Raw genomic sequence first — 57,671 nt, forward strand, 5'->3', positions numbered from 1 at the left:
ACCCTCGGTGAAGGTCGGCGTGGCACCCGTGGCGGTCAGGGTCGGGGCCGGGTTGGAAAGCGTGATCAGATCCACTGCGCGGCTGCTGCTTCCACCCGAGCCGGTGGCGGTCAACACCAGGTCGTAATCCCCAACGCCCGAGGAACCGGTCCCGCTGATGGTGGCGGTGACGGTCACCGAACCGTTCTGCGCCACGTTGCTGTCCGAGGTTTTGTCCAGGGTGACGGTCCAACCGCTTGGCACGCTGATGGTGTAGGAAAGGTTCTGGGCGCTGCCGTAGTTGGTGACGGTGTAGGTCACCGACACGTTGCTGCCACTGTAGGAGGCGGTGTTGCCCCCCGTGGCCACCACCGCGCCGGCGGTGAAGCTCTCGAAGGCCGAAACCGTCCACGACGATCCCGCGGTCAGGGATGACGTGTCCCACTCCATGGCATAACCGTTGTCCGTGTTGGGATCGCTGTCGATGGCGTCGGTGAGTCTGGGATCAACGGCCAAAAGATTGTTGATAACAGAACTAAAATTGCGCGATTCGTAGTGGCTGGGGGTGGTGATGCCGATCAGGGCAATCCGTTGCGTCTCCCCGCTGGCGGTTTTGGTCACGCCGACGGTGTTGGTGCCGGAACTCCAGAACCCGGCGCCCGTATCCCCGCCTGAAAGATAGGTGTCGGCATACTGGAACAACCTCAGATCGTTGATCGTCGAACCGCCATTGTTGGTCACCGTCCAGTCATAACGGATGTAGGGATCCGTGGTGGTGGCCAGGGTGATCTTTTGGCTGACGGTGAGATTCCCCGCGCTCCAGGTGGTGGTGACATCCGTGGCGGTAGCGGACTGTCCGGTCAGGGTGGCGATGGTGCCCGGAGCGTACCAGGCCGCACCCAAAGTGGGATCGCTGGTGAGCGCCGGCCACAGACCATACACCCCACTGCCGGTGTAGAGCAGGCTGCCGGTGGATTGAAACGGTGCGTACTCGTATTTCTGCGTGACCCAACTGGAACCATCGTAACGATAGACCAGGGGAGAGCCCCCGACCACCACCACCTTGAGGTTGCCGGTGGCCGCCACCCCGCCCAGGGTGTCGCTGGGGGCGACATACAGGGAACCCGTGCCGGTATTGCTGGCACCGCCCCCATCGGTGGCGGTGACGGTGATGGTGCGTTGCGTCGTACTCGGCGTGGTGGAGCTGTTTTCGTAATACACCTCAGCCAACAACTGCGCGGCCAGATCATTGGTCATGCTGGCGTTGAAGGTGAAGGTCAACGTGGAGGAACCGGTCACCTGGGAGGCGCTGGCGGTGCCCACCTGGGTGGCGCCACTCATCAGCTTGTTGCCGTTGCTGTCCACCCAAAAAGAGGTGCCACCCGGATTGCTGGTGGGCAGATAGATCCGGTCGGTCGCTTCGCTGTTGGCCGACAGTCGCACCGTGACCGAACCGCCGTTCCAGGCCGCATCGCCGTCCGGATCGAAAATGCGATTGCTGGTCGGAAGCAACGGCACCGGCGTGCCATCGGCATAGAGGGTGGTGCCGAGCATGCGCATCAGCGGATTGGCGACGTTGCTGACCGTGATCGGCTTGTTGGTGAGGGAGGTGTCCCCGGAGGTTACCGCGGTCAACCAGTCGTCACTGGTGGCAATCGTGAAGGTGTCTCCGCTCGTGGCGGTCGTGCCGTTCTTGCAGAGCAGGCGATCCGCGGCCAGTTTATCGTTGTTGAGCAGGGTCACGCTGAAGCTGGTGGCGCTGGTGATCTCCACATCGCTGGTCCAGTCGAAACTCCAGGTCTCCCCGTTCTGCCCGGTGATGACGAGCTTGGAGACATCCACGTCCGCGCCGCTGGCGTTGGCGGAAAAGTTCGCGCCGGTGATCGTCAGGACACCGGTGGTGCCGTCGTAGGTGGCGGAGGTGATGTTGGGGGCGCTGCCGTCGATGACCAGGGACTTGGCGCTGCCCAGCGAGTTGGCCGCGCCCGGCGTGGCCAGGGTGAGGGTGGCGGCGGTTCCGCCCGAGGTGGCGTTGATGGCGCCGCCGTTGAGGTTGAGGGCCGAGGTACTGGCAAAATCCAGATCGCCGCTGGTATCGCCGGACTGTACGGTGTAGGTGAAGACCAGGGCCGTGGTGCCGCTGCCGCTGACGTAGTTGACGTTGCGGTCGGTGGTGCCGGTTTCGAGGGTGATGTAAGGGGTGCCGGTGACCGTGACCGCCTCGGAGAAGTTCACCGTGACGTTGACCGAATCTCCGGCCTTGTAGGTGCCGTTGCTGGTGGTGGAGGTGACCGAGGAGACGGTGGGCGTTGGCACGGTGATCAGGAAGTTGGCGCTCCAGACGCCACCGACAGACAGGGTATAGGTGTTGGTGTTGTCCCCCGTCCAGTTGGCCGCATTCACGAGCGCCGAACGCAGCGCGGATACCGTACCGGTGGTGATACCGGAATAATACATGTTGTCAAAGCCATAATTGCCGGTACCGAATGCCCCCGACGTATTGGCCGCGCTGGCGTTGCCCACGGTGTTTCCGAGCGAGAAGGCAGAGGTGCCGTCCACGACACCGGTTGGTTTGTAGCTGTTGGAAGAGACCGACACAGTGCCACTCGTTTTCCAGCCCCCCACGCCGGAGAGCGCGTTGGTTTGCTCATTGGTGAAAGCGAGCAGCCAGGTGGCGGTGGAAGCACTTCCCTGGGTCCCGGTATAAATGAAGATCTGGTCTCCCGTGGATTGCCAGTCCGTGCCCGCCGAACCGGAGACGGTGCCATAGTCATCGATGCCGGTTGCCGCCCCACTGACACCGGCCAGGGTCTGAGACAAAATGGTGCCAGCCGGAACGGTTGACGTCACGGTCCAGCTCATCTGCCCGTCGTTGGCGATGGAGTAGAAGCTTCCATTTTGATCAATGCCCTGATCCGTGATGTTCAGAACCGTTCCCGCGAGAATGTCCCGAAGCGCGACGATGGAAAAACTGTCGGGATTTGTGGTGTCGGCATTGAACCCGATGATGAAAAGTTCGCCCGCGACCAAATGGTTGACGGTAATGGCCTTGTTGGCCCCCAGGGAGTTGGCCGCGCCTGGCGTGGCCAGGGTGAGGGTGGCGGCGGTCCCTCCCGAGGTGGCATTGATGGCGCCGCCGTTGAGGTTGAGGGCCGAGGTGCTGGTATAATCCAGATCGGCGCTCAAATCCCCGGACTGCACGGTATAGGAGAAGAGCAGGGCCGTGGTGCCGCTGCCGCTGACGTAGGTCGCGTTGCGATCGGTGGGGCCGGTCTCGAGGGTGATGTAAGGGGTGCCGGTGACCGTGACCGCCTCGGAAAAGTTGACCGTGACGTTGACCGTGGTCCCGGTTTCGTAGGCGCCGTTGCTGGTGGTGGAGGTGACCGAGGTGACGGTGGGGCCTTCGGCGACATCGGTGAGGTTGACGGTGATGGTGGCGGTGTCGTCGGCAGTGGTGTCGGCATCCTCGTCATCCACGGCCACGGTGAGGGTGAAGGTGGCGGTTCCCTCGTAGTTGAGGTCGCCGGCGTCGTTGACCGTGATCGCGCCGGTGGCGCTGTTGATGGTGAAGGGGAGATTGCTGTCGCCATCCACATCGGTGTTGCCAGCGGTGATGCTGTAGCTCAAACCATCGGTATCGTTGGCCGCGGTGACGGTGGTGACCGCCGTGGTGGCGGCGCTGTTCTCGGCCAGGGAGACCGTGGCGTTCGAGATGTCCGGGTTGACATCCGTGACCGTGACCGAAACGGTGAGGGTGTCGGTGTCCGTGCCATCGCTCACCTGCACCGTGAAACTGTCGGAACCGGTGTAATTGGCGGTCGGGGTGTAGGTGGCCGAGGTAGCGGGCGCGGCGGTGGCGCTGCCGCTGGCCGTGGTGCCGCTCACCGAAAAGGTGCCGTGGCTCGGCGCGGAGCTTTGGCTCCAGGTGAGGGTCTGGCTGGCGTCGTTGTCGGTGACTTGCAGTTCGTTGTTGGTGAGCAGGTTGTAGCTCGAACCTTCGTTGACCGTGATGCTGGCGGTGGCGCCGGCGTTGAAGCTGGGGGCGGTATTGGAGGAGGTGATGGCGGGGCCAATCACAATTTCATCGATGCGTAAGGATTGGTTTCCGCCTGTATTGGTTAATATAAAACTGTCAATATTTTGAAAGTCAGTGTTGGAAGTCAGAGTGAATTGTGACCACGCTGTGTTTACTACATTTGACAGAGTTGCGGTAGATCCAACAAGACTTCCGTTCCGGGATCCTTGGATTGAATAGCTGTAGGTTCCGGATGATTGTCCACGAAGATATAATGTTTTTAACTGAAATTCAGAACCATCGTTTGAAGTGAATTGCCAAGTGCTCCAGGATGTCCCTGTAACACGCTGAATGTTCATTGAACCGCTTGAGGTGCTTGCGGTAGCGTCTAAATTTGCATTTGCGGAAACTTGAATCAAATTATACGTTGAACCACTGGCGACGGTTGCTGTTACATTCCATCCTTGATAATCCGTGTATGAAATCGGTCCTGATGTGGTTGCAACAAGAGTGGTAGATCCTGCCGAGTAGAGATTAAACCCGGTAGTGGTCGATGGTGTGGAGAGCACGTTATCGTAATATTGGAAATCACCTGCAATCCTGAATGTTTCAATTGTATCAGGCGTTGAGGAAAATTCCAGAATCCAGTTTCCACCCTTCTCCTCCGCGCCTGTTGAATCGACGGAGGCTTCTACATCGGCTCCCGTTGTTGCCGCCAGATTGGCGACAAACGCCTGTCCAGACTCTCCGTCGGCCACATTGCAACCGTAAATCAGCAAGTCGCCGGATTCGGTGAGCGCTTGACCGAGCATGGCCAACCCGGCCTGGACGCCGGCGTTTTGCAACGAGGAGGTGGTCAGCGTGTCGCGGCCCAGGCGCAGGGTCCCCTCGGCGCCGTGGCTCAAGATATGGATCGCATCGTACCCGCCATGGCTCTCCGCCCACTGCGCCAACTGCGCCAGTCCGGATTGGGCGCCATCGATCAGCACCACCGCCACGCCGGGCCGCACGCCATCCACCAGGACCTGGTAATCGGCCACCGAGGTATCGATGAAGACCACCTCCTTGCGCCCCTGGTTCTGGCTCGGGTCCACGCCACGCACCTCGACCGGGGCCGGGTGAATCTCGGTGGCGGGTGCAACGCTTTGGGCGGACTCGCTCGCGGTGTCGTGTCGGGCATCCGCCGGGGCGGCATCATGGGCGGGATCGTGCCCGGAATCGACCAGCGTGGTCACCGCCGCGCCGTCGAACATCAACCGCGGCTCCAAAGCCAGACAACCCACCAGAAAAGAACGATTCTTCATGATTTCTCCCGTCAAACACCCTTTTTGTTGGCCGTTTCATCAAGAAAACAAAGGGGACGCCTGGCCATACGGTCGTCTTATGGACACCCGGGCTGCGGGCACCACCCACCCGAGTCAACCTGCCGGCCTTCCCAGGAACTGTTGTCAATCATCTTTCTCCAAGCCTTCACGTCACACACGGCATTCGCGGGGGATCCGGGTCAAGGTTCCCAAGCCAGACCACCTGTCGGCAAACAAGAAGTTGGTTCACGGGATCACCGTCCCGCGCGATGTCATGGGCAGAGCATTTTGTGGAGTGATAAACAAAGTAAACACGATATCCACAATAAATACTACAAGTATAGACCAGGAAGAGATGCCATGCAAGCAAACACATCTATAACCAATGGTCAGTATATGAAATACGCTTTCTTGAAACGTTGATCAGGAGTGATCATCCATGGCCTTTCAGGCCGGTTTTTGCGGGGACAAGGAGGAGAGATCGAGGCCGTCAAAGAGTATTATCACATGAGATAACCGTTGAGTTGGTACCACAGGAGACACAATTTGTCAGATTCAGTCCAATTCAGTTGAAAACAATTTGATACCATTCAAAATGGTTGGAATCATCCTGGGGAACGATTCGCACAACATAGACACCAGACAACGACAATCCCTCCAGGTTCAAACAGCACAGGCCATCGGTCAAGGCAGGAGCGGAGAGGGGGGCGGTTAGCAGGAGCGAAAAAGGGATGCGTCGTTCCGGGGCATGGCGACGGGGCATGGCACGGGGGTTTTCGCTCACCTCGTCGAGCCTGACGGGAATCACCATGCCGGAGTCGGTGGTCATGGTCCCGGTTCGATGCAGCAAGGGGGTAAAATGGCTGGCGCGGAGGGTGCGGAGCATGGTGTGGCCCCTTGTTTTTTTAGGTGTTTTTGTCGTGACCGTCGGGTGGTTGCCCAACGGTCACGACAGGTTCGTTGTCTGGAGTCAGCCCGCGATGCGCCAGGCGACGCATCGCAGGATTGTGGTCATGTGGTTAGTTGTTCAGATCAGGGTATGTGCCAGCCAGGGCGATACAGAAATTCAGCGCCAGGCAGGGATTCTGAGGACTGAACGCCTGTCCGGCACCGCTGTTGCCAACTGCGACCGTGCCCCCGGTGATGCCTCCCCCGCCTCCAGAGGCCGAAACCCCGGCCAGGGCGACCGGATTGGTGAGTGTGCCAGACCACATGGATAAAGTATCACCACCACCTGACTCCAGCGGCCCCAGATAGGCGTGCGTCGCATCCGGATTGGCCTGGTTCCCGCTGGTGTTCTGGGTGACGCTCACCGTCACCGAGAGGGGGGTTGGGGTGGAGCCGCCGGTGCCGGTGAAGGTGGCTGTATGGTTGTGGATCGGCATTTGGGCTGGGGTGAGCGCGAGCGATTCGTTGCCGTAGTAGTTCGCAAGCTTGAAATTATTGGTCGAGCCAGCTCGTTGTCCCGCGCCAATCACCGTGCGTCCTCGCAACTCTGGAAGCCCGAAGGTGACGGTTCCGTCGCCGCCATAAACCTTGCCAATCAGGGAGAACAGGGCGGCATTTTGCGAGACCTGCAACAGTTGACCTTGGCAGAAGGCCCAGTTGTACGGGGTGCGGCTGTACGGAAAAGGCAGGATCATTCCAACAAACGGATCAGACATGGCAAATCTCCCTCATGGTAAGTTGTTGTATAGATGATTTAACGTGTCGCGGGATGACCGGGATGCAGTGGGCTTGGCAACCACACCAACTGCTCCATCATCGGGTCACCCGAGATCCGCTGGAAACCCAACGAGGCATAAAACTGTCTGGCCGCCGGATTGAGCCGCCAGACACACAGGGTCAACGGGGTCTTGACCTGTTCGGCGGCCCGTTGCAACGCTTGCAGCACCGCGCCCCCCAATCCGCGCCCCTGGACGGCTGGAATCAGGGAGATATCCAGAATCCGCACCTCCTGCTCCCCGAACAGCACCATCACCCGTCCGATGCGATCGCCGAGTTTTTCGATGATGAAGGTGAAGGCGTTCGGGTAGTTCTCCCCATAACCCGATGTCTGCGCCTGCTGCTGGAATTCGATCAATGTTTCGATAAAATCATCCTCGGCATTGATGAGACGCAGATCGGCGCGGGTTGAACGGTACAACGAGGCCAGAAAAGCGGCATCCGCGCCGGTCGCCGGTCGCAACCGCAATCCCTCGGGCAGTGACTGAACACCTGGAAGCATGTGGATGATTCTCCCTTGCCGTGATCGGATGGATGGGATCCCCGGTCGAACGCCTCCCCCAGCCCCATGGTCTGTTTGCTACAAGATGGTGAGGATGCTTCGTGCTGCGATGATCAGACATCACCAGGGCGAGGCATGCCACCTTCCGTGTCGCACCGGTTCACCCTGCGTCTTTCCTGGCACGCACAAACGTCACCTGTCAGTTGTTTTTTTGTGCCAACACAATAATATAATTAAATACATCGAAACATGATATAAAAATAACAACATGCCAGAATTGGCAAGCATATCTGAATCTGATCGTGATGATGACTGCTTGAATAACACATGATAGGACACAGATCAAGAGTATGATAAAAAAATATCATAATTTTTCATTGCCCTTATGATGCCTTAAGCAGCATCATTATCATGAATAAAGATATTGTTATCGTCGCAATTCCGCTTTCCCAGGCTGGAAAACCGTGTCACATGGCCATCGGACGCGCTTTCGGCGTGGTCGCGATGGCCGGGGGTAAGCGCCACGCATTATCCGATCCACTCCCTGGATGGGATTGCGGTGCGACACACGGATGGTATGGGAGGCCTCCGGGCGGGTCGTTGACGCATGGCGCGTCAAGGAGCTTGATCTTTGAGACACCTTTCCTGCCGTGGAACTCCGGCAGGGCCGTTCCACGACAGGGGGCATGAGAGGGCATCCCCTCCATCAGGCAGGTTTCCCGTGGAACATCCGCAGACCCGTTCCACGGACAAAAAAAACCAAGAGAGTTGTCCCTTGGTTTCCACCGGGGGCGATCATCGCCCCCGGCACCTTGCAACCGCACGATGGCAATCCATCCATCAGCAGGTCATGTCCAACCTCATCCCCATGCACCGCGCGCCGCTTCCGCGGGGAGCAGGCAACGGCGCAACCATGGGGGTGGATTGCCGAGCAGCACCTGACGCAGCTGCTCCAGCCACTGCTCCGGGGTGATGCCGCTGGCCACCCGGATCGGCAACACCCCGGCGCGACTCACCCGCGCCGCCGCGGGCCCACCGATGGCATTCACCACCAGGATCCGACAATCGCGGATCTGTTCCAACCGTCCGGCCACCTTGTCCCCGCCCTCCCCTGGCACGGGCACGACACGGGAGGTCAAACGCCGGGTCGAACCGGGCGCCACATCGTGAATCGTGAACCGGGAGCAGCTGGCGAAATGGCCCTCCGCGCCCCCATCCAGGGTGTCGGCGATGGCCACCCGCACCACCCCAGCCGGCGGCTGGGCGGCGATTTCAATCGGCTGGTCGTCCAGGTCGTCGCGCGCCTCGTCCGCCAGATCCGTCATCGCGGCCCCAGACACCGCCTCGCCGGTCAACCAGCGCAACGCCCCTTTCACCTTCTTGCCGTTGATCCCCGGCAACGCCTCCTGCAACAAGGGCCGCAACAGACAGGGGGTCACCTTGGACAACCGTTCCGGATCCTCGGGCCGATCCTGGCAGAGAGCCTTGAGATGGCCCAACAACGCCTCGACGCTCAAGGGGGCCAATTCGAGGGCGGCCTGACGCAAACGCCAGTCGAACTCCTCGGCTGGCAAACGGGATGGGGTCATGATCGTCTCCTTTAAGCTCCAACCTTTAAAGAGGATTGCAGGAGTCCCCCCGGCACGCCGTCAGGCATGCCGGGGGGGGGTGCCGTCACAGTTTGCTCACCCGCGCGGTCAACGGCAACTTGGGCCGGGCGGGCAAGGGGGTGAGAAAGAATCGTTCGCCATTGGCCAGACTCAAGGTGCCACCCCACTGCTCGTCCCCGTCGAACTCGATGCCGTTGACCACGGCCTCCAGATCCTTCTTCGGCACGTAACAGAGGAGCTGTCCCTGATCGTTGCGACGCAACATGATCTCCGGCATCGGCGTCTCCCCTATCGAATGAGGTCGTAGTTGTAGTCGGTCTCGCCCATGACGCGGGTGTCGTCGTCGAGTCGCTCCAGAACCGCGTTGACCAGCGTGGTGAGCAGGGTCATCGCCCCCTCGTAACCCAACGTGCTCTGGCGGTGCAGATGGTGACGATCGAAGATCGGAAAACCGATCCGGATCAACGGCACTTCGTGCTCGCGCCCCTTGCGCAGGGTGTCGCGTTGCAAGAACTTGCCGTAGGAGTTGCCGATCAGAAAATCCGGCTTGCGATCGAACAACAACGAACGCATGTGCCACAGATCCTTGCCGAAATGGACCTCCGCGCCCTTGCCATACGGAGAGCTGGCCAACAGGGTCTCCATGGCCTTGCCCCAACGCTTGGTGGCGTTGTGACAAAGCAGGTGCAACGGCTCCGCGCCCAGTTCCATCAGAAAACGGGCCATGCCCATCACGAAATCCGGATCGCCGTAAACCGAAAACTTGCGACCGTGCAACCAGGAGTGGGAGTCGGCCATCATGTCCACCAGACGCCCGCGTTCCAGCTCCAGGGAGGTGGGAATCGGTTTCCCGGTGAGGCTCGACAGGGCCATCAGAAACCGATCCGTGGCCGCCAGACCGATCGGGGCGTCGATGGCGGTCGCGGCGTGGTTCCAGGTCTCCTTCACATACTTGCGGCTCTTGTCCGCGCCCCAGGGCTGCAAGAAGAGGGTATCGATGGCGTTCGGCGCATCGCGCACCTCATCCTGGGTGGTGCCGTCCGCATACATGCGATACTTGCCATCCGCCGGCGTATCGAGCACGGCGGACGGGTCGGAGAGCAACGTTGACGAAATCCCCATCTCGGCCATCATCCGCTTGATCACCCGGTAGTTGCCCAGATAGGTCTCGAAACCAGCCACCAGATTGACCTTGCCGTTCTTGCCCGGAGACTTGCCTTCCATGCTGTTGAGGGTGAAGTGACGCATGATCCCCTCGAGCATGTTGTCCCAGCCGGTCAGATGGCTGCCGATGAAACTCGGGGTGTGGGCATACGGGGTCGGAAAGTCGTCGGGCAGACTCCCTTCCTTCTTGGCGTTGGTGATGAAGGCGTTGAGATCATCCCCGATCACCTCGGCCATGCAGGTCGAGGAGACGGCGATCATCTCCGGATCGTAGAGCGCCTTGGCGTTCTTCAACCCGGCGAACATGTTCTTCTGTCCGCCGAACACCGCCGCGTCCTCGGTCATGGAGTCGGAAACGCAGGCCACCGGCTCCTTGAAATGACGGTTGAAGTAGGTGCGAAAATAGGCGGTACACCCCTGACTGCCATGCACATACGGCAGGGTGTTCTTGAATCCCAAGGCACAAAGCACCGCCCCCAACGGCTGACACGCCTTGGCCGGGTTGACCGTCAACGCCTCGCGTCCGAAATTGAGCGCCTTGTACTCGGGCGAGGTGGTCCACAAAAAGGTCTCGTCGATGGTCTCGCGCGGCACCCGCGCCTCGAACTCCGCGCCCTTCTTGTTGAGACTGGCCCGGTAGTCATCGGTTTGAAACAGGGGATAACAGGGAATGATCTTCTCGACGGTTTGATTCATGTCGTCCTCCATCCGCGCCGCCCATCCGCGGCGCGGGATTTCGTTCGAGTGGTGTCGTATGGCACCTGGTCGATCGCGTCACGCATCACGCCTGACGCCAGGGGGGTGTCATCATTTTCCAGCAGGGGTTGTTCAGGGTCATGTCCATGTCACGGGCGAAGATGGCATAGCCGTCGTAACCGTGATACGGTCCCGAATAGTCCCAGGAGTGCATCTGTCGGAACGGAATGCCCATTTTCTGGAAGACATACTTCTCCTTGATCCCGGAACCGATCAGATCCGGACGGATCTTCTCGACGAACTTCTCGAGTTCATAGCCCGACACGTCGTCGTAGATCAGCGTGGTGTTCTTGGTCAATTCTTCGGTGGTGCGCTCGTAGTCGTCGTTGTGGCCGAACTCATAGCCGGTGCCCACCACCTCCATGCCCAGATCCTCATAGGCGCCGATCACATGGCGCGGACGCAACCCGCCCACATACAGCATCACCCGCTTGCCCTCCAGACGCGGACGGAACTTCGCGGTGATCGCATCCACCAACGGCTGGTATTTGGCGATCACCGCCTCGGCCCCGGCCTGGATCGTTTCGTCGAACTTGGCCGCAATACGACGCAGCGACTCGGCGATCTTGGTGGGACCGAAAAAGTTGTACTCCATCCACGGAATGCCGTACTTGGCCTCCATGTGCCGGCTGATGTAGTTCATGGACCGGTAGCAGTGCACCAGGTTCATGCGCGCCTTGGGGGTGCGATCGAGTTCGGCCAGGGTGCCGTCGCCGGACCACTGGGCCACCACGTTCAACCCCATCTCCTCCAACAGGATGCGCGAGGACCAGGCATCGCCGCCGATGTTGTAGTCCCCGATGATCGCCACGTCATACGGTCCGGACTCGAACCCTTCGCCCGCTCCCGGACGATCGAGGATGAAATCCCGGATCGTGTCGTTGGCGATGTGGTGGCCGAGGGATTGCGACACCCCGCGGAACCCCTCGCAACGCACCGGAACCACCGGCTTTCCCAGGGCTTCGGCGCTCTTTTTGGAGACCGCCTCGATGTCGTCGCCGATCAGACCCACCGGACACTCCGACTGCACGGTGATCCCCCGGTTGAGGGGAAAGAGGGTATCCACCTCGCCGAGCAATTTGGCCAACTTCTTGTCGCCGCCGAACACGATGTCCTTCTCCTGGAAATCCGAGGTGAAGTTCATGGTTCCGAAGGTGTTGACCCCGGTGTGACCGATGTAGTAGTTGCGCCGTCCGGCGCGGGAGTACTGACCGCACCCTACCGGACCGTGGGAGATGTGGATCATGTCCTTGATCGGACCCCACACCACCCCCTTGGATCCGGCATAGGCGCAACCGCGAATGGTCATCACGCCGGGCAGCGACTTGCGATTCGCCGTGACGCAACTCCCCTCCTGGCCAGCCTCGGGATCCAGCACCGCCAGATGCTGGGCCCGCTCCGCGCCCGACTCCACCGGATAGGCCGCCAGCACCTCCTTGATCAATGTTTCCGCTTCATGCGTGGTCAACATGGTCATTCTCCCGACCTTTCGAGTGTTTGTATCGGCGTATCAGGCGGCAACCAGCGGAATCGCGGCCTCCTGGGCCGCCGTGCGACCGATGATGCTCGCATCCTCCTCATCCAGGATGCCGAACTCCATCAGAAGCTCCTCGAGTTCGTCCATGGTCAGGGGCTTGGGCACCACCAGCTTCTTGTTGTGGATCATCTTCTGGGCCAGTTGACGATACTCGTCGGCCTGGGCGGCAGCCGGGTCATACTCGATCACCGTCATGCGGCGGATCTCGGCGCGCTGCACCACGTTGTCGCGCGGCACGAAGTGGATCATCTGCGTGCCCAGACGCGCGGCCAACGCCTCGATCAGATCCGCCTCGCGATCGGTGTTGCGCGAGTTGCAGATCAGACCCGCCAGACGCACGCCGCCGGAATTGGCATATTTGACGATACCCTTGGCGATGTTGTTGGCCGCGTACATGGCCATCATTTCGCCGGAGACCACGATGTAGATCTCCTGGGCCTTGTTCTCGCGGATCGGCATGGCGAATCCACCGCACACCACGTCGCCGAGCACGTCGTAGAACACGAAGTCCAGATCCTCCTCGTAGGCTCCCTCCTCTTCCAGGAAGTTGATCGCCGTGATCACGCCACGACCCGCGCAGCCCACGCCCGGTTCCGGTCCGCCCGACTCCACGCAGCGAATGCCGCCGTAGCCGCTCTTGAGCACGTCGGACAACTCCAGATCCTCGACGCTTCCCGCTTCCGCCGCCAGGTGCATGATGGTATTCTGCGCCTTGGCGTGCAGGATCAAGCGCGTGGAGTCGGCCTTGGGATCACAGCCGACGATCATCACCTTTTTCTGAGCCTCGGCCAGGGCCGCCACAAGATTCTGCGTGGTGGTGGATTTGCCGATGCCGCCTTTGCCATAAATCGCGCATTGCCGAATTGCCATGGGGGAACTCCTTTCCTTATGTTTCTGGGGGTTGCGATGCGACCAACGTTACGTTTCCATGGCGCATTTACCAAGCCAATTGTGGAATTTATTTCAACAGTCTGATTTATAATAATATTATGATGAACGAACCCCTCTCCGGACAGGTCCGCAATCCGACAACCCACATGGCTGTGTCCGATAGCGTACAGACCCCAACCCACGAATACTGGCGTCCGCCGCGCGACTGCTGGGTACGTTTGAACCGTTGCAACGTCCCTTCGTCGGTGATCGCCTGTCTGGATTTTCAGGAGCGTCCCCTGCCGTTGGAACTCGACGGGGTGATGATTCCGCACCGGGATTTGTTCCGCCGTCTGGAGCGGCTGGATACCCTCGAGGCGCGCGCCGCGCAGTTCAAGGATTACATGACCGTCCACTTCCAGCTCGACGCACCGGAGAAGGCCGGTTTCGACCTTCGTTCACGGGTGCGGCGTGACAAGGCGGATTACTTGAGCCTGTTGCGCGGCTGGCTGTTCAATCCCGATGGGCGGGAGGGGGCGGTGATGAAGGGGTGGGTAGCTTCTCGTTTCGGGCTGCTGCCGCGTTATTTCGGCGGACGGGTCGCCCCGGACAGCGAGGGGTATCAACGGTTTCTGGCCGAACAGGGGGCTGGGGTCTACAACGCCAACGCGTTGGAGTCGCAGTTGGATCTTTTGTACACCTTCTGCCAATACGCGCTGCTCAAGGAGGATCCCGAGGCGCGTTGGCTGACCCTCTATCGCGGGGTCAACCGGCTGGAGTCCCACGACATCGTGGCCCGTCTGGATCGCAACCATGTGGTGGTGTTGTTGAACAATCTCAACTCCTTCACTCCCAACCGCGAGCGCGCGGACGAGTTCGGCGACCGGATCCTGAAAATGCGCGCGCCACGGGTGAAGGTGTTGTTTTACAGTTCGCTGTTGCCTGGGGTGCTCAAGGGCGAGGAGGAGTATCTGCTGATCGGCGGACTGCACGAGGTGGAGTTGTCGGGTTGATGACCATGGAGGGAGACAACCCGACACGCCCCCTTGGAACGGCCAAAAGGGACGAGCGGTCCTCCGGCGTGATCCAGAATCAGGCTGCCGGGCGTTGTTCGGGTTGCGACCACCCTTCGGCGGGCATGACCGGCATTGGGGAGCGGGCAAGCAGGTTGAGTGCCTGTTGCATGCAGGAGGCGGCCACCTCCGGTTGCAGGGCATCGAGCCAACGGCTTGGAATCCCCTGGACGCCGTGTCGGGCACCGGCGAGCATGCCGGCGATGGCGCCGGTGGTATCGGCGTCTCCGCCGAGATTCACCACCTTGATCAGGCACTCCTCGAAGCTGTCCGAGTCGATGAACCCCTGGAACACCGCGCGCAGGGTCTCGACGATGTAGCCGGAGGGGTTGGAGATCTCCGGCAGCACCCGGAATTTGAAGCCGGGATGGGCCTCGAGCAGATTTTTGACTGGTCCGCGCAGCATCGTCTCCACGGATGCCCCTTCCAGGGCCAGGCGGGTCATGCGCGCCACGCACAAGGTACCCGCCTCGGCGAGGGGATTGTGATGGGTCACCCGTCCCTGATGCAGGCAGGCCAGGGTCAGGCTCTCCATCGCTCCCCCCTGGCAGGCCAGCACCACCGGCAACACCCGCATGCACGAGCCGTTGCCGGCATCGTGTTCCGAGGGAGGCGCGCAGGGGATCCCCTTGTGGCGAAAGTGCAGGATTCCCCGGCGCACGGTATTGCCGATATCCACCGGGCGAGTACGCATCCAGCCATCGAACGACCGTGCCGCGATCCAGGGATCGATCCGCCCCTCGGAGAGGATGGCGTCGCCCAGGGCAAGGCTCATGGTGGTGTCGTCGGTCACCTGACCCGGTTTCAGGCGCAGCCACCCCCCACCCGCGATCTCCCGGTGTACCCCACGTTCCGTTCGGATCTCCCGCGGGGTCATGAACTCCACGGTGGCCCCCAGGGCATCGCCGACCGCCAACCCCAGATAGGCCCCCACCGCCCGTTGGCGCGCCAGGCTCCAATGGCTGGGTGTTTTCACGTTTCGGGTCCGAAGCAGAGGTCCAGATCCGCGCAACTCTCGCACGATGGAGCGGTACACAACCGCACCCCCTCGGCCTCGCACAGGCGACGATAGAAGAACTTCTTCCATTTCATGTCGCGGGTGTTGGCCTGGGCCAGGGGTGTGAAGGCCAGGTTCAGGAGGCTGGAGAGATCCTGTCGCGACCAGAGTCCCAGATCGCGCCACAGGTGTTCCGAGCCCAGGCAAGCCTCGGCCAGGATATGGGCCAGCCAGGTCGCCTCGCGCGGGTCGATGGAGGCGTGGTTCAAAAACAGTTCGACCAGTGCCTGGCGCTCCCAATTGCGGCGTGCGTCGGCGGGTTGGCCGATGCGGTTTGGCATGATGGGTTCCACCTCCGGGAAGTGGTGGCGCATGAAGGCGCGCCATTGTTCGGCGCCCAATCCCATGTAGCGTGGCAGGGGGCTATCCCCGCCCAGCCAGGAGGCGACGATGCGGGCCAGCCATTCGCCATGCGGTTGCGGGCGGGCGGTCATGGAGAGTTGCAGATAGGGGGCCGAGCGGGCACGAACCAGGTTGGGGGGAATCGTGGTGGGTTGCAGAAGAGGTTGCATGGTCTGGCTCCCGTGGCCAATGGATCGTTCCAACTGTCGCAGGGGTCCGGGGACCGAAGGTCCCCGGCGGAGGTTCGGAGGCAGCGCCTCCGAGGTCTTGTCTTTGATTTTCTGGTTTTCTCTTTTTCTTTATTCTTTTGGCGCGCTCTTCAAAAAAGCGATTTTCACGCCTTTTGTGAAAATCGCTGCGCGCAGCCTTGGAAGCCGGGTCGTTTTGCGGTGTCGGCAAAACGACCCGGCTTCGCCTTGCCCCAAACAGGCCGCCGGAGGCGGCATTGGCCGCCAAACGCAATTCGCCCTTTGTCGTTGCCCAAAAACGGCAACGACAAAGGGCACATAAGACCGCGCGCCTGCGCGATTTTTCGCAAAAAACGCGAAAAATCGCTTATCGTGCAAAGCGCGCGAAGGGAAAAGTCATAAAAGACGAAAAAAACGGAAAATCAAAACCTCAGGGCTTCGCCCCGAACCCCACCAGGGGCCATTGGCCCCTGGCCCCCGCCAGTCACAACCTCATCCACAACCACATCACATGCCCCCCTCACGCCATGACCGGCACCGTCACCTCCGTCCCACCCGCAATCGCCGCGAGCAACCGCCCCCTTCCCCGCCTCGGTTCAGGCACCGTCAACTCCGCATGCCGATCCTCACCCAACAAACCCGCCGCATCCGCACGACACTGCCGACAATGGGTCATCACCCGCGCCGAACCCCGACACGCCTCCCTCGCCCGTTGCAACTCATCCAAAGTCGGACCACGCATACCTGCCAGTCCAAACTCGGTGCCATGCTCCGGCGCACTGATCATCGGCACCACATTGTGACTGAAAGCACCTGCCTCGCTCACCAACCGATTGATCGGTCCAATCTGATCGGCGTTGATGCCCGGAATCAATACCGTGTTCACCTTCACCAATACCCCACGGGCAATCAACGCATGCAAACCAATCAATTGCCGCTCCAAAAGCATCCCCGCCCCCTCCACTCCCTCGATCTTGAAATTCTTCCAACGCACCCAGGCGTATATCTTCGCACCCACACGCGGATCCAAGGCGTTCAAGGTGAGCGTCACATGCCGTATGCCACACGAAACAATCTCGTCCACCGTGTCCGGAACCAGATTCAATCCGTTGGTCGATAAACATAAATGCAAATCCGGAAACCGATCCCGCACCAACCGACAGGTGGAAAACACCCGCTCCCGGTTGGCCAACGGATCCCCCGGACCGGCAATGCCGATCACCCGCAACATCGGCAATCGCTGCCGCGCCTCCCGCACCCGCTCCAACGCCTGCTCCGGGGTCAACAACGCCGAAACAACGCCAGGTCGAGACTCGTTCACACAGTCGAAACGACGGTTGCAATAACGACACTGAATGTTGCAAGCCGGTGCCACGGCCAGATGCAAACGCGCATACCGATGGGAAGCCCCCTCCGAATAGCAGGGATGCTCGTCGATCAGACCGTTGGTGGGCCCGATTCCACTCTCTGGGATGATTCTCATGACCGCTCTCCTTGACCTCGGGTAACTGGGTCGATTTCGCTTGCCATAAACGTCCGCAAAAGGCATGCCTGTAATTAACTATTTGATTTTTATAATTTTTATCAGAAACCTCCCCGGTTTTTCACGACATTTTGTGTGCTTTTTGTCTCAAACCGGACCACGTTGTTGGACAAGGTAGGGTTCGAGACACGCATCCGTCAGTCAATTACCATATAAAACAAATGGTTAATGATGGCACAGCCATTGCGCTCCTTGTTTGTCGAAAGCCACTCGAACCCGCACCGAGGAGCATCCACACCATGCGACAAGCCGACATCACCGCGCTGCTGGACGAACCGGCATGCGAGCACAACACCCCGGAGAAATCCACCTGCGCCCGCCTGAAACCCGGCGCTACCGCCGGTGGATGCAGTTTCGACGGCGCGCAAATCACCCTGTTCCCCATCAGCGACGCCGCCCATCTGGTGCATGGTCCGATCGGCTGCGCGGGCAGTTCCTGGAACGGACGAGGATCCCTCTCTTCCGGCCCGGAGCTGCACCGCCTCGGCCTGACCACCGATCTGAGCGAGCTGGAGATCATCATGGGGCGCGGCGAGAAAAAACTGCTCTTCGCGCTGCGCACCACCGCGGAACGATGGAAACCGGCGGCCATATTCGTCTATCAAACCTGCGTGCCCGCCTTGACCGGCGAGGATCTCGAGGGGGTGTGCCGGGCGGCGACCGCATCCTTCGGGATACCGGTGATCCCGGTGGACGCGGCGGGTTTCTACGGCACCAAGAATCTCGGCAACCGCATCGCCGGCGAAACCCTGCTCAAACAGGTGATCGGCACCCGCGAACCCGAACCCATGCCGGAACGACCCGGCATCACCTGGCATGCAATCAATCTGGTCGGCGAGTTCAACATCGCCGGCGAGTTCTGGCATGTGGCCCCATTGCTCGACGAGGTAGGACTGTGGGTGCGCTGCACCCTGGCCGGCGACGCCCGCTATGCCGAGGTGGCGGCCATGCACCGCGCCGAGGCGACCATGGTGGTCTGCTCCAAGGCGCTGCTGAACGTGGCGCGGGGGCTGAAATCCCGTTACGGCATTCCCTGGTTCGAAGGAAGCTTCTACGGACGACGCGACACCTCGGCGGCGCTACGCCACTTCGCCGCCCTGCTCGACGATCCCGGCCTGACCGAACGGGTCGAGGCGGTGATCGCCCGCGAAGAGGCGCTCCTCGAAACACGACTGTCCCCCTGGCTGCCGTTGTTGCACGGCAAGCGGGTGCTTTTGTACACCGGTGGGGTCAAATCCTGGTCCGTGGTGTCGGCGTTGCAGGACCTGGGCATGACCGTGGTGGCCACCGGGGTGAAAAAATCCACCCAGCAGGACCGGGCGCGGATCCAGGAGTTGATGGGCGACGAGGCGGTGCTCATCGAAGAGGGCAATCCGGCGCGCATGCTGGAGATCTTCCAGGCCGAACAGGCCGACCTCTTCATGGCCGGAGGTCGCAACATGTTCACCGCCCTCAAGGCCCGCCTGCCGTTCCTGGACATCAACCAGGAACGCGAACACGCCTACGCCGGCTATGCCGGTCTGGTGGAGCTGGCACGGCAAATGGTCGTCACGCTCCATAACCCGATCTGGGAGCGGGTCCGCCGTCCGCCCCCCTGGAGGCAGTCATGAACGGTCCGATCCGCAAACGAAAACCCTTGACCGTCCGACCCCTGAAATCCAGCCCCACGGTGGGCGCGGTGCTGGCGTTCCAGGGGATGGCCGGCGCCATGCCGATCCTGCACGGCTCGCAAGGGTGCAGCGCCTTCACCAAGGTGATGTTCGTGCGCCACTTCCGCGAGCCGATCGCCATCCAGACCACGGCCATGGATCAAACCAGCACCATCATGGGAGGGGACGACAACCTCATCGAGGCCCTCGATACCGTGGCCTCCAAACACCATCCGGCGTTGATCGGCGTGGTCTCCACCGGTCTGACCGCCCTGCCGGGCAGCGACCTGAACCGGGCGATCAAACAATTCCGCGCCGATTATCCCCAGTGGCGGCAGATCCCGGTGATTCCGGTGCAGGCACCCGACTTCGCGGGATCCATGAGCAACGGCCACGCGGCGGCGATCATGGCCATGATCGACCAGCTGGTCGAGGCCAGGCCGTGGCAGGCGGACCAGACCCTGCCGATGGTCAATGTGCTGGCCTCGTCCACCCTCACGCCGGGAGATCTGGAGGAGATCGCCGATCTGCTGGAGGCGCTGGGGTTGCAGGCGGTGTTTCTGCCCGATCTCGCGGCGTCGCTGGATGGTCATCTGGCCGACGGGAGCCACGGCGCGTTGACCTCCGGAGGCACGCCGCTCACCTTCTTCAACATGCTCCATCGGGCACGGGCCACGCTGGTGATCGGTCCTCCCCTGTTTCCCGCCGCCGAGCTGTTGCAGTCGCGCTGTCCCATGCCGGTGTTGCGCTTCGATCACCTGATGGGGCTGGATGCCTGCGATCGCCTGGTTGCCGAACTCATCCCCTTCTGCGACGGGTGGGGCATGGCGCGCATCGAACGGTGGCGACGGCAATTGCTCGACGCCATGCTCGACACCCATTTTTATCTGGGCCTCAAACGGGTGGCCCTGGCCGGCGAAGCGGAACTGCTGCTGGGATTCCGGCAACTGCTGGCCGAGATGGGGGCTGTGAGCGTGGCCTGCGTGGTGCCGGAGTGGCCCCGCGACGGGGAGATGACAGCGGACGAAAGCTGGATGGTGGGGGATCTGGACGATCTGGAGCGACTGGCCGGGGAGCGCGCCGCGCAACTCCTGATCGGCGGATCCCCCCTGGAGGGGAGTGCCCGGCGTCTCAAGGTTCCGCTGCATCGGGCCGGCTATCCGATCTTCGACCGGTTGGGCGAATTCCGCCGGGTGCGGGTCGGATATCGCGGGGCACGCGAGACCCTGTTCGAGTTGGCCAACCTGCTGCTCGCCCACCAGCCCCACGGCATTCCACCAAGCCTGACCGGACCGCGACTCCCGGAACTCGACCAAGGAGCCTCGAACGATGATGGCACCTTCCAACACCCTTGATTCCACACTGACCGTCGCCTTCGCCAGCGGCGACGGGTTGCGGGTCGATGCCCATTTCGGCACGGCCAGCCGCTTCGTGCTGCACGATATCCAGCCCGATGGCGGGCGTTTCATCGCCGAGCGGGACGTGGATGGCCAGGAGGAGCACGAAACGAGGATCGCCCGTCGCGTGGAGGCGTTGCAGGGGTGCCGGGCACTCTTTTGCGTGGCCGTGGGTGAGTCGGCGCGACGCCGCCTGGCCGAGGCGGGCATCACCGCCGTGGTGGTGGAGGAGGGCTGCGCCGTGCAGGATCTGCTCACCCGTCTGGCCAATCCCGTGTTGCGCGGACGGTTGCTGCCGCGCGGAGTCTCCCCGTCGGTGGAAAACCGCTACGAGGCCATGCTGGCCGCGGGTTGGGATGAGTAGGAATTCTTGTATCCATCAACAGATTATCCGGAGAAAAATCATGAAAAACATGGATGAAAACGGCCTGGACGAGGAAGAACGCCTGTTGGCCACGGACTTCTTCCAGGAGATGCGCCGACAGTTGTTGTCCCATGGCGGAGTGTCGGAGGGAACCTCGATGCGCAAAATGCTCGAGCCGTTTCTGTTGTCGCCGGAAAAACGGCGCGAAATCCCGGTGATCGGGGATCCCTCCCACGCCACCATGGCGCGGTTGCGCTGTTTCTACAACGCCATCGCCGTGCTGATCGAAAAGGAGTGCGGTCTGATGGCCCGTCCCCTGCTCGACATGAATCACGAGGGGTTCGGGGTAATGATGATCGTGGTGGGCAAGCTGGTGGCCCTGGATCGGGTGTTGCGCGATGTGCACCGCTTCGGATTCGCGGATCTGTCGCGCATGAAAGACGAGGCGGACAAACTGCTGGCCGTGGCCCTGCAACGCATCGGCGATCACGGCGTGGTGGCCGGGCTGTGAGATCGGGTTCGAAACACGACAAGGGAGACGAACCATGTTGCAAGCCGTGATGACGGGAACCACCCGGGGTGGACGGAGTTGGACGCCGACCTATGTCACCGCGTTGAACGGCAAACGGTGCATCGGCTGTGGCCGCTGTTTCAAGGTGTGTCCGCGTCAGGTGTTCGATCTGGTGGATCGGGAGATGGTGGCGGACGACGACGATGACGAGGGGGATGGCTTTTCGGACGATCCCCACAAGGTGATGGTGATTCACGACGGGGATGACTGCATCGGCTGCGCGGCCTGCGCGCGGGTCTGTCCCAAGAAGTGCCACACCCACGCGGCCCTGCCGATGGCCGCGTGATCGAAACGGCGGTCGCCATGACCGCCGGATGGAAGCCGTGATGCCAGGAGGAGAGGCCATGAACAGACCCACCGTGATCATCGACGACACCACCCTGCGGGATGGGGAGCAGAGCGCGGGCGTGGCCTTCACCCTGGATGAGCGGCTGGCCATCGCCCGTGCGCTGGATGGCATGGGGGTGCCGGAACTGGAGATCGGCATTCCCGCCATGGGTGCCGAAGAGCGCGAGGGGATCCGTCATCTGGCGCGGGCGGATCTTTCGGCGCGTCTGCTGGTCTGGTGTCGGATGCGCGAGGAGGAGATCCGCGCCTGTCGCGGCCTGGGCGTGGAGATGGTGGATCTGTCGTTGCCGGTCTCGGACCAGCAGATCCGCCACAAGCTCAACCGGGATCGGAGCTGGCTGTTGGATCGATTGCGGCGTTGCGTGGCATTCGCCCTCGACGAGGGGCTGTCGGTCTGCGTCGGGGGCGAGGATGCCTCGCGGGCGGACGGGGATTTTCTGCTCCAGGTGGCCGAGGCGGCGCAACAGGCCGGTGCCGAACGGTTCCGTTTCGCCGACACCCTGGGCATCCTGGAGCCGTTTGGTCTGTACGAACGGATCAAACGGTTGCGCGCCGGGCTGGACATCGATCTGGAGATGCATGCCCACGACGATCTGGGCCTGGCCACCGCCAACACCTTGGCCGCGATCCAGGCCGGGGCGACGATTGTCAACACCACGGTGAACGGTCTGGGGGAGCGGGCCGGCAACGCCCCGTTGGAAGAGGTGGTCACCGCCCTCACCCGTCTGCACGGCCTGGAGACCGGCATCGATCTCAAGCGGTTTCCCGCGGTCTCCAAGCTGGTGGAGCGGGCCTCGGGCATGCCGATCTCACCGCTCAAGAGCGTGGTCGGAGATCGGGTTTTTTCGCACGAATCCGGGATCCACGTCGATGGACTGCTCAAGGATCCGCGCAACTACCAGGGGTTGGATCCCCATCTGGTGGGACGTGAGCACCAACTGGTGCTCGGCAAGCACTCGGGGCGGCATGGGGTGCGTTGGGCCTACTCGCGGCTGGGCATCGCCATCACAGCCAGCGAGGCCGATGCGCTGCTGCCCCATCTGCGCCGCTTCGCCATGCGTTTGAAACGCACCCCCCTGCCCGAGGAACTGCGCACCCTGCATGCGTTGATCTCTTTGTCCAGGGAGTCCGCCGGCGAGCGGAACGCCGGCGAGCGGGGGCCCTCCTGAGGGGCGGGCGAGCGATCCATCATGGGCCGGCCCTCCCTCGTGAGGCCGGCCCTCCCTCGTGAGGCCGGCCACTCAAGGCCGCGACCCATCTTGGCGTGACACTCGATGCGAAAAGTTTGCATGCCGCGTGGAGAAGACGTAAAATCAACCTGGTTGAATCCTGGTGATTGGGCACTGGGCTCCGACTGTTCTGAGCACCCTTGACCGATGCTGACAGAGGCTGTAAATCAGCCTCACGAGCATTATAAAAATCATAATTTTCCGTCATCCCGGCTTGTCGGTGCTGTCATCGACAAGCGGTACGCCACAGTGCACAACAGAAATCGTGTATTGCTGCGCTGCCAAGCCTGGAGAGACGGGGCATGCGGAGAGGGGAGAGACGGAGGCATGACGAGAGGAGGCGCGGAGAGGGGAGAGACGGAGGCATGACGAGAGGAGGCGCGGAGAGGGGAGAGACGGGGGCATGACGAGAGGAGGCGCGGAGAGGGGAGAGACGGGGCATGACGAGAGGAGGCGCGGAGAGGGGAGAGCCGCCTTCGTCGGCCTGTTTGAGGCAAGGCGAAGAGCCGTCGTTTTGCCAAAGGCGCAAAACGACGGCTCTTCCAAGGCTGCGCGCGGCGCATTTTTCGCAAAGAACGCGAAAAATGCTTCTTTGAAAAGAGCGCGCCAAAGGCAGAGTCAAAAGCAAAAGCAACGTCAAAAGACAAACCCTGGGAGAGGAATCTCCCAGACTCTCTCTTTTTTTTCAACAGTCAAGGCAACCATACCATCCCTGGCCGTGCCGCCCATCCCAGGTCAGGCCCTCGGGGCCTTGTTGCGCTGCCCCTGGGGACGGGCGGCCTGTTCGGCATGCCTGGCCGCCACCGGCGGCGGACGGCGACCCTTGGCGGGAGCAGCGCTCCGGGTGGGGGTGGGCGCCTGGCGCCTGGCGGAAGAAGGGCCACGCTGCGGTTCCGGGAACATCCCCGCCGCGATCTCGCAGTGGTAGCGGTGATCGCGATCCACCGGCACCTTCTGACGGATGATCCGTTCGATATCGCGCAGATAGGGACTCTCGCTGGCATCGCAGAAGGAGATGGCCTGACCATCGTTGCCGGCACGCGCCGTACGCCCGATGCGATGCACGTAGCTCTCCGGCTCGTTGGGCAGATCGAAGTTGATCACATGGCTGATGTGGGCCACGTCGATGCCACGGGCGGCGATGTCGGTGGCCACCAACACGCGCACCTCACCGTTGCGAAACAGCTCCAAAGACTTCTCGCGGGCGCTTTGCGACTTGTTGCCGTGAATGGCCATGGCCGGAATGGCGTTCTTTTCCAGATGCTCGGTGACCCGATCCGCGCCGTGCTTGGTGCGGGTGAAAACCAGGGCGCGCTGGATATCCTGCTGTTCCAGAATCTTTTTCAACAGCGCCCGTTTGTTCTCCTTGTTCACGAACAGCACCTTCTGATCGACCTTCTCCACCGTGGTGGATTGGGGCGTCACCTCGACACGCACCGGATCGCTCAGAATTCCCTTGGTCAACTCCTCCACTTCGGGGGGCATGGTGGCCGAAAAAAGCAGGGTCTGACGCTCCGCAGGCAGCAGGGCGATGACGCGACGGATGTCGTGGATGAACCCCATGTCGAGCATGCGGTCCGCCTCGTCGAGCACGAAAACCTGCAAGCTGGCAAGACGCACGATCCCCTGATTGATCAGATCCAGCAGACGGCCCGGCGTGGCCACCAGGATGTGAACCCCCCGGGACATCGCCTTGGCCTGAAGATATTGCCCCACCCCACCGAAGATCACCGTGTGCCGGATCGGCAGCGTGGCGGAAAAGGCTTCGATGGTGGCGCCGATCTGGGAGGCCAGTTCGCGGGTCGGGGTAAGGATCAGAACCGAGGCCTCGCCCGCTCGGGGACGCCGGGGCTGACTGATCAGACGGTTGAGGATCGGCAGAACGAAAGCGGCGGTCTTGCCGGTTCCGGTCTGGGCGATCCCCAGAAGGTCATGCCCGTCCAGCAGATGGGGAATGGCCTGGGATTGAATGGGGGTGGGTGCTTGAAAACCGGCTTGCTGGATGGCGGTCCGCAGGGAGGAAACGAGGTTCAGCTGATTGAATTCGGACACAAAAGACCCTTAATGGCTGGGAAACACGAGGTGTTCGGATGGAATGGAGCGACAGGGACAGACGAAAGGAGATGCCGAGAAGCTGACGCAGACAAAAAATGATTTATACAGGACAGGAAGGATCCCTGTCAAGCATGTTTTCATCCAACCGTGCGGCAAACCCGTTGCCGGGCCGTTTCGATCCGACGGGCCAGCCAGACCTTCGCCCGCGACAGTCTAAATTTTAATCAAACATTCGGATTTGGCATGCAGAATCGATAAGATCGTGAATAATTTTTATGCATATTTTGGCCACTCATCCGAAGATTTTGTTCATGTATCTGTTAAATAACGGATAATGAACATAAAAAAATCGCGGCACAGCCATTGCTAGCTGGAATAACGTCACATCTGTCGTGTCGAACTTTTGCGCAGATCAAGCTTCTGATCTCATGATATCCGCAACACGCCAAGGAAGCTCAACATGAAAATGTTGGAACCCGTGACCGAGGATCGCATCCTGACGGACACTCCGGTGAACACCATCTTCATGCGCACCCTGTTCCATGTCAGTCAGGCGTTGCACCAGTCGCCGGACCCCGGACGCACCATGCGCGCCGTGGTGGCGGAACTGCATCGTCACGCCCATCTGCGCAGCGCGGTCATCACCCTGGTCGATCCGATCTCCGGCGCCCTGGCGATCCACGCCGCCCATCCCGAAGGCATGGACCCCCTGAGCGAAGATACCGTCCGCTATCGCCCTGGCGAGGGGGTGCTCGGCATGATCCTGACCGCCGGACGCACGGTGATGATCCCGCGCGCCGGCGACGAACCCCGTTTTCTCAACAAGTCCGGACGCCTGGACCGCCGTCTCCCCTTCATCGGCGTGCCGATTCGCGTCGGGGATCACGAACTGGTCGGGGTGCTGGCGGCCCAGCCGGGTTGGATGGATGGAGACCGGCTGTTGCAGTATGTCGCGTTTCTGGAGATGGTGGCCCATCTGCTGGTGCAGAGCATCCTTTTGGCGCGCAAGGTGGCCGAGGAGAAGCGCGAACTGGCCGATCAGCGCGATCAACTGCTGCGCGAGGTGCGCAACCGCTACGGTTTCGACAACATGATCGGGCGCTCGGATGCCATGCGGCAGATCTTCGAGCAGACCCGTCTGGTATCGCGCTGGGACACCACGGTGCTGATCCGCGGCGAATCCGGCACCGGCAAGGAGTTGATCGCCCACGCCATCCATTATCATTCACCGCGCGCGCGCCACCCGTTCGTCAAGCTCAACTGCGCGGCACTCTCCGACAACCTGATCGAATCGGAACTCTTCGGACACGAGAAAGGGGCCTTCACCGGCGCCCTTTCCACCCGCAAGGGGCGCTTCGAACTCGCCCATGGCGGCACGCTCTTTCTGGACGAACTCGGCGAGATCTCGCCGGTGTTCCAGGCCAAACTGCTGCGCGTGATGCAGGAAGGGGAGTTCGAACGGGTGGGCGGCGAGCATACCATCAAGGTGGATGTGCGCATCATCGCCGCGACCCATCGCCATCTGGAAGAGGCGGTGCTGCGCGGCACCTTCCGGCGCGATCTCTACTACCGACTGAACGTGATGACCATCGTTCTGCCGCCCCTGCGGGCACGCCGGGAGGACATCCCGGACATCGCCCGCTTTCTGATGGCGCGCATCTCCAAGCGCCAGGGACGACGGCTGATCCTCACCGATGCCGCCCTGCGGCTGCTGGTGCGTCACGACTGGCCGGGCAACGTGCGCGAACTGGAGAACTGTCTGGAGCGGGCGGCGGTGATCTGTCCAGGCACCACCGTCACCCCGGATTTCATTCAGATCGATCTCTCCCTGACCGCGCCCACGAGCCTGACTCGGGAGAACCCCCTGCCGCTCACCCCCCTGAAAGGGGTGGAGGTCGGGGACGCCTCCCCCGGCGAGGCGGATGAACGGGAACGGGTGCTGCACGCCCTGCGCAAAAGCGGCTGGGTCAAGGCCAAGGCCGCCCGCCTGCTCGGCATGACCCCGCGCCAGATCGCCTACCGCATCAAGATCCACGGCATCGAAACCCAGTCGTTCTGACGTTCCGATACCGCGCCGACCTCCCTGGCCCCACCAGCGCCCACCGCGAACCGCCGGCGAACCGGCTCACCCCAACGCCTCGTAGAAGGCCAAGGCGGCAAGGAGCAAGAAAAACACCCCGCTGATCTGATGCAGGCGATGCATAGGGATGCGGGTCAACAGGGTACGCCCCGCCACCACGCCCATCAGCGAAGAGGCGGACAGGGCCAGTGTCGAGCCGATCCAGACCGGAACCAGCGGCAAGGTGCTGGCCAGTCCCGCCACCGACAACTGGGTCTTGTCCCCCATCTCCGCCAGAAAGATCATCAAAAAGGTGGTGACAAAAATCCCATGCCCGGATTTCTCCTCCACCGACTCGTCCTCGCCCTCGTCGCTCTTGGCCCGCAGCGACAGAATGCCGAACACGCCGAACAGAACCCCGACCAGTCCCGCCAGAATCCTCTCCGGCACGAGCTTGGCCAGACCCGCCCCAAACACCACGGCCAGAACGTTCAACACGATGAAGGCGGCAATGGCCCCGAACAAGACCGGCCTGGGACGGTGCCTGGCCGCCAGGGTCATGCAGACCAGCTGGGTCTTGTCGCCCAACTCCGCCAGAAAGATCAACCCGAACGACGTGAAAATCGTGGTCAGCATGCCCATTTGGGATGCCGTTTCAACTTCAGACATCTTTATATTCTCCGGATAAGGTGGTTTCGGGACAGGATTTCAAGATTGGAGGCAAGACGGTCCCGGAGACTCCCCCCAAGGGAGAGCCGGGATTCAAAAAGGGCGCGCGCGCGACAAAACGCGCGGTCCAGGACCGGGCATGGCGAGTCACGAGATGGATGCATGGGATGGAAACCAGGGGGCGGGCGATGGTCGAACCTTGGAATGGGGCGAGACTCGCCCAGCCCCCAGCCAGACGTATCGCCACATCCAAGGTCTCGCCATGTTCACCCCGCGGCTGATTTGACAGCCGGAGGCGACCGCATGCGCCATGGTCGGTGCGGAACCCGACACAAGCATGTTGACGCATGCCCTTCCCTTTGCAGGAAGGCGACTACTCCCCTTGAGACCCTGAAAGATTAAATCCTTTCCCCACGGCTGTCAAGCGAGACGATCGCAATGGCGCCGCCAGGGCGACGCGCCCCCCGGACGCGCGCCCCCTCTCGGACACACCCGGGGCCCGCGTCCGGGAGCCCGCGCATCCGTCGGTGCGCACTCCCTGGCATTGACCTGAGCCGAGAATTCCCCTATAGATCATTCCATGCTCGTTCCTGCTTCTCAATACGGATCCCAAAAATCCGATCCGGAGTCCTTGGCTTCATGCACCCAGCCATGCGACATCCCTGACTTGCGCGCCAAACCAACCCATATGCGTCGCCTTTCGCCAGCGGTGCGTTCCACCCGACCAGCCCGACGACCATCGATCCGTCTGCCCTGGTGCGCACTCTCCCTGCTGTCCCTGCTCACCGTTTCCCAGACCGGTCACGGCGAAGAGTACTCCCTGGTTCTGCCCAAGACGCTCAAGCGACACGGCTCGCAGGATTTTCCCGACGTCATCCCCTTTTCCAAGGTGTTGACCGCGCCCGGCACCGTCACCTTTTCCCATCCCGCCGCCGACCCCTGGCTTCCAGCCCTGGAGGAGACCAGCGCGGCCAACCTGCCGCTGACCGTTTCCGCCCAAACCGGACTGGCGGGCACGCGCATCGCCGCGACCCGCCTTCAGGCGGCCTGGCAGGATCTCACCCTGGCCACCGCCGTGCGTCACGAGTGGCAGCACAGCTACACAACCCCCTCGGACCAACGGATCCAAACCGGCCTGAAACGGGACTCCGAGTACCTGTTCGCCCGATTCAATCAGGATAAACCGTCTCAAATCAGAATGATCGCCGTCCGGGATCAGTTCACGGACGGCAAGGTTCCCCACTACAACCTGGACGCCCCAGGTCTGGAGCGCATGTACCTGGCGATCTCCGGGGATGCCATCCCCCTGGAAGGGCTCTTCAACCGTCTGGATCTCAAGGCCACCTGGACCGAGGTCGAAATCGACGCGGACAACCACTCCCTGCGTCCGCGGATCAACACCTGGATCGCCCTGGACGCACAAATCCGCACCCTGCTCCTCTCCTCGCGCCTGACCGCGCCGGGTGGAAGCTGGCTCACGCTGGAGGGCTCGCGGGAACGCTACGATGCCGACCGACTGGCGCGGGAGTACGGTCCCAACCAGATCACCGCAATCCGGGTTCCCGACGCCCAGGCCGATCAGTTGGCGATCGAGGTGGGGCATACATGGCAAGCCTCCCCCGCGCGGGTCGAGGCCGCCATCCGTTCCGATCTGCGACGCACCGAAATCGCCCAGGCGGATACCCGCCCGAACGTGCCCGGACCCGCCGGCGTAGTCTACAACCTCACCCCGCGCGATCTCTATCGAAAGTATTACGGATTCACCGGCGACACCGACCAGTCGTTCCACGAGACCGGCGCGCGGCTGAAACTGGAATACGACGTGATGCCAGCGAACACGCTCTTTTTCGATCTGCGTCGTGCCGTCCGTCTGCCGGAACTCACCGAACTCTATTACGCCAACACCGGAACCGGCGTCCTGTTGCAGATCGGCAACCCGGAGCTGGAGGCGGAAAAACATCACAAGGTCGAGATCGGCGCCAGACTCCACCAAAACGGCTACAAGCGCCATGGCCGAGGAGGAACTCCCGGATCCACCCAGGTGACGCTCGCCGGTTTCGCGGACCACATCCAGGATTTCATCCTCCTCGACCATGCGCGCGGTCAATCGGGCACGATCGCCAACGACGGGGGGTTCATCTACCGCAACGTGGATGCGGTGTTGACCGGCGTGACGGCGGATCTGCGCCACAACGCGCTCGACTGGCTGGCGTTGCGGTTGCATCTCGTCGGCCAGCATGGTCGCGACCTCACCGATCGCCACCCTCTGTATCAGGTGCCACCGCTGGAGGCCAATCTGTTCGTGGATCTGTTCGGCAGCGAAACGCTCTGGAATGCCGGCACGCGGCTGCGCTGGGTGGGCGCCAAACGGGCCACGGACAGCTCGTCGGCCACCGGAACCGGTCAGGATTCGACCGGCCCCATGGGATCATACGCCACCATGGATCTGTACGGCGGCTATCAACCCGCCAAAAATCTCGGCCTCTCCCTGGAACTTGCCAATCTGTTCGACCGGAACTATCGGGAGTTCATTGCCGAGCCGCCGCAAACCCCCACCACCACCCATCCCTACGCACCGGGTCGAACCATTCTGCTGCGCCTGATGGCGGCGTTCTGACCGTCAGACCGGGATCCACGACGCGCGGCGGCGCTCCTGTTCTGGGAAGCGCTCCTCACCCCCCCTCGCGGGTGCGGCGCACCACCTTGGCGTGACCGCCACCGCGCAGCAACACGCTGGAAAGCAATGTCCGCCCCCGGCCCAAAGTCACCTCGCTCTCCACCAGAAAATAACGGGAATTGACGGTCAAACCCGCAGACAACACCCCCTTGCCCTTGATGGACGGCTCTTCCAGAAGCGCGCTCACACTTTTGTACCCATTCTCCCGACGCCGTTTGTCGTCGAACACCTGCGCCTCGGCGCGGGTCATGTTCTCGACCAGGGTCATGAGCAACTCGATCGGCGCGGTGTTGATGTTGATCTCGGTCCGCTCCGGCAGGGCGGTCACGAACGGCAACAGACGGATCGCCATCTCCTCGTTGAACCCCGCCACCAGCCGCAACTCGCTGGTGCTGACAAAAAAACGGTTGGCCGGACGATAGGGCGGTCGCCTGCCCAGATAGGTCTCCTCCTCGGCCCCACCCGGTCCGCTCACCAGACCATCTGGATCGATCCAATCCATCACCGCGAAGGCCACCCGCGGCTCGATGCCGACCACCTTGAGGAGCCGTTCGAAACGGGCCCAATCGTTCGGACTCTGTTTGCCATCCAGCAACAGATTGTTGAGATTGAACCGCCCGTGCAGATCGATGATCCGTCCGGTCGCCGAACCGCCGGTCACCGGCACCGGGGGCGGCGTCCCGGCCCATGTTTCATTGAGGTGGTCGTATTGGCTATCCGCCGCGTCGCGGTTCAAGATCCCCATGGCCCACGCCTCACCGCCCAGCGCGAACTGCATGCCCCGATCCCGATCCAACAGATTGGCGCTGGCGCGAATCTCCAGATGCTGCGCGGACAACAACGACGTGGCGAGCGCCACGGCCACGGAGACGATCAACAGCGCGGTCAACAGCGCCGCTCCGCGTCCCCGCGCGCGCGCATCCACCGTCTGCCGGATGCCGGCCCGACATCCCGGCGCCTCAATCCGCGTCGCCTCGACCCGGCGGAATGGATGCACCCCCGGACTCATCCCGCCCCTCCCGCGATCTCGAACACCCGGCGAATCCGGCCCCACCCCTTCTTGAGCACCACGATCTCCACCGCCGACGGAGGCGGCGTCTCCTGGAGCGCGGTCGCGGTCTGTTCCAGGGGCGCGCCGGGCTGGGCTGGCTGGCCGGGCGCGCCGGGCTGGGGAGGCATCAGCCCGGGCTGCGCTGGAGGCGAAGGCCAGGTGCCGCGCCATTTGCCATCCGCGCTTGAAAATCGAATTTCGACCTCCACCACCTCTTCCAGCACCACCTCGCCCTTGGGGATCTCCTCATGCACCCGGTCGAGCGCCGGCCAGGCGCGCCGGAGGATCTTCCCCTCCTCCAGGGCGTATTCGACCCGTTCCATGGAGCTGCGCGCCAGACCACGCGGATTGGGGCGTCCTCCGCGCGTCAACTCCAAAAACCGTTCCGCCCCGTCGTTGCCGATGAACGGCGCGCGCGCCGTGCGCGTGCCATCGATGATGCCACGCGGCAGGCTCTGTTCCACATCGCGGGCGAAAAGCAGAAAAAAACTCCGCAGCGCCGCCAACTCCTCGCTGCGCTTCATGGACTCCTGACGGGTCTGCACCAGCGATCCCAGCCCCCCATAGGCCAATGTCGCCATCACCGCGAACACCGCGAGAGCCGCCAGCAGTTCCAGAAGGGTGAAGCCGTGTTGTTTGCGCGGTCGATTCATGGGTGCGGACAAGGGATGGGGGTGTCGAAAACGGTAGCGCATCAGACCAACGGGGTGGGTTCGGCACCGTCAAGCCCCTATTTCCTGACCTCCTCGGGTCTGGCCAGATAGGACTCCAACCGTGCCAGGGGTTGAGTCGTCTCCCCCTCCTCGGTACGCACCAGCACCTCCAGACGACGCACCGTCTCCTCCTGGGTGGTGGAGATCAACACCCGCCAATGCCAATCCCGGTCCGCCATCCGCTCCAACCCCTGTTTCATTCCGGGCTCGGGCCATTCGTGGCGCAAACGCCACTCGGCGGTCTGGTTCATCGCCACCCAATGGGCCAACGTGCGCTCCTTCAAATAGGCCGCATTGCGGGCATGCTCTCCCACCACCCGCATCGACGCCGCCAGCGCCACGGCCAGCACCGCCAATGCCGCCACGGTCTCCAGCAACGAAAACCCCCGGGCGTTCATGGCCGCTCCACCTTTTCGACGCGCACCCGACCGGTCACCCCGGCGCTCAACCGATAGCGCTCCAGCACGCCGCGTCTCTTCTCGACCTCGACCTCCAGCTCGAACGGGGTCATCTCGCCATCCGAAGTGATCAGAATCTGGGGCGGATCCTCGGGTTTGACCCCCTGCTCCTGTTTCTCGCCCTCCACGTTCCATTCGATCCGCCACCCCTCGGGCAGAGTCCGCGCCTGCAAGACCCTCTCTCCCGCGGGTGGGGGCCGCCATTGGCTCTTCTCATCCTGAACCAGGAATTCGTAGCCATCCTTGCCAAGACGCATCCCCCACTCGCGCGCCTCCAGCACCGCCTCGCGCGAGGCCAGCTCCAGCATCCCCTTGAGCCGCCCCAACTCCTCGCGCGCCACCTTGCCGGCATCGCGCGGGGAGACCGACAGCACCACCATGCCCATCATCACGCCGATGATCAGCAGAACGACCAGGATCTCCAGCAACGTGAAACCGCGCTCAACGCCGCCCCGGCTCACGCTGTCCACCCTCCAGATTCCAGTTGCCGATATCCGCGTTCACCTCCTCGCCCCCCTCCACGCCGTCCGCGCCCAGGGTATAAAGATCGAACTCGCCATGCGCGCCGGGTCTCAGATACAGATAGGCCCGTCCCCACGGATCCTTGGGCGGACGCGCCAGATAGCCCCCCTCGCGCCAGTTCGGCGGGAGCGGCTCCTGGGTCGGTTTTTTCACCAGGGCATCGAGCCCTTGATCTGTGGTGGGGTAGATATGATTATCCAGTTTGTAGAGATTCAGGGCCGCCTCCAGGGCCAGGATATCCTGTTTGGCCTTCACCAGTCGCGCCTCGCCCGGACGGCTCATGATTTTGGGAGCCACCAGCGTGGCCAGCACCGCCAGAATCACCACCACCACCATGATCTCGATCAGGGTGAAACCGGCCTCTCCGGGACGCCTCGTGTGGCTCGTTCCTTGTCTCATCGCCTTAAACCTCACTGGATCAACTGGTTCAGATTGAATATCGGCAGCAGGATCGCCACCACGATGGTCAACACCATACCGCCCATCAGAAAAATCAACAACGGTTCGAGCATGCCGGTCAGCACCCCCACCAGGCTCTCCACCTCCTGTTCCTGGGCCTCGGCGGCGCGATCGAGCATGTTGGCCAGATTGCCGCTCGCCTCGCCGCTGGCGATCAGGTGGACCACCAGCGGGGAGAAGATGCGGCTTTCCGCCAGCGCCTGATGGACCGTCCCCCCCTCGCGCACCCGTTCGGCGGCGCGGTTCACCGCCTCGCGCATCGGCAGATTCCCCACCCCGCGTGCCGCGATGCGCAGCCCTTCCAGGATCGGCACCCCACTGCCGGTGAGAATCCCCAGCGTGCGGGCGAACCGGGCGGTATGGATGCCTCGCGTCAGGGCGGCGACGATCGGCAGGCGCAGATGAAGCCGATGCCAGGCCCGTTTCGGCCCCTCGCGGCGCAGCAGGGCGCGCATGGCCACCACCGCGGCGAACAGGCCGACGAACAGCCAGGCACCGTGATGGCGCAAGAACTCCGACAGGGCGATCAAACCCCGGGTCAGAGGGGGCAGATCCTGGCCGAAATCCTCGAACACCCGTGTCACTTCCGGCACCACGTAGGTGACCAGCGCTCCGGCCACCAGCAGGGAGAAAAACACCACCACCGCCGGATAGATCAAGGCCAGGCCCACGCCGGATCTGAGTTTGCGGCTTTTCTCCAGGTAATCGGCGAGTCGTTCCAGAACCTGGTCGAGTTGTCCGGAGCTTTCGCCCGCGGCGACGGTTTCGCGATAGAGATCGTTGAAAAGGTCAGGATAGTCATCGAGTGCCGTGGCCAGGGAGCGACCCTCGAGCACGCGGGCGCGCACGGCGAGCAGGATGACGCGCAATTTTTTGTGATCGGTCTGTTGGGAAACGGTATTCAGCGCCTCTTCGACCGGCAGCGCGGCTTTCAAAAGCGTGGCCAGTTGACGGGTGGCCAGGGTCAACTCCGCGCCGCCGATGCCGCGCGTGGGTGAGAACAGGCTGGATTGGGGGTGCGTGTTCCCCTTGTGGATCTCTTGCAGGGTGAGGGGGGTCAAGCCTTGTTCGCGCAGGCGATCGCGCACCTCGCGGGGGGAATCTCCCTCCCCGACCCCTTTTCTGGTGCGGCCCCGGCCATCGAGGGCGGTGTATTCGAAGGTACTCAAATCCGCTCTCCCGGTGGCGGCAAAACCGTTACGGGGAAAAAAAACGTTTCCGGGGGACCGGGGGCCGAAGATCCCCGGCGGGGGGGTGGGGCGACGCCCCACGACTTTGATTTCAAACCGCACCCATCACGGGATGCGTCGTTCCATGATCAACGTCAGCACCCAAACTGCCTTCGGCTGACTGTTCTGGCGATGCTTTCGTTGGATGTTTTGCAGAAATCGCACAACATCCAACGAAACCAAGGCTGCGCGCAGCATTTTTTCGCAAAGAGCGCGAAAAAATGCTTTTTTGTAGAGCGCGCCAAAAGCAAAGACAAATTCAAAAGCAGCAAGACAAAGACAAAGACAAATTCAAAAGCAAAGTCAGAAACGAAACCTCGGAGGCTCTGCCTCCGAACCTCCGCCGGGGACCTTCGGTCCCCGGACCCCTGCGACAGTCATCACCGCGCAATCACCGCCTGGGCCGCAGCCAACCGCGCCACCGGCACCCGGAACGGCGAACAGGAGACATAATCCAACCCCACGTTCTCGAAAAATCCGATCGAAGCCGGATCCCCACCATGCTCGCCACACACCCCCACCTTGATGGACTTGCGCACGGCACGCCCCTTCTTGACCCCCATCTCGACCAACTGACCCACCCCGCTCTGATCCAACGACACGAACGGATCCACGGCCACCAACCCCTTCTCGAGATAGGCGGTGATGAACGGCGTGGCATCGTCACGGGAGATGCCGAGGGTGGTCTGGGTCAGATCGTTGGTGCCGAACGAGAAGAACTCCGCATCCTCGGCCAACACATCCGCCACCAACGCCGCACGCGGCAACTCGATCATGGTGCCCACCAGATAGTCGATCTTCACGCCGGAAGCCTCCATCACCTCGGCGCACACCTGCAAGGTGCGCTCCTTGAGGAACTTCAACTCCTGGGGCAGACCCACCAACGGGATCATGATCTCCGGAATGATGGCAAACCCCTCGTTCTTGACCAGATTGCAGGCCGCCTCCATGATGGCCCGCACCTGCATCTCGTAGATCTCCGGGAAGGTGATGCCCAACCGGCAACCGCGATGGCCGAGCATGGGGTTGAACTCCTTGAGCGCCCCCACGCGCGCCTGAATCTCCTTGAGTTCGACACCCATCACCTGGGCGACATCGGTCTGCTCCTTGACCTCGTGAGGCAAAAACTCGTGCAGCGGGGGATCGAGCAGACGAATCGTCACCGGACGCCCCTTCATGACGCGAAAGATCTCCTCGAAGTCGGAACGCTGCATCGGCATGATCTTGTCGAGGGCAGCACGACGCCCGGCCTCGTCGTGGGCCAGGATCATCTCGCGCACCGCCAGGATGCGGTTGTCCTTGAAGAACATGTGCTCGGTGCGACACAGACCGATCCCCTCGGCGCCGAAACGAACCGCGTTCTCGGCATCGGTGGGGGTGTCGGCATTGGCGCGCACCTTGAGGTGACGCACCGTGTCGGCCATTTTCATGAACTTGTCGAAATCACCGGTCAGTTGCGGCTCGATCATCGGAATGCGACCCAGGATCACCTGACCCTGATCCCCGTCGATGGTGATCCAGTCCCCCTTCTTGATCACCTGTCCCTTGACCGTGCAGGTCTGGGTTTTCTGATCGATCTCCAGCTCATGACAGCCGGAAACGCAGGGACGCCCCATGCCGCGCGCCACCACGGCGGCATGCGAGGTGGCGCCACCACGGGCGGTGACGATTCCCTGGGCGGCGTGCATGCCGTGGATATCCTCCGGGCTGGTCTCCTCGCGCATCAGGATCACCTTGTGCCCCTCCGCGACCCACTGCACCGCATCCTCGGGGGTGAAAACCACCTCGCCCACCGCACCGCCCGGCGAGGCGGGCACACCGGTGGCGATGACGTTGCGCGCCACCTTGCCATCCAGCATCGGATGGAGCAGTTGATTGAGATCCTCGGGCTTGACGCGCAGAATCGCCTCGCGCTGGCTGATCAACCCCTCCTTCACCATGTCCAGGGCGATGCGCAACGCGGCCTGCACGGTACGCTTGCCGTTGCGGGTCTGAAGCAGCCAGAGCTTGCCCTTCTGGACGGTGAACTCCAGATCCTGCATGTCGCGAAAATGGCTCTCGAGCCTCTTGTAGACCGTGACCAACTCCTGGTACAGCTCGGGCATCACCTCTTCCATGGCCAGATGCGGGGACCTGGCGCGATTTTTTCCATCCAGGGTGATCTCCTGGGGCGTGCGGATGCCGGCAACCACATCCTCGCCCTGGGCATTGATGAGAAACTCGCCGAAGAAACGGTTGTCGCCGGTGGCCGGATCGCGGGTGAAGGCCACGCCGGTGGCACTGTCCATGCCCATGTTGCCGAACACCATGGCCTGGACGTTGACCGCCGTGCCCCAATCATGCGGGATGTTGTTGAGCCGACGGTAGGTGTTGGCCCGGTCGCAGTTCCAGGAGTGGAACACCGCGCCGATGGCCCCCCACAACTGCTCGAGGGGATCCTCGGGGAAGGGTTTGCCGGTCTCTTCCAGAACCACGGCCTTGTACTGCTCGGCCAGCCCTTTCCACTCCTCGGCGGTGACCTCCATATCTTGCTGCTTGCCGAGGCTCTTCTTCATGTGGGTCAACGCCTCCTCGAACCGCTCATGGGGCAGATCGAGCACGACATTGGAGTACATGTGGATGAAACGGCGGTAGCAGTCATACACGAACCGCTCGTCTCCGGACTGTTTCAACAGTCCTTGCAGGGTCTCCGAATTCAGACCCAGATTCAACACCGTATCCATCATGCCCGGCATGGAGACCCGCGCGCCGGAACGAACCGACAGCAGCAAGGGATTCTTGGCGTCGCCGAAGCGGTTGCCCATGGCCTTGCCCACCTTGGCGAGCATTTTGTCCACCTGCCCGCGCAATTTTTCCGGATAGGCGCCGTCATGATGGAAAAAATGGGTACACACCTCGGTACTGATGGTAAACCCCGCCGGGACCGGAATGCCGATTCTGGACATCTCGGCAAGATTGGCACCCTTGCCACCCAGAATGGGTTTCATGGTGACCTTGCCATCCGCTTCGCCGTTACCGAAGAAATAGATCATCCGTTTTTTCACTGTTGTCGATCCCTTGCGCTGCGAGGATTTTTTCGAAGGTTGGATAACTTGCACGATGGGGAGGGAACCTCTGACCCACCCCCTGGCATGCCATCGGGGGCGTGCCAAGCCAAAAACACGGCCCGAGGTTACCGCATCGCAATAATGCTACTCTCATACGCCCCAAAACGCAACCCGTTTCCCGGATCGATATCCCACTCGGCCCGGATCACTCCGAGCGTGCCAGGCGCAAGCCGATGCTCACATGCCGGTTGTCCGGGGTGCTCCAGCCGCGATCCGCGGCGCGCAGGTTCACCGCCTTGTCGTACCACGACCCGCCGCGCAACACACGCAGGCCGCTCGAGCTGTCGTTGCAGATGGGATTCTTTTGACGAGGCGATGACTTTGAATAAAAATCAAACAGATACCAATCCGCAACCCACTCCGTGACATTGCCGTGCATGTCGAACAAACCCCAACCATTGGGGGGGAACCGCTCCACCGGGGTGGTGGCGCGGCGAAAGATCCCCTCGGGATGAAGCAGGGTTTGATCGCGGAAATTGGCCTGTTTCTCGGCATCCAGGCTGGCCCCGAACGCAAACGGCGACTCCGTGCCGGCACGCGCGGCATACTCCCACTCCGCCTCGGTCGGCAACCGGAATCCCCCCTCGCCCGATTCGTTGAGCTTGCGGATATACTTCTGGACATCCACCCAGTTCACCCGTTCCACGGGATGGTGTTCGCTCACGCCGAAGTGGGCCGGATTGTTGCCCATCACCCGCAGCCACTCCCCCTGGGTCACCTCATGCCGTCCGATCCAAAAGCCGTCCAGACACACCTCGTGTCGCGGCCCCTCGTCGATATCCCGTCCCGCCTCCCCCACCGGACTCCCCATCCAGAAACAGCCACCCGACAGATGCACGAACGGCATGCCGGCAAAATCACGCGCCTCGATGCCCTCTCCGGCCCAAAGCGGCAGGATGATCAACATCGCGAGCAAGAGAACGATCCCACGCCACCACGCCTCACCCATCGGTTCATCCCCTCTGACGCAAGAATTCCAACAGCGACTCCTCGGACATCGGCCTGCCGTGAAAGTACCCCTGCACCTCGTTGCAGCCGTGGCTACGCAGAAAATCGTGTTGCGGTCGGGTCTCCACCCCCTCCGCGATCACGGTCAGCCCCAGACTGTGGGCCAGGGCGATCACCGTGCGAATGATCGCCGCATCTTCCAGATCTTCCACGCAGTTGCGCACAAAGGATTGATCGATCTTCAAGTTGTCGATCGGAAACCGTTTCAGATACTTCAACGACGAAAAACCGGTACCAAAATCGTCGATCGAAAGCCGAACCCCCACCTCGGAGAGGGATTTGAGTTTCACCAGCGTCTCCACCGCGTCGCCCATGGCAATGCTTTCGGTCAATTCCAACTCCAGCAGGGTGGCATCCAGACCGCTCGCATGCAACGTCTCGGTCACCCGCTCCACGAAATCCGGCTGTTCGAACTGGATCCCGGAGAGATTCACCGCCACCCGAAACGGTCGGACCCCGGAGGCGAACCAGCGGGTGGCGCGACGACACGCCTCGGCCAGGGCCCAGTTGCCCATCGGGATGATCAATTTGGTCTCCTCGGCGAGCGGAATGAACTCGGCGGGCGCCACCATCCCATGTCCCGGACGCTTCCAGCGGATCAGCGCCTCGACCCCGGCCACCCCTCCCGAAACCAGGTCGATCTGCGGCTGGAAGAACAGATCGAACTCCTCCCGATCCAAGGCCATGCGCAGACTGGCCTCCATGCGCATGCGCGCCAGGGCATGGAAATTCATTTCGTTGCGGTAGAACTGAAAGTTGTTCCGACCCCGCTCCTTGGCGTGATAAAGGGCGGCATCGACGTTCTTCATCAGGGTTTTGGCATCCTCGCCGTCGAGGGGATGGACGGCGATGCCGATGCTCGCGCCGACGAAGAACTCCACGTCATGGATCACCAGAGGCACGCGCATCGCCTCGAGCAGATTCCCGGCCAGCTGCGCCACGGATTGGGAGTCCTCGGTCTTGGAGAGGATCACCCCGAACTCATCCCCGCCCAGACGGCTCAGGCTGCCGCGTCCGCCCAGAATCGTCCCCAGCCGGCGACTCACCTCCACGATCAGCGCATCGCCCACATCGTGCCCCATGGTTTCGTTGACCACCTTGAAGCGGTCCAGATCCAGCTGCAACACCCACACCATGGAGCCGACCTCGCGCGCCTCGTCGAGCACGAAACTCAGCCGCTCGTGGAACAGATGGCGGTTCGGCAGACCGGTCAGGGCGTCGTGGCCGGTGACGTAGAGGAGATTCTCCTGGGATTCGCGCAGTTCGGTGAGGTCGGAGAAGACCGCGATGTAGTTTTCGACCTGCCCCCCCGGCGCGAACACCGCCGAGATGTTGGCCCACTGCGGATAGATGGTGCCATCCTTGCGGCGGTTGCGGAACTCCCCCTGCCACTGACCATTGGCGGTCAGATCCTTCCAGAGCCTGTCGTAGAACTCCGGGGGGTGCAGTCCCGATTTGAGCAGGCTCATGCGCTGCCCCAACACCTCGCCGGGGAAATAACCGGTGATGCGGGTAAAGGCCGGATTCACCGACCGGATCACCGCACCGCCGTCCGTGACCACGATCCCCTCGCTGGTGTTGTCGAACACCCGCGCGGCCAGCGAAAGTTGATGGCTGGAGCGGGAGTTGTCCAGCAGATAGTGGACCCGGTTGCGCAGGATCGCCCAGTGGATCGGCTTGGTGATGAAATCGGTGGCCCCGGCCTCGAAGGCCCGGTCCACCGATTCGTCGTCGTTGAGGCCGGTGATCATCAATACCGGCACATGCCGGGTATCCGGACGGGCCTTGAGCTGTCGGCAGGCGGCGAAGCCATCCATCACCGGCATCTTGGCATCCATCAGCACCACGTCCGGGATCTCCTGGTCCAGGGCATCGGAGACCAGCGAGCCGTTGGCCAGGGTACGCACCGCGTAGCCCTGTTTTTCCAGGAAACGGCTCAACATGATCCGGGTGACCGGATCGTCGTCCACGATGAGAAACAGCGGGGTGCGGGCCAATTCCATCGCGTGTCAGCCTCGCGCGCCGTCCGGGCTGGTGAACGGACAAAGGGGATCGGGGTGCAGCTCGATCAACTCGGCAGTCTGGGTGTCGTCATCGTAGACCAAGGCCGTGGCCCGTTTGCCGAAGCCGTGCAACGTGCCCGGATTGAGCACCAGGGTCGCCCCACGCAACTCGTTGACCACCCGGTGGGTATGACCGGTGATCACCAGCCGATAGGCCCCGCTGTCGATCAACGCATCGCGCAACCGGGCGGTGGTGCCGTGATAGAGGGCGATGCGGCCCAAACCGCCCGGTGCGTCCAGCTCCAGGAACTCCCCCTCGAGACGGCCATGGATCCGGGTCATGGCGCGCATCAGACCGGCCCGTTCGCCGTCGTTGTTGCCGAACACCGCCGCGACCTCGAAACCGGACATGGCCAGAATCATCGCCGGACAGACGATATCCCCGGCATGCAGGATGCGGGTCACTCCCAGCTCGCGAAACCGCGCCAAGGCACGCCCCATGTGCTCCAGATGGTCATGGGAGTCGGAAATCACGCCAATCTTCATGCCTTGCCACCATCCACCATCGTGCCCACCCGATCGCCACTCCGGGCATGGCTCACCATCCCGGCAGCCGCCCGTTCTCCGAAATCGCCACCCGCCCCTGACCATCCATGGGCCCGAGCACACGCAACAAATTTCCGGCGCGCGCATCCCCGGAATCCCTCGCGGACACGCTCCCGCGCGCCCGATAGCTCCCGTCCGGCTTGACGCCCAAGGTCAACCGCACCTGCCAGGGACCGGACCGGTCGTTCACCCGCAACAACACGCCGCGCCCCTCGTCCGGCTGGAGTTCACCCGCCAGATCGCCGATCTCGACATTCAGGGGCGAACCCACATGCAGGCCGCTCCCGACCCCGCTCCCGCGCGCCGCCCGCACCCCGGCGCGCTCGACGACCAGCGTCTCCAGCCGTCCGGCGAAGCGACCGCGACTGCCCGGCGGGATCATCCCGACCACCCCGCGCAGCGCCTCGGCCTCCGCCTCGACCGTCACCCCTTCGGCAAACAGGGCCGACACCCCCTCCAGACCGGCGCGACCCGCCACATGCAACACGGCACCCGGAGCGCCCAGGGTGAAATCGATGGCCAGCCGACCCGAGGGCAACGCCTCGGGGGCCAGCCGCCACACCCCGCCGCCCAGACGGGTCGCACCCAGGATCAGGCCGGAGAATCCGCCGGACCAGATGGTGCCACGAACCCCCTCCAACCGCGCGAAGGGAATCCACCCCGCCACCTGCCCGTAGGCCCAGGAGGCCGGCATCCGGGCCATCAGGAACACGCCGTAACAGAGCAGGCCGAACAGAACCTGCCCACGCCAGCTTTTCATCGTCCCGCGCCGCGTGTCGCGCCGGGCCGCTCCGGCCAGGCCAGACCCACCCGCGCCCGCACCAGTCCGGGGGTCTCTTCGCGATCCAGGGTGATGGTCTCGACGCGCGCGCCATGCCGGGTCGCCAGACCCTCCAGCCAGGCCATCAACCCCTCGAAGGGAACCTTGTCGAACCACAACCGCACCCGCCCCTCCCCTTCGGGCTCCACCCGCTTGAGCGCCGCGCCCAAACCCTGCTCCTTGGCGGTGCGGTCGGCCAGCGACAACAGCGACTCGTCGGGCAGCGACGCCTGCCCCACCACCGTTCCCTTGGCGCCGCCGGCGTCCCGCAACCGGGCCACCTCGGCGGCAGAACGCCGCATTTGAGCCAGGGTCTCGGCGCGCCCCTCGACGAAACGGCGCCGCCCCTCCAGCCACTCCAGACCCGGCTCGATGGCAAACGTCTCGATCAGCACCACCGCCACCACCAGCGTTCCACCCACCACCAGGCGCCGCTCCCGCCTGCCCAGGGTGGCGAGCCACCGTCCCGGCCATCCCAACCAGAGTCGCGCGCTCATGGCGACTCCAGCCGCAAGCGCGCCGCCACCCCATCCCCCTCGCGGTTGGCCGACAGGATCGCCACCGTCAGGGTCTGGGACTCCAGCCGTTTCTTCAAGGCATCGAGCCGTTGCAGATCCGGCAGGCGCATGCTGACCTCCAGCTTCCCTTCGGCATAACGGATCCCGTTGACCAGCGGTTGGGGGGACTCGCGCAGCGCCCCTCCGGCCCGACCCAGCAGGGCCAGGAACCCTTTCTCCCCCTCCGCGCCCGGACCGCCCCCCTGTCCGCGCAACGCCTCCAACTGCTGGTTCATCTGCACGCGCGGATTGACGATCCGCTTGACCTCCGGGAAACTCTCCCGGAACACCCGTTCGATGGCCTGATCCAACCCGGCGGCGCGCGCCTCCAGCCTCTGGATCTCCCAACCGGTCTCTCCGGCGCGCAGCGCCAACCACAAAAACGCCAAGACCAATGTCGGACGCAATGCCCGCACCACCCCGGCCAGCCGGCCCGTCGGCGCGAAACGGCCCCGAGCCAGATCCAACCCCTCTCCGGCGCGATCCCCGACGGCCAGCAGCGTCAGGGGATCCCCCTCCAGGGTGCGCCACTCGATGGGCAGATCCAGATCCGCGAACAATGCCTCCCCGCCCACGCCGGCCCCGCGCCAGACGATCAACCGCCGGGGCGGATCTCCCACCGACTCTTCCAGGGCCAGGCGCAGGGTGAACGCCAGATTCCCGGCATCGATCGCCCATCCCCGGTGCGGCCCGCTGCGCAGCCAGACCCGTTCCGGCATGAGCGCCAGACTCCAGGCCCCCGGTTCCAGCGGCAGCAGCAGCGGCGCGGGGATCACCGCCTCGGGGGTGATCCCCACCGCGCGCGCCTGCTCGAGCCACTCGCTCATCAGCCGCTCCGCCACCACCGCCACCGGCAGGCCGCCATCCGCCTGACGCGGACCGCTGGCGAAATGAAGGGTTTCGACCGGCACGGAGAGGGACTCCTCCAGCAGATACGGAAGGGCCTTTTCCAGCTCCCGTTGCGAGGCGCGCGGCGGCACGACGCGGGTCAACAGCACCTCCTCGCCCGGCACCACCAGCACCACGCGCCGCCCCACGGCGTCCGCCACCCGCGACAGAGGCTCGCGCCGCGCCTCGCGCACGCCCTCGCCGGGTCGGGTCCAGGGAACCAGCCCCTCCCGATCCGGAGGAAACCCGACGAGCCAACGCTCACCCATCGCCGCGCCTATACCCTTCCATCGTCAAGAAGAACCGGTCAGAAACGTTATTGCCACGACATCTCAACCCTTCTCAAACCAACATCCGAATGCCATGGACCATCGGAAGACAAATTATCCGGGATGGGACCGGAGATTGTCGAGTGCCTTGAAGAGATTTTTTCACATAATTCCTGCCGTTCTCGTTCAATTCGGGCCATAATGGTTGCATTAATGCACAAGATTATCGAACGCGACTCTTCTGACTCACGTTCACAACACAAGACTCCAGACGAAGGATCCCACCCATGAAGCCTGTCTCCCTGCTGGCCGCCGCCGCGCTGCTGCTTGTTGGTTTGACCTCCGCCCCGATCGGGGCGCAAGAGAAATCCGGCGCGGATGCGTCCGGTTTCAAAAACTCCAAGGAGCGTTACAGCTACGCCGTGGGGTTGCAGATCGGCGAACAGGTCAAGCAGATCACCAGTTCCATGGACATGTCCGCCTTCATGGCCGGCATGAAGGACACCCTGGACGGCAAACCGCCCAGGCTGACCCCGGAGCAGGTGGAGCAGGCCAAAAACGAATTCCGCGACATCGTGCGCAAGGAGATGGAGCAGAAGCAACAAAGCGCCGCCTCCCGCAACGCCAAGCAGGGAAGCGACTATCTGGCCACCAACGGCAAGAAGAAAGGGGTGACCACCACGGCCAGCGGTCTGCAATACGAGGTGCTCAAGGAGGCCAGCGGTCCCAAGCCCAAAGCCACGGATCAGGTCAAGGTGCACTACCACGGCACCCTGCTCGACGGCACGGTGTTCGACAGCTCGGTGGCGCGCAAGGAGCCGGTCACCTTCCCGCTCAACCGGGTGATTCCGGGCTGGACCGAAGGGGTGCAGCTGATGCCGGTGGGATCGAAGTACCGCTTCGCGATCCCGGCCAAACTCGCCTACGGCAGCAATGGCGCCCCACCGAAAATCGAGCCGGAATCGACCCTGATCTTCGAGGTGGAGCTGCTGGAGATCGTGGGAGAGAAGAAGTAACGTGCCGGATGGGGGGAGCCCCCGACCGTGGACCTCCCCTGACGGGAGTTCCGAGGCACCCCTCCGACGCACCGTGTGACGCCGGAGCGGGGGTGGTTTGCCACCACGCCCGCTCCTCGCGAAACATCGCGTTCCGAGGCTGCTCGCTCCCCCTGCCAGACACGCCACACCGGCCCGATCGCCCTGAAGCGCCCCGCATAGGTTCAACACAGTCATGTCCGACCACGCGACCATCGTTCAAACCGTTTTCAACAAATACGCCCAAGACTACGATCAGACGCGCCGCCAGCTGATCCCCCCCTTCGACCTCTTCTATGGAACGGTGGTGCGGCTGCTTGCAGACCACCTCTCCGGCCCGATCAAGGTCCTGGATCTGGGTGCCGGAACCGGTCTGCTCTCCGGCATGGTGCTGTCGGCCCGCCCGGAGGCCAACCTCAGCCTGATCGACCTCTCCGAGGCGATGTTGGCGCAGGCACGGAAACGGTTGATCGACCACGCCGGCGCGGTGACCTTCCTGGTCGGCGACTATGCCTGCGCGGAACTGGGCGGTCCGTACGACGCAATCATCTCCGCCCTCTCCATCCATCACATCGAGGGGGAGGGCAAACGGTTGCTGTTCCGTCACCTCCACCAGGCCCTGAAACCGGGTGGAATCTTCATCAACGCCGATCAGGTGGCCGGTGCCGACCCCGAAATCGAGCGCATCTATCGCGAGAACTGGCTCCAGAGGGTGGTGGCCGCCGGGGTGACCGACGCGACCCTGGCCGGTGCCCGTGAACGAATGCTGGCGGATCGCATGTCCCGACTCGCCGATCAACTCCGCTGGTTGACCGAGGTCGGCTTCATCCGGGCAAACGTCTGGTTCAAGGATTTCAGTTTTGCCGTCTACGCGGGCTGCAAACCAGGCTGACCCCCGCCACGCCCCATCCGGGAGCCCACGAGATCGACTCGGGCAGAATCCCCGCCTCAGAACCGTTTGGTGATCACCAAGAGACCTTGCCGAACAACCCCGGCATGAAACGGTTCGCCATCCCATACTTTTCTCTTGATCTTTCGCAAGCGCCCTCCGAAAAGAAAAATATCATGGAACGACTGTCCAGGTTGCGTCCGCGCACTCCTGGAAATCTTGCGGCGTATCGGAGAAACACAGACGCCCATGGATTGTTGTGCATCCGATCGGATTTCACATCCTGGCGTTCGGCCAGATGGCCAGGCTTCCGAAACATGAAGACAATCTGAGAGGCTGTTTGGTGATGCGATTCATGGAATCACCAAACCTGCACGAATCGAAACAATCGATTCGTGCCTCTCAAATTGCCGCTCAATTTGGCGGGCCAGGCATGACCCGTGTCGGCTGTTTGGCATGTGCCAAACAGCCTCTGAGTTCAAGCGACCACATTTCTGATTGACGGGGGGGAGGAAGCATGGCAAGCACTCAAAATCTGGTGACGATCCAATGGAGCCTGTTGTCGTTCGTTGCGCTCACGCTCGCGGGGTGCGCGGTTCCGGAACACATGGAGGTACGAACCGATATAGACCCGGCCAACGAGGACAAGCAGGTTCGCTTTCGCTCCACCCACTTTTACCGGGTTGTCGATCTGTGCAACGACAGCCCGATCCATGTGCATGCCTTGTATCGCTTCCGGATGTCCGGCAAGTCCGGCGCCTTGGGAAATACGGTCAATTTTGAATCCGGCACCCTGAAGTCACACCAGATCGACCCTTTTGGCGCAGACATCTCGTTTGATTCGACCAGCAGACAGTTCACCTACACCGCCTCCAAAGTGCCGACACCCGAAGTTGAGAGTTGTCAGACAAACATCACCAACAACAAGGCGATGATGGCCCATCTGCTCGCCGCGTGCCAGCCAAGGAGCGATGGTGCCACCAAGCAGGACAAGACGAGTTCGGACTTCGACCTGTTGACCGACTGCCTGAAAAAACCACTCGACGATCGCATCAAAACCAACATCCAAAAGGTTGTCGATGGCATGGCCACCTGTGCCACCAGCGACTCGAACCCGAATTCCGACAACGACGAAGAGCTATGCCCGGACGGCAAACAGTCCGCACGGGGATTCCAGGTCTTCGGTCCCGAAGGTTGGCGCACCTTCAATCAGAACGATCGGCTGATCCTGGCCATGTACTCGGATGGCCAACCCTTGATCAGCACCTTGAAAACCATCTCCCAGGCGGTATTGGATGGCAAGAATTCCAGCGACATCCCCAAGAACACCGTGTTGAAGGAGAAACTGCGACTCAGCGATGCCAAATTGCAGGTCAAGGAGATGCAGGAGAGCACCACCAACACGGTGTCGGATGAGTCCTGGACCAATCTGCTGCTCACGTTCAGTCCGCCCGATGAACAGACACCCTGACAGATACCGAACCGGTTCCTTGTCTACGGATCCACGATAATAGAAACGATCAACCGGAGCCCTTCATGAAACCTTCCCTGAATTCAGGTCGCATTCTGTTGACCACGTTGCTGATGCTCCCCCTGGCCGGTTGCGAATCCATGACCGCCGCATCCTCCTTGCGCGTGGAGGTGGAGAGTTACAAAGGCCCTCTGACCAAAAAGCCGGAATTGCAGTTGGCTGAGTTGAGCGGCATCATCCAGGAAACCTGCCGCGCTCTTGAAGATCCAACCTTCTTTGTGAAATCCTCCAAAGAGTACTCTCTCCTCGCGGACCGATACAGAAAGGATCTCTGTCTCGATATGCCGTTCTTGTTGAACGACCAGGCAATCGAGAATTTTGGCGCGGTTGTGTCCTTAAGAAAGGCCATCAACAAACTGAAAAGGAAGATCGATCGTCGCGACAAGATCATCACCGAACTCAGGAAACAGGACAAGCCGAATACCACCCTGATCGACAACCTGCAAGGCGACAAGAGCAGCGTTCTCACCTGGGTGTCTGACATTGAAGCCCATTTGGATCGCTGTACCAATGGAACGCAACCCGGTCAATGGCTTCCAGCACCCTTGCCGGACATCAAGGTCAAGATTCAGGATTTACCCACCCAACAACAGAGCATCATGAGCGATCTGCAACAAGGGATCATGGATCTCAATGTTGCCAAAAAAAACATGAACTGCTCGCAATTCGTCACCAAAACAAAGCTTCACAAATTGACCGAAATTGGTACGCGCATGCAGGCCGAGGCCACGGCCCTGGCGGGCGCCATGATGCACGAAATTCCACGATCGAAGTTCGAACGATCCAAGAAGGTCTCATCCGCCACCATACTGGCCGAATACGGCGCTCAGATCTCCGCGCGCGCCCACCAGATCTCTCTGACGATCACGGGGCGGAACGCACAGAAGATCAGCACCAACGAGTATCTCATCGGTGCCGGCTCAACCGACTTTCCCAATATGTACCCATGGTTCGATGCCACCTATCCCACGGGGGGCATGTATTCGACCTATCCCGAGAAAGCCTGGTACGATCACGACTGGCACGCGGACAACGCCTCGCGCATGCCGGCCATCGATCGGGTACGGGCGTATGAACGGCTGATGAAGAACAACTTCTGGACCACCGTCAACACGGTGCAGGCCAATGGCGCCGGAAAAGTCCGCATGGCCCTGATCAAGGATGATATCGGCAACTGGAATCTGAAATCGTTTGCTGCCGATCCCTCCGAACTGTTGAAGACCTACACGTCGGTTGCGTTGGGTGTCGGAAAGCTCGGGGCGGAGTTGGCGACCACCGGAAAATCCACGGCCCTCACCCAATTCGCCACGCCCGCCAAGGCATCCGATCTGACCAGGGAGATGGAGCGTGCGCGCAAGAAGACCTACACGCGCTTGAGTGATCTGAAAAAAAGTATGGAGGAGAAGAAGATCACCGACAAGGATAAGATCACAAACGAGATGACGGTCATTCTCAAGAAGCACGATGAGATGCTCTCAAGCATTCTGATGGAGTAGACGCCCCGACCTCTCCGCGAGAGGCTGTCCGGGGCTCCCCAGAGAGCCTCTCGCGAGCGTCCCTCACCCCGCCAACAGCCGCGACACCCGCGCTCCAGCAGGAACCGGGAATCCCTCACCCCGCCAACAGCCGCGACACCCGCGCTCCAGCAGGAACCAGGAATCCCTCACCCCGCCAACAGCCGCGACACCCGCGCTCCAGCAGGAACCGGGAACCCCTCACCCCGCGACCACCGGAAAATCCACGGCCCTCACCCAATTCGCCACGCCCGCCAAGGCATCCGATCTGACCAGGGAGATGGAGCGTGCGCGCAAGAAGACCTACACGCGCTTGAGTGATCTGAAAAAAAGTATGGAGGAGAAGAAGATCACCGACAAGGATAAGATCACAAACGAGATGACGGTCATTCTCAAGAAGCACGATGAGATGCTCTCAAGCATTCTGATGGAGTAGACGCCCCGACCTCTCCGCGAGAGGCTGTCCGGGGCTCCCCAGAGAGCCTCTCGCGAGCGTCCCTCACCCCGCCAACAGCCGCGACACCCGCGCTCCAGCAGGAACCGGGAATCCCTCACCCCGCCAACAGCCGCGACACCCGCGCTCCAGCAGGAACCAGGAATCCCTCACCCCGCCAACAGCCGCGACACCCGCGCTCCAGCAGGAACCGGGAACCCCTCACCCCGCCAACAGCCGCGACACCCGCACTCCAGCAGGAACCGGGAACCCCTCACCCCGCCAACAGCCGCAACACCCGTTCCGAGGGTTGCGCCGGGGCAGAATGGGCGCTCAGGGTCTGTTCCGGACGCCACAGGGAGCCATCCGGACGGGCGCGCCAGCGGGCATGCAGCCAGTTGTACTGCTCGGCGAACTCATGCACCCAGGGGACGAACGCGGCGTTGATCGCACCGGTCAGGGCGACCACCTTTTCCTCGCTCACCCCGCCCGCCTGGGGCTCGATCGGCTCCCCGACCCGGAACACCGCCTCGCCCCATCCGGCGCGGGTGGCGATGATGGGAATGATCGGGGTGTTGAACTTCAGGGCCAGCCGCGCCGGACCGGGCGGACACTGGGCCGGCACGCCCAGAAACGGCGCCGTGACCCCGCCCTCGCGGGTGTTGATGTCGGTCATGAACCCCATCACCTTGCGCGCCTGCATGGCGCGCACGATCTCGCGGGTGTTCTGGCGCGAGATGAACTCGACCCCATACCCGGCGCGCAGCGCCATGAAGGTTTTTTCGCTCAACGGGTTGTTGGCGTGGCGATAGAGGATCGCGGTGGGAGAGACCTGTCCGCCGAGCCGTTTCAATCCCGGTTCCCAGCACCCCACGTGCACCCCAACGACCACCACCCCGCGTCCCAGGCCATGAACCGCGTGCAACCGCTCCACCCCCTCGTCGCGAAAGGCGATCTCGTGGACGCGGATCGACTCCATGTAACTGAAAAAAATATTTTCGAACGCCAGGGAGGCCAGTTTTTCGCGCTGGCCCGGGGTCAAGTGATCGCCGTAGATCATGGCCAGGTTGGCGTTGGCCCAGGCCCACTCGGAGGTAAAGATGCGCCGCCCGAGCGCGGCCAGCCGCCGCACGCGCCGGTAGGCCGAGGGGAGATCCCCGGCGCGCACCAGACCAAGCAGCCCCTTCAACAGCAGCCATTCCAGGCGATGCTTCAAGCGCGGCGGGGGGTCGGAACTCATAACGACTCCAGCACCCGCTCCGGGGTGATCTCCTCCAGACAGCGCGCCGCCCCTTCGGGACACACCCGCTTGAAACAGGGGGCGCAGGCCAGACCCAGCGACACGATCCGCATGCTCGTGCCCAACGGCGGGGTGTGGTCCGGATCCGAGGAGCCGAAGATCGCCACCCCCGGACGATCGAGCGCCGCCGCGACATGCATCAACCCCGAATCGTTGCTGACCACCGCCCCGGCGCACGCCAGCACATCGATGGCGGCCACCAGATCGATGGCCCCGGCCAGGTTGATCGCATCCGTCCCGCCCATGTCGCGCCCGCCCGGCGCGGATGGATCAACGCCCGTCAGACCAGCAAGAATCTCCGCGCCCAGCGCCCGCTCCTTGGCCGAACCCAGCACCGCCACGCGCCAGCCTCCGGCGATGCATGCCCGTGCCAGGGCGGCGAAATGGTGCGCCGGCCAGCGTTTGGCCGGTCCGTACTCCGCGCCGGGGCAGAGGGCCAGCAGTTTTTTTTCAGCGCAAAGACCGTAGGCGCCAAGGATCCGCTCCCCCTCCTCCACCGAGGCGCGCAGACGCGGCACGGGCAGGGACTCCGGCAACGGCGTGTCGCGGGGCAGACCGAGGGCGACGAACCGTTGCACGGTGCGGGGCAGACGTTGCTTGTCCAGGGTACGGATGTCGTTGAGCAAGCCGAAACGCAACTCGCCCAGAAAGCCGGTCCGGCGCGGAATCCGGGCGAACCACGGCACCAGGGCGGATTTCAAGGAGTTGGGCAAAAGGATCGCCTGGGCATGGCGACCGCGCAGGGAGGTACCCACCCGATAACGCGCGACGAGGGCCAATTCGCCATGCCCGGCGGGCAGGGCGATGGCGCGGCGGATCTCGGGCATGCGCGCGGCCAGAGGCAAGGCCCAGGCCGGGGCCACCAGGTCGATGGGGCGTTCCGGTCGCTCCTGTTTAAGGATCATGAAGAGCGACTGGGCCATCACCATGTCCCCGACCCAGGAGGGACCGATCACCAGGATCGCCTCCGCCGCCGTTCGCGTACCCGCGGAAGGAACCTCGCCAGAGGTGAACCGGGTGTCGATCTCACGCGTCCCGCTGTTTTCTGGCGACGACAAAGGCCGCGATCCCCTCTTCCAGGGAGTGAAACGGCGCATCGTAGCCCACCGCGCGCAACCGGGAGATGTCGGCCTCGGTGAAGCTCTGATACTTCTCCTTGAGCACCTCCGGCATCGACACGTATTGGATCTCCCCTTGTCCGAGCCGCTCGATCAGGGTGCGCGCCACGTCGTTGAAGGCGCGGCTCTTGCCCGTGCCGACATTGAAGATCCCTTGCACCGATCCGCTGTCGGCCAGGAAAAGATTCACCTTCACCACATCCTCGACGTGGATGAAATCGCGCCGCTGCTCGCCATCGCCATACCCGCCGCTGCCGGTGAAAAGTTTGACCACGCCGGTGCCGAGGATCTGGTGGTACATCTGGTGGATCATCGAGGCCATGCGCCCCTTGTGATCCTCGCGCGGGCCATAGACATTGAAATAACGCAAGCCAGCCACCGCCGAAACGCACCGCGGAAGGTGGCGCTGCACATACTGGTCGAAAAGCAGCTTGGAATAGCCGTAGACGTTCAGCGGCTTCTCGTTGTCCGGATGTTCGGTGAACACCTTCGAGCCACCGTAGGTCGCGGCGCTCGAGGCGTAGATGAACGGCACGTTCTGCTCCTGGGCGAAGTGAAACAGCTCCTTGGAGTAGGTGTAGTTGTTGTCCATCATGTACTGGCCGTTGTACTCCATGGTGTCGGAGCAGGCCCCCTGATGGAAGATCGCCCGGATGCGGGTGTTGCGCAGCCGTCCGGAGCGCAACAGGTCGCGGAATTCGTGCAGATCCATGTAATCGGCGATCTCCAGATCGCGCAGATTCAAAAACTTGTCCCCCTGCTTGAGGTCATCGACCACCAGGATGTTGGAATCACCCCGACGGTTCAAGGTGGACACGAGGTTGGCGCCGATGAATCCGGCTCCGCCGGTCACGATGTACATGGGTCAGCTGGCTCCCTGAGTGGTTTGAAGGTGATTCAAGATGTTGCTGCTGCTGCGTCCCGGCTCCAGGGGAATCAGGGCCACCTGTCCACCCCAGGATTTCACCTCCCGACCGCCGACCACCTGCTCTTCGGTGTAGTCGGCCCCCTTGACGAGGATCTCCGGACGCACGGCACGGATCAACGTCAGGGGGGTCTCCTCGTCGAAAAGCAGGATCAGATCCACCGAGGCCAACGCGGCCAACACCCGGGCGCGATCCTCCTGATGGATCACCGGGCGGCTGGGTCCTTTCAAGGCCGACACGGACCGGTCGGTGTTCAGGCCGACGATCAACCGGTTGCCCAGGGCGCGCGCTTTTTCCAGATAGGTGACGTGTCCGGCGTGGAGCAGATCGAAACAGCCGTTGGTGAAGACCAGACGCTCCCCTTTCTGGCGCCACGACTCGATCCGGGTCAAGGCGACCTCCAGCCGGCAGATCTTGTCGGCCTGGGTCAGCACCTCCTGGGAGTGGAAGGCGGCGAGCAGTTCGTCGCGATGGATCGGCGAGGTTCCCACCTTGCCCACCACCACCCCCGCCGCCAGATTGGCCAGATGCAGGGCATCCAGACGCGACAGACCGGCGGTGAGCGCCGCCGCCAACACCGCGATCACCGCATCCCCGGCGCCCGACACATCGAACACCTCGCGGGCCATGGCCGGAATCCGAATCGGGGGTCGATCCCCTTCCACGAGGGCGATCCCCAGCTCGCTCAGGGTCACCGCCAGGAAATCGGCCTGAATGCGCGCCCGCAGCCGCTCTCCGGCGACCAGCAGCGGATCGAGCTTGCCGGGATGCATGGGAATGGCCTCGGCCAGCTCGCGTCGGTTCGGGGTGAGCGTGGTGGCGCCGCGATACTTGTCGTAGTTCATCCCCTTGGGATCCACCAGCACCGGCACCTCCAGGGTACGCGCCGCCCAGATGATCGCCTGGCACACCTGTTCGGTGAGGGTGCCCTTTCCGTAATCCGACAGGATCACCGCATCCGGACGCGGTTCCCGTTGCAGCTGATCCAGAACGTGACCCGCGAAGGTGGACCAGATCTCCTCGGAGACCGGATCGGTCTGCTCCCGGTCGAGGCGCAGCATCTGTTGGCGTCCACCGAGGATGCGGGTCTTGACGATGGTGGGTCGATCGGTCAGGGCATGGACCGCCTCGATGTCGATGCCGGTCTGATGGAGCATGGTCTTGAGCGTCTCTCCGTCGGCGTCCGCGCCCACCCAGCCGCACAGCCGGGTTTGCAGCCCCAGGTTGGCCAGGTTCACCGCCACATGGGCCGCACCGCCACACCGCGCGGTCTCCCGCCCCACCTTCACCACCGGCACCGGGGCCTCGGGCGAGATGCGGGTCACCTCGCCCCAGATGTAACGATCGAGGATCAGGTCGCCCGCCACCAGCACGGAACGACCGTGAAATCCGGCATTCAGGGCCTCTTGGACTCGGGCGCGGTCTTGGAACATGGGCTTGTCGTGCCTTTCATGCAGAAGTAACGAATGATTTGAAGCCGCACGGCCACCACCCGTCAACACGCCCTAGGGGGCGATCGAGGCCAAACGCTCCTTGCGCGCGCGCCAACCGTGCCGCATGAAGACGGCCATGACACCCAGGAGTCCGCCTCCCACACCTCCCAGAACGACAATCATGGCACGTTTCGGCCAGATGCGTCTTTCCGGAACCACCGCCGGATCGATGACCTTGAAGGCGAACTCCAGACGACCGTTGGCCAGCATGATTTTCTTGATCTGATCCTCGGTCAACGAGGCGATGACCTGTTTGAGTTCCAGGATCATGGCCTTGGCCAACTCACCGTTCAGATAATCGATGTTGCGCCGCGCCTCCTCGATGGCCAGACCTCGCAGGTGGCGATTGACCCGTTCCACCAGCAGGTTGGCCCACTGGGCGGTTTGGTTGGCCTCCTTCCACTCGAGGGTCAAGGTGACCAGTCCGGTTTTCTTGTCCTCCACGATTTTCAACAAACTTTTCTGGAACAGTTCAACCCCCTGGAACAACGAAGGCTGTTTCTTCGGATCCTGCTCCTTCCAACCCTTCGCCGCCGCGTCCCACTTCTCCTCGAACAGAACCGGCAGGAGATTCTCATCGCGGATGAACTCCTCGATGAAGATTCTGGATTTCAATTTGGCGATCGCCGCATCCTTGGAAGTGCCCCCACCCCCGATGTTGATGCCGGCCATGGCCGCCAGGCCACCGAGTTGGGCCATGGCCCCGCCTTTCTTGGCATCATCCCCTGCGGGTTCGAGCAACACATCGGCCTTGAAGATCGGCGTGACCATGAAGGCATAGGTCACGGCCAAGGCGATACAGGCCACCGTGACCAGCACGATCAAACCTTTAGCCTGCCACAGGATCGCGATCAGCTTGAAAAGATCGATTTCATCATCCTCGGGCGGTCGCGGCTCGGAAAAGTCGGCGGACATAGGGATTTTCTCAAGAGAGGTCATGGTATCGAGCCGTGGTTGGTGCCAATGGATCCATCGAATGGGACGCTGCCGGCATTCCGAACCATTATTTACCTTAATGGTTTGCAAAAGGCAATCGCGCGCGAAGGGATGATGACCTTGCGGAGCCTGACGATCCTCGACCTCATCGTGTCCGCTCAGACTCCCCGGATGCGCGCAGCCACCACTCCGCGACCAGGAAATCCCGTTCGCTGTCGATATCCAGGGAGCGCTCCGGAGGCATGACGTAGGCAAGGGTGCGGGCGTCGATGAAGCGATGCGACTGCCGGATCCAGGCGGTACGCACCAGATTGAGCGCGCCGTTGAGCTGACAGACCGGGGGCAACTCCTGCCGGTTGCGACGGGTGGCATCCCCGGACAGCACCGGTTCCATGGCGCCGTCCGCCTGGACGTGGAACATCCAGTAGGGACTTTTGTCCGCCGGCGTCACCCCGACCACGCTGTCGGCGCGACGTTCCACCGCCAGACGCAAGGCATTGCGGATATCCTCGGCGCGCCGCAGGGGCGAGGTCGGTTGCAGCCAGAGCAGCCAGTCGTAGGATTCCGGCAGGGTGTCCAGCAGGTGCAGGGCAACGTCGATGGCGCGCGCGTCGTCGCCGGCCAACTCCGGAGGGCGCGGAAACGGCACCTCGCAGCCATGGGCGCGGGCGGTGGCGATGATCTCGTCATCCTCGGAGGAGAGGATCAACCGGTCGATCTCCGGACAGAGCCGCGCCGCCTCGATACTCCAGGCCAGAAGCGGCTTGCCGACCAAGGGACGGATATTCTTGCGCATCACCCCCTTGGAGCCACCACGGGCGGGAATCACGGCCAACACGGTTTCGGCGCCTATCATGGCCAACAACTCCTGTATTACGGTTCGATGAGGGCATCGAGGGGATAGTCCCGGCTGGCGACGCGTCCCAGCCATTGCCAGTAGGCCATGGGTGAAATCCCGTTCCCCGGACGCTTGACCCCGAGATTGGCGCTGGTGAACGACTCGCCACGCCGGATCGGGGCGATGGCGACCAGACTCTTGCGGGCCACCTCCCGGTTGCCGATCTCGGAGGGCATGGGCCGCTTGCGACCGTCGCCCAGTGCCAACTCCACCTGGCGGATCGCCTCGACCATGCCTGTCAGCTCATCGGGCTCCAGGGAGGCGCGATGGTCGGGTCCGGGCAGGGTACGATCCAGGGTGAAGTGTTTTTCGATCACGCACGCCCCCCGCGCCACCGCCGCGATCGGGATGGCGATGCCGGGGGTGTGGTCCGAGTACCCCACCGGCAGACCGAAGGTGTCGCCGAGGCTCTCCATGGCGCGCAAGTTCACCTCGGCGAAGGGGGCGGGATATTCGGTGGTGCAGTGGAGCAGCGTGACGTTCTCTTGCAACCGTGCGGCCCCCTCGGGATGACGTCGCGCCCTGGAAAAGTCGTCGGGCTCGGGCGGAGCCCCCCCCATGAGCATGCCGAAGGCCAAGGCGCCCAGGGCGACCGCGATCTCGTCCAGGGTGGACATGCCGGTGGAGAGGATCACCCGCTTGCCGGTGGCGCCGACCCGCACCAGAAACGGACCATTGGTCACCTCCCCCGAGGAGAGCTTGATCGTCTCCAGCCCCATCCCGGCGACGAGGAACTCGAGACTGACCGGATCGAAGGGGGTGGAGAGAAAGGCGATGCCCCGTTCGCGGCAATGGTCGCACAGGATCCGATGCGCGGCGTGGTCGAGTTCGAGCTGGCGGATCATGGCCAGCTGCGACTCCTCGGGATGGGTGGAGAGCCGTTGATAATCGGCCTTGCGGGCGTGCCGGCTGACCAGATCCTCGGCGCGGAAGGTCTGGAACTTCACCGCATCCACGCCGGCCTGCGCTGCGGCATCCACCAGACGCCGGGCCAGGTCCAGATCACCGTTGTGGTTGACGCCCGCCTCGGCGATCACATACGCGCGGGTCGTTTGGGAAGGTTTCATCTCGGGAGGGCTCCTGAAAACGCATGAAAGCCTTTTTTCAACAGATCCGCACGCGCGCTGAGATCCAGACCGGCCAGGATCCGCGCGATGCGCGGGGCCGTGCATCCATCCCCATAAGGGTTGACCAGGGTGGCGAGCGAAGCGCGGAACGCGGCGGAA

The 57,671-nt window shown here is 62.6% G+C and carries 48 protein-coding genes and 2 pseudogenes (1 of these 50 running past the window's edge); 14 read left to right on the forward strand and 36 right to left on the reverse strand.

All coding sequences use genetic code 11. The features are described 5' to 3' along the window. From ACV4UY_RS07075 to nifH, 10 genes and pseudogenes are all read right to left on the reverse strand, one after another. Nucleotides 1-4,056 (reverse strand): beta strand repeat-containing protein (locus tag ACV4UY_RS07075; protein ID WP_491606964.1); only part of this gene is annotated, 4,056 nt, incomplete at its 3' end. A gap of 564 nt (nt 4,057-4,620) precedes the next feature. Beyond that, nucleotides 4,621-5,298: pseudogene (locus tag ACV4UY_RS07080) on the reverse strand (DUF4347 domain-containing protein); the annotation flags it as partial. A gap of 565 nt (nt 5,299-5,863) precedes the next feature. Then, the gene (locus ACV4UY_RS07085; protein ID WP_491606912.1) at nt 5,864-6,184 is read right to left on the reverse strand and encodes a DUF6916 family protein; all 321 of its coding nucleotides are present in this window, start codon (nt 6,182-6,184) and stop codon (nt 5,864-5,866) included. A 133-nt stretch (nt 6,185-6,317) separates the two neighbouring features. Beyond that, complete coding sequence (locus ACV4UY_RS07090) at nt 6,318-6,962, reverse strand: phage tail protein (protein WP_491606913.1); 645 nt, start codon at nt 6,960-6,962, stop codon at nt 6,318-6,320. A gap of 38 nt (nt 6,963-7,000) precedes the next feature. Further along, nucleotides 7,001-7,525, reverse strand: a complete 525-nt coding sequence (locus tag ACV4UY_RS07095) for a GNAT family N-acetyltransferase (protein WP_491606914.1) — start codon at nt 7,523-7,525, stop codon at nt 7,001-7,003. Nucleotides 7,526-8,385: 860 nt separating this feature from the next. Then, on the reverse strand, nt 8,386-9,114 hold the full coding sequence (locus ACV4UY_RS07100; RefSeq protein WP_491606915.1) for a NifB/NifX family molybdenum-iron cluster-binding protein: 729 nt from the start codon (nt 9,112-9,114) through the stop codon (nt 8,386-8,388). 85 nt (nt 9,115-9,199) lie between these two features. Beyond that, nucleotides 9,200-9,412, reverse strand: a complete 213-nt coding sequence (gene nifT / locus ACV4UY_RS07105; protein WP_420903978.1) for a putative nitrogen fixation protein NifT — start codon at nt 9,410-9,412, stop codon at nt 9,200-9,202. A gap of 11 nt (nt 9,413-9,423) precedes the next feature. Beyond that, a complete protein-coding gene (gene nifK, locus ACV4UY_RS07110) occupies nt 9,424-10,995 on the reverse strand; it encodes a nitrogenase molybdenum-iron protein subunit beta (protein ID WP_491606916.1) in 1,572 nt (523 codons plus the stop codon). Between the two features lie 85 nt (nt 10,996-11,080). Next, a complete protein-coding gene (gene nifD, locus ACV4UY_RS07115; protein WP_491606917.1) occupies nt 11,081-12,532 on the reverse strand; it encodes a nitrogenase molybdenum-iron protein alpha chain in 1,452 nt (483 codons plus the stop codon). Between the two features lie 33 nt (nt 12,533-12,565). Further along, on the reverse strand, nt 12,566-13,462 hold the full coding sequence (nifH, locus tag ACV4UY_RS07120) for a nitrogenase iron protein (protein WP_491606918.1): 897 nt from the start codon (nt 13,460-13,462) through the stop codon (nt 12,566-12,568). A 167-nt stretch (nt 13,463-13,629) separates the two neighbouring features. On the opposite strand from nifH, the gene ACV4UY_RS07125 reads away from it, so the two are divergent. Next, the gene (locus ACV4UY_RS07125; protein WP_491606919.1) at nt 13,630-14,475 is read left to right on the forward strand and encodes an NAD(+)--dinitrogen-reductase ADP-D-ribosyltransferase; all 846 of its coding nucleotides are present in this window, start codon (nt 13,630-13,632) and stop codon (nt 14,473-14,475) included. Nucleotides 14,476-14,554: 79 nt separating this feature from the next. Here the strand turns inward: ACV4UY_RS07125 and draG are convergent, their stop codons facing one another. From draG to nifB, 3 genes and pseudogenes are all read right to left on the reverse strand, one after another. Further along, entirely contained in the window at nt 14,555-15,511 is a 957-nt protein-coding gene (gene draG / locus ACV4UY_RS07130; protein ID WP_491606920.1) for an ADP-ribosyl-[dinitrogen reductase] hydrolase, read from the reverse strand. After that, the gene (locus ACV4UY_RS07135; RefSeq protein ID WP_491606921.1) at nt 15,508-16,104 is read right to left on the reverse strand and encodes a nitrogen fixation protein NifQ; all 597 of its coding nucleotides are present in this window, start codon (nt 16,102-16,104) and stop codon (nt 15,508-15,510) included. Before ACV4UY_RS07135 ends, draG begins: the two co-directional genes overlap by 4 nt. A 538-nt stretch (nt 16,105-16,642) precedes the next feature. Beyond that, nucleotides 16,643-17,560: pseudogene (gene nifB / locus ACV4UY_RS07140) on the reverse strand (nitrogenase cofactor biosynthesis protein NifB); the annotation flags it as partial. 344 nt (nt 17,561-17,904) lie between these two features. Between nifB and nifE the strand changes: the two are divergent. From nifE to nifV, 6 genes are read left to right on the forward strand one after another with little or no spacing between them, the layout of a single operon-like run. Further along, nucleotides 17,905-19,275: a nitrogenase iron-molybdenum cofactor biosynthesis protein NifE gene (gene nifE / locus ACV4UY_RS07145; RefSeq protein ID WP_491606922.1), complete on the forward strand. Its 1,371-nt coding sequence runs from the start codon at nt 17,905-17,907 to the stop codon at nt 19,273-19,275. Continuing rightward, on the forward strand, nt 19,272-20,669 hold the full coding sequence (gene nifN, locus ACV4UY_RS07150; RefSeq protein ID WP_491606923.1) for a nitrogenase iron-molybdenum cofactor biosynthesis protein NifN: 1,398 nt from the start codon (nt 19,272-19,274) through the stop codon (nt 20,667-20,669). The genes nifE and nifN overlap by 4 nt, the downstream gene beginning before the upstream one ends. Beyond that, nucleotides 20,644-21,075, forward strand: a complete 432-nt coding sequence (locus ACV4UY_RS07155; protein WP_491606924.1) for a NifB/NifX family molybdenum-iron cluster-binding protein — start codon at nt 20,644-20,646, stop codon at nt 21,073-21,075. Before nifN ends, ACV4UY_RS07155 begins: the two co-directional genes overlap by 26 nt. 40 nt (nt 21,076-21,115) lie before the next feature. Next, nucleotides 21,116-21,586, forward strand: a complete 471-nt coding sequence (locus ACV4UY_RS07160) for a NifX-associated nitrogen fixation protein (protein WP_420903967.1) — start codon at nt 21,116-21,118, stop codon at nt 21,584-21,586. 34 nt (nt 21,587-21,620) lie between these two features. Next, nucleotides 21,621-21,932: a ferredoxin III, nif-specific gene (fdxB, locus tag ACV4UY_RS07165; protein WP_420903966.1), complete on the forward strand. Its 312-nt coding sequence runs from the start codon at nt 21,621-21,623 to the stop codon at nt 21,930-21,932. A gap of 58 nt (nt 21,933-21,990) precedes the next feature. After that, a complete protein-coding gene (gene nifV, locus ACV4UY_RS07170) occupies nt 21,991-23,163 on the forward strand; it encodes a homocitrate synthase (RefSeq protein ID WP_491606925.1) in 1,173 nt (390 codons plus the stop codon). Nucleotides 23,164-23,958: 795 nt separating this feature from the next. Here the strand turns inward: nifV and ACV4UY_RS07175 are convergent. Beyond that, nucleotides 23,959-25,275 (reverse strand): DEAD/DEAH box helicase, encoded by a 1,317-nt coding sequence (locus tag ACV4UY_RS07175; protein ID WP_491606926.1) that lies wholly within the window; start codon nt 25,273-25,275, stop codon nt 23,959-23,961. A 463-nt stretch (nt 25,276-25,738) separates the two neighbouring features. Here ACV4UY_RS07175 and nifA point away from each other — a divergent pair, with 463 nt between their 5' ends. Next, nucleotides 25,739-27,337 carry a nif-specific transcriptional activator NifA gene (gene nifA, locus ACV4UY_RS07180; RefSeq protein WP_491606927.1) on the forward strand — a complete coding sequence of 533 codons (1,599 nt, stop codon included), beginning with the start codon at nt 25,739-25,741 and terminating at the stop codon, nt 27,335-27,337. A gap of 66 nt (nt 27,338-27,403) precedes the next feature. On the opposite strand, the gene ACV4UY_RS07185 is transcribed toward nifA, so the two are convergent. Next, nucleotides 27,404-28,006 carry a TMEM165/GDT1 family protein gene (locus tag ACV4UY_RS07185; RefSeq protein ID WP_491606928.1) on the reverse strand — a complete coding sequence of 201 codons (603 nt, stop codon included), beginning with the start codon at nt 28,004-28,006 and terminating at the stop codon, nt 27,404-27,406. A gap of 667 nt (nt 28,007-28,673) precedes the next feature. On the opposite strand from ACV4UY_RS07185, the gene ACV4UY_RS07190 reads away from it, so the two are divergent. Next, a complete protein-coding gene (locus tag ACV4UY_RS07190; RefSeq protein WP_491606929.1) occupies nt 28,674-30,623 on the forward strand; it encodes a TonB-dependent receptor domain-containing protein in 1,950 nt (649 codons plus the stop codon). A gap of 55 nt (nt 30,624-30,678) precedes the next feature. Here ACV4UY_RS07190 and gspK read toward each other — a convergent pair whose 3' ends face one another. From gspK to gspL, 13 genes are all read right to left on the reverse strand, one after another. Further along, on the reverse strand, nt 30,679-31,692 hold the full coding sequence (gene gspK, locus ACV4UY_RS07195; RefSeq protein WP_491606930.1) for a type II secretion system minor pseudopilin GspK: 1,014 nt from the start codon (nt 31,690-31,692) through the stop codon (nt 30,679-30,681). Next, nucleotides 31,689-32,387: a type II secretion system minor pseudopilin GspJ gene (gene gspJ, locus ACV4UY_RS07200; RefSeq protein ID WP_491606931.1), complete on the reverse strand. Its 699-nt coding sequence runs from the start codon at nt 32,385-32,387 to the stop codon at nt 31,689-31,691. Before gspJ ends, gspK begins: the two co-directional genes overlap by 4 nt. A gap of 77 nt (nt 32,388-32,464) precedes the next feature. Then, nucleotides 32,465-32,845, reverse strand: a complete 381-nt coding sequence (gene gspI, locus ACV4UY_RS07205; RefSeq protein WP_491606932.1) for a type II secretion system minor pseudopilin GspI — start codon at nt 32,843-32,845, stop codon at nt 32,465-32,467. Next, complete coding sequence (gene gspH, locus ACV4UY_RS07210) at nt 32,842-33,366, reverse strand: type II secretion system minor pseudopilin GspH (RefSeq protein ID WP_491606933.1); 525 nt, start codon at nt 33,364-33,366, stop codon at nt 32,842-32,844. Before gspH ends, gspI begins: the two co-directional genes overlap by 4 nt. Continuing rightward, on the reverse strand, nt 33,347-33,826 hold the full coding sequence (gene gspG, locus ACV4UY_RS07215) for a type II secretion system major pseudopilin GspG (protein ID WP_491606934.1): 480 nt from the start codon (nt 33,824-33,826) through the stop codon (nt 33,347-33,349). Before gspG ends, gspH begins: the two co-directional genes overlap by 20 nt. 11 nt (nt 33,827-33,837) lie before the next feature. Continuing rightward, nucleotides 33,838-35,055 (reverse strand): type II secretion system inner membrane protein GspF, encoded by a 1,218-nt coding sequence (gene gspF, locus ACV4UY_RS07220; protein ID WP_491606935.1) that lies wholly within the window; start codon nt 35,053-35,055, stop codon nt 33,838-33,840. A 440-nt stretch (nt 35,056-35,495) separates the two neighbouring features. Further along, a complete protein-coding gene (ppdK, locus tag ACV4UY_RS07225) occupies nt 35,496-38,147 on the reverse strand; it encodes a pyruvate, phosphate dikinase (protein WP_491606965.1) in 2,652 nt (883 codons plus the stop codon). Nucleotides 38,148-38,367: 220 nt separating this feature from the next. Next, nucleotides 38,368-39,129: a formylglycine-generating enzyme family protein gene (locus ACV4UY_RS07230; RefSeq protein WP_491606966.1), complete on the reverse strand. Its 762-nt coding sequence runs from the start codon at nt 39,127-39,129 to the stop codon at nt 38,368-38,370. Nucleotides 39,130-39,175: 46 nt separating this feature from the next. Next, the gene (locus ACV4UY_RS07235) at nt 39,176-41,233 is read right to left on the reverse strand and encodes a two-component system response regulator (protein WP_491606936.1); all 2,058 of its coding nucleotides are present in this window, start codon (nt 41,231-41,233) and stop codon (nt 39,176-39,178) included. Nucleotides 41,234-41,239: 6 nt separating this feature from the next. Beyond that, nucleotides 41,240-41,779 carry a metallophosphoesterase family protein gene (locus tag ACV4UY_RS07240; RefSeq protein ID WP_491606937.1) on the reverse strand — a complete coding sequence of 180 codons (540 nt, stop codon included), beginning with the start codon at nt 41,777-41,779 and terminating at the stop codon, nt 41,240-41,242. Between the two features lie 52 nt (nt 41,780-41,831). Beyond that, a complete protein-coding gene (gene gspN, locus ACV4UY_RS07245) occupies nt 41,832-42,599 on the reverse strand; it encodes a type II secretion system protein N (protein WP_491606938.1) in 768 nt (255 codons plus the stop codon). Continuing rightward, nucleotides 42,596-43,156 (reverse strand): type II secretion system protein M, encoded by a 561-nt coding sequence (locus tag ACV4UY_RS07250; RefSeq protein ID WP_491606939.1) that lies wholly within the window; start codon nt 43,154-43,156, stop codon nt 42,596-42,598. Before ACV4UY_RS07250 ends, gspN begins: the two co-directional genes overlap by 4 nt. Then, nucleotides 43,153-44,373: a type II secretion system protein GspL gene (gene gspL / locus ACV4UY_RS07255; protein ID WP_491606940.1), complete on the reverse strand. Its 1,221-nt coding sequence runs from the start codon at nt 44,371-44,373 to the stop codon at nt 43,153-43,155. The genes ACV4UY_RS07250 and gspL overlap by 4 nt, the downstream gene beginning before the upstream one ends. A 287-nt stretch (nt 44,374-44,660) precedes the next feature. On the opposite strand from gspL, the gene ACV4UY_RS07260 reads away from it, so the two are divergent. The 5 genes from ACV4UY_RS07260 to ACV4UY_RS07280 all read left to right on the forward strand — a co-directional run bounded on the left by ACV4UY_RS07260 (nt 44,661) and on the right by ACV4UY_RS07280 (nt 49,777). Then, on the forward strand, nt 44,661-45,389 hold the full coding sequence (locus ACV4UY_RS07260) for an FKBP-type peptidyl-prolyl cis-trans isomerase (protein WP_491606941.1): 729 nt from the start codon (nt 44,661-44,663) through the stop codon (nt 45,387-45,389). 214 nt (nt 45,390-45,603) lie between these two features. After that, complete coding sequence (locus ACV4UY_RS07265; RefSeq protein WP_491606942.1) at nt 45,604-46,299, forward strand: class I SAM-dependent methyltransferase; 696 nt, start codon at nt 45,604-45,606, stop codon at nt 46,297-46,299. A 514-nt stretch (nt 46,300-46,813) separates the two neighbouring features. Continuing rightward, nucleotides 46,814-47,767: a hypothetical protein gene (locus ACV4UY_RS07270; RefSeq protein WP_491606943.1), complete on the forward strand. Its 954-nt coding sequence runs from the start codon at nt 46,814-46,816 to the stop codon at nt 47,765-47,767. A gap of 65 nt (nt 47,768-47,832) precedes the next feature. Next, the gene (locus ACV4UY_RS07275; RefSeq protein WP_491606944.1) at nt 47,833-49,323 is read left to right on the forward strand and encodes a hypothetical protein; all 1,491 of its coding nucleotides are present in this window, start codon (nt 47,833-47,835) and stop codon (nt 49,321-49,323) included. Between the two features lie 298 nt (nt 49,324-49,621). Next, the gene (locus ACV4UY_RS07280) at nt 49,622-49,777 is read left to right on the forward strand and encodes a hypothetical protein (RefSeq protein WP_491606945.1); all 156 of its coding nucleotides are present in this window, start codon (nt 49,622-49,624) and stop codon (nt 49,775-49,777) included. Between the two features lie 271 nt (nt 49,778-50,048). On the opposite strand, the gene ACV4UY_RS07285 is transcribed toward ACV4UY_RS07280, so the two are convergent. The 8 genes from ACV4UY_RS07285 to neuC all read right to left on the reverse strand — a co-directional run. Then, nucleotides 50,049-51,014, reverse strand: coding sequence for a lysophospholipid acyltransferase family protein (locus ACV4UY_RS07285; protein WP_491606946.1), 966 nt, complete (start codon nt 51,012-51,014; stop codon nt 50,049-50,051). Continuing rightward, nucleotides 51,011-52,003 (reverse strand): lipopolysaccharide heptosyltransferase II, encoded by a 993-nt coding sequence (gene waaF, locus ACV4UY_RS07290; RefSeq protein WP_491606967.1) that lies wholly within the window; start codon nt 52,001-52,003, stop codon nt 51,011-51,013. The genes ACV4UY_RS07285 and waaF overlap by 4 nt, the downstream gene beginning before the upstream one ends. Nucleotides 52,004-52,100: 97 nt before the next feature. Beyond that, nucleotides 52,101-53,054 (reverse strand): ADP-glyceromanno-heptose 6-epimerase, encoded by a 954-nt coding sequence (gene rfaD / locus ACV4UY_RS07295; protein ID WP_491606947.1) that lies wholly within the window; start codon nt 53,052-53,054, stop codon nt 52,101-52,103. Nucleotides 53,055-53,057: 3 nt separating this feature from the next. After that, nucleotides 53,058-54,551, reverse strand: a complete 1,494-nt coding sequence (gene rfaE1, locus ACV4UY_RS07300; RefSeq protein ID WP_491606948.1) for a D-glycero-beta-D-manno-heptose-7-phosphate kinase — start codon at nt 54,549-54,551, stop codon at nt 53,058-53,060. Between the two features lie 72 nt (nt 54,552-54,623). Next, complete coding sequence (locus ACV4UY_RS07305; protein ID WP_491606949.1) at nt 54,624-55,526, reverse strand: Wzz/FepE/Etk N-terminal domain-containing protein; 903 nt, start codon at nt 55,524-55,526, stop codon at nt 54,624-54,626. A gap of 166 nt (nt 55,527-55,692) precedes the next feature. Further along, nucleotides 55,693-56,403: an acylneuraminate cytidylyltransferase family protein gene (locus tag ACV4UY_RS07310; protein ID WP_491606950.1), complete on the reverse strand. Its 711-nt coding sequence runs from the start codon at nt 56,401-56,403 to the stop codon at nt 55,693-55,695. Nucleotides 56,404-56,420: 17 nt separating this feature from the next. Next, the gene (gene neuB, locus ACV4UY_RS07315) at nt 56,421-57,512 is read right to left on the reverse strand and encodes an N-acetylneuraminate synthase (RefSeq protein ID WP_491606951.1); all 1,092 of its coding nucleotides are present in this window, start codon (nt 57,510-57,512) and stop codon (nt 56,421-56,423) included. Further along, nucleotides 57,509-57,671: the 3' end of a UDP-N-acetylglucosamine 2-epimerase gene (neuC, locus tag ACV4UY_RS07320; RefSeq protein WP_491606952.1), read on the reverse strand. The gene runs 1,016 nt beyond the window's last position; only the last 163 of its 1,179 coding nucleotides appear in the window; its start codon lies off the right edge, out of view — the gene reads right to left on this strand; it ends in the stop codon at nt 57,509-57,511. The genes neuB and neuC overlap by 4 nt, the downstream gene beginning before the upstream one ends.

This window comes from Candidatus Magnetaquiglobus sp., from assembly GCF_058402785.1.

Coding starts and splice junctions, on each gene's coding strand:
- ACV4UY_RS07085 (WP_491606912.1), bottom strand. CDS start 6,184: ATGCTCCGCACCCTCCGCGCCAGCCATTTTACCCCCTTGCTGCATCGA.
- ACV4UY_RS07090 (WP_491606913.1), bottom strand. CDS start 6,962: ATGTCTGATCCGTTTGTTGGAATGATCCTGCCTTTTCCGTACAGCCGC.
- ACV4UY_RS07095 (WP_491606914.1), bottom strand. CDS start 7,525: ATGCTTCCAGGTGTTCAGTCACTGCCCGAGGGATTGCGGTTGCGACCG.
- ACV4UY_RS07100 (WP_491606915.1), bottom strand. CDS start 9,114: ATGACCCCATCCCGTTTGCCAGCCGAGGAGTTCGACTGGCGTTTGCGT.
- nifT (WP_420903978.1), bottom strand. CDS start 9,412: ATGCCGGAGATCATGTTGCGTCGCAACGATCAGGGACAGCTCCTCTGT.
- nifK (WP_491606916.1), bottom strand. CDS start 10,995: ATGAATCAAACCGTCGAGAAGATCATTCCCTGTTATCCCCTGTTTCAA.
- nifD (WP_491606917.1), bottom strand. CDS start 12,532: ATGACCATGTTGACCACGCATGAAGCGGAAACATTGATCAAGGAGGTG.
- nifH (WP_491606918.1), bottom strand. CDS start 13,462: ATGGCAATTCGGCAATGCGCGATTTATGGCAAAGGCGGCATCGGCAAA.
- ACV4UY_RS07125 (WP_491606919.1), top strand. CDS start 13,630: ATGGCTGTGTCCGATAGCGTACAGACCCCAACCCACGAATACTGGCGT.
- ACV4UY_RS07135 (WP_491606921.1), bottom strand. CDS start 16,104: ATGCAACCTCTTCTGCAACCCACCACGATTCCCCCCAACCTGGTTCGT.
- nifE (WP_491606922.1), top strand. CDS start 17,905: ATGCGACAAGCCGACATCACCGCGCTGCTGGACGAACCGGCATGCGAG.
- nifN (WP_491606923.1), top strand. CDS start 19,272: ATGAACGGTCCGATCCGCAAACGAAAACCCTTGACCGTCCGACCCCTG.
- ACV4UY_RS07155 (WP_491606924.1), top strand. CDS start 20,644: ATGATGGCACCTTCCAACACCCTTGATTCCACACTGACCGTCGCCTTC.
- ACV4UY_RS07160 (WP_420903967.1), top strand. CDS start 21,116: ATGAAAAACATGGATGAAAACGGCCTGGACGAGGAAGAACGCCTGTTG.
- fdxB (WP_420903966.1), top strand. CDS start 21,621: ATGTTGCAAGCCGTGATGACGGGAACCACCCGGGGTGGACGGAGTTGG.
- nifV (WP_491606925.1), top strand. CDS start 21,991: ATGAACAGACCCACCGTGATCATCGACGACACCACCCTGCGGGATGGG.
- nifA (WP_491606927.1), top strand. CDS start 25,739: ATGAAAATGTTGGAACCCGTGACCGAGGATCGCATCCTGACGGACACT.
- ACV4UY_RS07185 (WP_491606928.1), bottom strand. CDS start 28,006: ATGTCTGAAGTTGAAACGGCATCCCAAATGGGCATGCTGACCACGATT.
- gspK (WP_491606930.1), bottom strand. CDS start 31,692: ATGAGTCCGGGGGTGCATCCATTCCGCCGGGTCGAGGCGACGCGGATT.
- gspJ (WP_491606931.1), bottom strand. CDS start 32,387: ATGAATCGACCGCGCAAACAACACGGCTTCACCCTTCTGGAACTGCTG.
- gspI (WP_491606932.1), bottom strand. CDS start 32,845: ATGAACGCCCGGGGGTTTTCGTTGCTGGAGACCGTGGCGGCATTGGCG.
- gspG (WP_491606934.1), bottom strand. CDS start 33,826: ATGAGACAAGGAACGAGCCACACGAGGCGTCCCGGAGAGGCCGGTTTC.
- ppdK (WP_491606965.1), bottom strand. CDS start 38,147: ATGATCTATTTCTTCGGTAACGGCGAAGCGGATGGCAAGGTCACCATG.
- ACV4UY_RS07230 (WP_491606966.1), bottom strand. CDS start 39,129: ATGTTGATCATCCTGCCGCTTTGGGCCGGAGAGGGCATCGAGGCGCGT.
- ACV4UY_RS07235 (WP_491606936.1), bottom strand. CDS start 41,233: ATGGAATTGGCCCGCACCCCGCTGTTTCTCATCGTGGACGACGATCCG.
- ACV4UY_RS07240 (WP_491606937.1), bottom strand. CDS start 41,779: ATGAAGATTGGCGTGATTTCCGACTCCCATGACCATCTGGAGCACATG.
- gspN (WP_491606938.1), bottom strand. CDS start 42,599: ATGAAAAGCTGGCGTGGGCAGGTTCTGTTCGGCCTGCTCTGTTACGGC.
- ACV4UY_RS07250 (WP_491606939.1), bottom strand. CDS start 43,156: ATGAGCGCGCGACTCTGGTTGGGATGGCCGGGACGGTGGCTCGCCACC.
- gspL (WP_491606940.1), bottom strand. CDS start 44,373: ATGGGTGAGCGTTGGCTCGTCGGGTTTCCTCCGGATCGGGAGGGGCTG.
- ACV4UY_RS07260 (WP_491606941.1), top strand. CDS start 44,661: ATGAAGCCTGTCTCCCTGCTGGCCGCCGCCGCGCTGCTGCTTGTTGGT.
- ACV4UY_RS07265 (WP_491606942.1), top strand. CDS start 45,604: ATGTCCGACCACGCGACCATCGTTCAAACCGTTTTCAACAAATACGCC.
- ACV4UY_RS07270 (WP_491606943.1), top strand. CDS start 46,814: ATGGCAAGCACTCAAAATCTGGTGACGATCCAATGGAGCCTGTTGTCG.
- ACV4UY_RS07275 (WP_491606944.1), top strand. CDS start 47,833: ATGAAACCTTCCCTGAATTCAGGTCGCATTCTGTTGACCACGTTGCTG.
- ACV4UY_RS07280 (WP_491606945.1), top strand. CDS start 49,622: ATGGAGCGTGCGCGCAAGAAGACCTACACGCGCTTGAGTGATCTGAAA.
- ACV4UY_RS07285 (WP_491606946.1), bottom strand. CDS start 51,014: ATGAGTTCCGACCCCCCGCCGCGCTTGAAGCATCGCCTGGAATGGCTG.
- waaF (WP_491606967.1), bottom strand. CDS start 52,003: ATGGTGATGGCCCAGTCGCTCTTCATGATCCTTAAACAGGAGCGACCG.
- rfaD (WP_491606947.1), bottom strand. CDS start 53,054: ATGTACATCGTGACCGGCGGAGCCGGATTCATCGGCGCCAACCTCGTG.
- rfaE1 (WP_491606948.1), bottom strand. CDS start 54,551: ATGTTCCAAGACCGCGCCCGAGTCCAAGAGGCCCTGAATGCCGGATTT.
- ACV4UY_RS07305 (WP_491606949.1), bottom strand. CDS start 55,526: ATGTCCGCCGACTTTTCCGAGCCGCGACCGCCCGAGGATGATGAAATC.
- ACV4UY_RS07310 (WP_491606950.1), bottom strand. CDS start 56,403: ATGATAGGCGCCGAAACCGTGTTGGCCGTGATTCCCGCCCGTGGTGGC.
- neuB (WP_491606951.1), bottom strand. CDS start 57,512: ATGAAACCTTCCCAAACGACCCGCGCGTATGTGATCGCCGAGGCGGGC.